We start from the raw sequence: 57671 nt of genomic DNA, 5'->3' as shown, positions 1-57671 counted from the left end.
AATTGTGCTTGTTTTCCAATAATTTGTACTACCGCTTCATAAAGGCCGGTAGCAAAGCTACCATGGCCTGTTAAAATGATACCCAACATAACTAACCTCTATAAGCATCCAACTAATTTACCTAATATGCCAATTACCACGGTTAAACCAATTAATTTTACAGGTGAGAAATTACGTTTCATTAAATAATAGACAATTAATGTAAATCCTAATGGTAATAAATTTGGCATAAGTTTATCTAGAACATCAGTTTGTAAAGCAATATGAGCCTTACCGGCATTAATCTCTAATGGTGTGGATAAATGTACATAAGAGGCTACAAGTGCACCAATAACTGTCATGCCGACAATTGATGCTGCATGTGAAATGCGTTTGGTATGGGTTTTCAATAAGGGTAATGCGCTAGTACCAGCATGATAACCATAATGAGCAAGACCAAAACGTAATCCAAAATGGACTAAATTAAACATTAATAAAAAAATTATTGGACCAAAAAAACTATTTTCTAGTGCTAATGAAGCACCAATTCCAGCACAAATAGGCAACAATGTTAACCAAAATAATGCATCACCAATACCACCTAAAGGCCCCATTAAGGCAACTTTAACTGAACGAATTGTTGAAATATTTTCTTTGCCTTTTTCCATAGCTAAAACTAAACCAGACAAAAAGGTAACATCGAAAGGATGGACATTGATAAACTCCATATGCATATGCATAGAGTTTTTTAAGTCATCTGAATTTTTATGAATTTTTCTTAGCGCAGGTAAAATAGTATAAAGCCAACCACCAGCTTGCATACGTTCATAATTGAACGAAGCTTGTAGAGCTAAGGAACGAAATGCCATTCGATTAATGTCAACTTTAGTTAATGCTACATTTTGGCTTTGATCAATATAAGTATCGGTTGATACTTTGCTTGTTGCTAGTGCTTGTTCCATGCGTTTTTCTGCTTTAGCAGCCATTATTTTATCATTTTCGTCATTAAATCCCATCTTCTACCTCCACAGAACTTGCCCGTACTGATTTGTCATTGTCGTTGTTAACTCGGCTATAATTAAAGAAATCAATCATTGCAATTGCTAAAGCGCCTAATGCAATTGCTAATATTGGTAAGTTAAGGTATGTCACGCCAAGGAAACCTAAAATGAAATAGGCAATATAGGTTTTTTTCATCATAATTTTCATTAACATAGCAAAACCGATCGCGGGCATCATTCCACCGGCAACGCTTAATCCATCAAGTAACCATTGTGGTGATTTTTTTACTAAATCTGTTGCTACATCAGCACCAAAGTAAATTGGTAAAAATGCGAAAATGAAATAAAAGCAAAACAGGATAATCATGCCAAGGTAATTGACCCACTCAATACCTTTGAAATTAAGTTGATCAACATAGCGATCACATTTGTGCATCATTGGTGAATAGATAGTAAATAAAATAGTGATGCAACCTTGTACCGCTATAGCAAATGGAACGGCAATACCAATGGCAACTTTAGGATCGGCATGAGTTAAAATTGCAAAACTTGTACCAATTACGCCGCCAATAACAACATTAGGTGGTTGTGCTCCAGCCAATGGTACCATTCCCATCCAAACAAGTTCTAATGAACCACCAACATATAATCCTGTTTTTATATCACCTAAAATCAATCCCACTAAAGGACCAATTACAATAGGTCTATGTAAATGAGTTAGACCATCGAATAAATCTACACCAGCGATACCTGCTAGTAATCCAATTAATAATGCATCGATTAACATAGTTTGCTCCTAGGTTAGGATTGATCAATTAGATCTATTATTTTTTCACCAGCCTCATCTGGTACACGGCGAATCTCACACGTTACACCTAATCGTTCAAGTTCTTTAAAAGCAACGATATCTTCTTTATCAACAGATACTGTTTTATGAATTTGTTTTTTTCCTTCCGAAAAATGCATATTACCTACGTTAACAAATTTGATAGGTACGCCTCCTTTAACGAGAGTTAAAACATCTTGTGGTGTTTTACAAACAATAAATATTTTTTGTCGTTCTGCTGCTTTGCCAATAATGTCGATGGTTTTTTGTAAAGTAAAATAACGGGTTTGTATTCCTTCTGCGATAACCATATCCATAAGATTTTGTTGAACAGGATCTTGTGCAGCATTATCATTAGCAACTAATAATAAATTAGCCCCAAGTGCATTGACCCAAGTTACACCAACTTGACCATGAACTAAGCGATTATCAATGCGTGTCATAAGAATATTTGGAGTGCTCATATGTTTTACATCCTTCGTTTTGTGATAATGGGATACTTTAAATTTAGTCAAATGGGTAAATAGTAACGCCTTTTACCACTCGATTAACTTCACCTGTTGGACAAGGATTATCAGGCGTTAATCCATGATTTAATGATTTTTCAAATGCGAGCATCTGGGCAAAAACAAGATATGGGAAGATCAGCCAGCAATCCGCAAAATTACTATTTACTGTAAGTATATTTTGTTTATCGGTACTATTTTTTCCGCTTAACGCAAGTACATCCATTGCGATATGGTCATTAACTAATTCATTTAATAAATCAGTGTCATATTGATTAATATAATGATCGTTAGAGAAGAAACAGATGACTAAACTTTGTGAATTAATCATGAATTTAGGACCATGGCGTAAGCCTAAAATAGAATCAAATCGAGAAGCTATTTTACCCGCTGTTAATTCAAGAATTTTTAATGCAGACTCTTGGGCGATACCAGTAAAACAACTACTACCGACATAGATAACTCTTTCATGGTTTTTATGTGCTAATTGTTTAGTTATTTTCTGCCAACTTTCTATTTTTTGTTCACAAATATTAGCAATTTCCATTACTGCCTCATGTGCTTCTACATGATCAATATTTCCCAAAAGGAGTAATGTTGCAAGTATCATACTACTAATACTTGACGTCATAGCAAAACCTAAATCATGAGCACCTTCTGGCATAACCAGTGGAAGAATACGGTTTGATGAATTGTTATTAGTCGCATAATCGGTTAAAGCACAGTTTGGATTACATATTAAAAATAAGTGATGACAATCAGAAACTAGTTGATCTGCTAATTTAACTGTTGCCACACTTTCAGGACTATTGCCTGAACGAGCAAATGACACCATTAATGTTTTTTTATTTGGTGAAAGATATTGTAGTGGGTCAGCAACAATTTCAGTTGTACCATAGGCATGAACATTTCGATGGGTATGCTCTCTTAACCAAGGTGCAAGCGCTACGCCCCCAAAAGCTGATGATCCAGCCCCAGTCAAAATAATTTCTAAATTTGGATCCGCCAGTAAAGGTTCTAAAAATGTTTGTAATTGAGCTCTGTTTTGTTCAATTAATTGTAATAAATCACGCCAAATTTTAGGTTGTTGACAGATTTCTTTAGCAGTATGTTCTGCGCCGTGTTTTTTTAGCCAATCTAATGAATAATTTAAATACTGTTGCATAATTTCGATCCTGCCTTTTGAATAATGATATGGTTAAAAATGAGATCATTTATGTATCTGCAATTTCCACATTAATTCCTAGTGAATGTAATTGCATTAAATGGTCTTTGGATATTTTTGAATCAGTGATTAGAGTGTTAATAAGATTAATTTTTTCTATCGTGCAGAAACTTTTTCGACCGAATTTTGTTGAGTCTGTTACTGCAATAATTTGTTCAGAGACTTGGCACATTACTCTATTAACTGAAGCTTCACCAAAATTTGGAGTTGTAATACCTGCATTGAGATCAAATCCATCAACACCTAAAAATAATTTATTAAAATGGTACATTTTTAATTGTTGCTCAACAGTAGAACCTGAAATAGAGTAAGCTTTTTTTCTAATATTGCCGCCAGCAATAATCACCTCAATATTTGTATTGATTGATAATTCATAAGCAATGTTAATCGCATTTGTAAAAACGACTAAATTCTGTTTTTTACCTAAATGTGGCACCATTGCAGCGGTTGTTGAACCTGAATCGAGAATAATTCGATCGCCGTCATTTACCATTTCGGCTGCTTTTTTAGCAATCTTATTTTTTATAATTGAATTAATGCGGCTTTTATCAAATAAAGGTCTATCAAAAGCAAAAGTTTTATTTATCATTGCTCCTCCATAAGAGCGTAATACACAGCCTTTTTGCTCTAAATGGCGAAGATCATTACGAATTGTGACTGTAGAGACTTTAAAAAGTTTGCTCAATTTATTCACAGACACGGTATTTTCTTTACCCAGTAAATGAATAATTTTTTCTCGACGTTCAAGAGTGTTCATAATTTCATTAGTCATAAAGTTACAACTTATTAATCTTTCATTTTGTTATTAAATTTGAACACGTGTAAGGGATTGAAAATGATAAATAAGTCACAAAACAGATTATGCATAGAAAAACCTAAAAATCATTTCATTTGAAACGAAATGAAAGAATAAAAATAAAATTATATTTTAGATAAAAAACTATTATTATTTTTATTCAAATGGTTAATGAAAAGATGAAAAATTATTTGAATAAGAAATGAAAGTATATAATTTCATTTTATAAAGTGATGTCTATCACAAATTTGATCATTAGATTTGAAATAATGATAATTTTGGAGAGATTTAACGTGAAAAATTATTTAAATAAAAAATCGAGGATGGGAAGTTATTGAAACCATATTATAGTTTCAATAACTTGTATTTTTTAATTCAATTCTGGCTGTGCAGCAGGTTTTTTAACTTGGTTAAAAACTATCATTACAACAAATGCAATAACGGTTAAATAAATAATAAACATCCCATATGTGGACATCATATCAATGAGTGAACGACCACGCATAGCGATATCACGGAAAAAACGGAATAACCAAACTAAAGGGAAAGCATGGCTAACATAATAAGCCCAGATTGGCATAATACCTACAGCCATTGTTGATCCCCCCATAATAAAACCTGGAGGTACTAAAAATATCATTTTACTTGCACCTTCACCTGGATTATTGGTTTTCCAAGAAAGTAAAAAACCTAACCAACCAAATGCGAGTCCAGTCATAAATATACTCGGTACAAACACGAAGTAGTTACCATCAAAACGTAATTGTCCGAATAAAACAAGTACTGCGGTAATCAATGTTAATCCGGTAGTATAAAATAATGCATAAGGTATTGTTCTTGCTAATAAAGCGACAAAGCCTCTTTCTAAAACGGTATTCCACAATCCAGTAATTTTTAAACGACCTATAATCATCAATGATGTTAACCCATATGTTAAAGATGAGAAAAAGTAAACAAAATAGATGATGGTTGAAATTGTTGATGAACTTGCTGGATTAAATAGATTACGGGATTTTAGCTGCATAGGTGATAAAGTGGCTTCAGTGCCTTCTCGACCCAACCCCAATGACGAAACTTTACCCACACTCAGTTCTGCACCTAATTCAGGTATATATTCGTTGAGATTTTGAAGTACTTTAGCATTTTGGGCTTCATTCGTGTCATCTGAAAAGTAACCTAAACGAACAGTCTGGTCTCCTCTTTTTAAGCTCTTTTCTAACCCTTTAGGAATATATAAAACACCTAAATTACGATCATGAGAAACTAAAGTTATAGGATTAACAGGCGATCTGATGACTTCAGAAACTTCAATGTAAGAAGAAGTATTTATTTTACTAATTAATTCAGTCGAATAATTAGAACCATCAAGGTCTATAACTGCAATTTTACCTTCAAATACCGAACCATGACTGAGTACAATAGAGAAAATAAGCGCAACAATAGCGGCTAACCCTATAGCAACTTTGTAATACGGGATAAAGTGGCCTGATAACATTGCATCAAGCTCTTCTTGAATAGATTTAATGATGTTTTGCATCATTGTTTAACCTCAAGTGTCATTCCGGTTAATAGTTTTGGAATTGATTCCATATATATTCTGACTTGATAAGATGTTAAATCAGCTTGACCGCGTTCTCGAGTCATGCGTAAATCAGCAAAAGATGGTGCTGCTGTTGCAAAACGAACCTTACCTTTTACTTCTTTATCCAAAGCAATCGCATTTGCTGTAACAGTTGTACCTGGTTGGTAGTCATTGACCATTTTTTCATTTACATAAATGTCGATATATTTACGATCGGTTTCTAACAGTACAGCGGGCGCGCCTGTTGGTGCCAATTCACCATCTTCAAACATCAGTTTTAAAACTTTACCATCTTCAGGTGCTTTTAATGTGAGTCTTTGGTAATTGATTTGCAATTGTTTTAAATCAGCTTCGCCTTGAGCTAACTGTGCCTTGAGCTGTGCTAATTGATTTTGGCGATTTTCAAGCTTTTGTCTTGCAATTGTAATCGATTGTAGTGACATGCCAGTAGCATTTTGCGTTTTTTCAAATTGACTGACTTGTTCAGGTGTAGCACCAATCATTAATGTTGATAATTGGCTTTCAATTTGGATTACTTGCATTTTGGCTACAACAAAAGCATTACGAGCATTATCAAGTTGTGATTGTGAGTTTCCACCTGTTTTACGTAATTGTGTTTGACGATCAAACTCCGTACTAGCCAAATTTCTAGCAGATTTCGCCGCTTCTAAACTTGCTTTAACTTCTTCAATTTTACGCCAAGTCGATAGTTCAGAAAGATTGGTTTCGTTTTCAGTGATTACAATTGCAGCTTGTTCTTGATTAACTGCAGCTCTTTGGCTATCAACCAATGCTTGTAAACGATCAATTGCCAATTTTGTATCAACGTCCTCTAATTGCATTAAAGGATCCCCTTTTTTAACCATCTGTGATTCTTCCACAAATCGCTTAATGACTTTACCTCCTACATTTTGAAAGGCAACATTAATTTCATCAGCAGTTAACACTCCTGATTTAATGCTTTTCGCAACTGTTACAGCATCATTGCGGGAGCCCAAAAAGATTAAAAATGATCCAAAAAATAGAAGAAGTAAAAAGATAACAGGAATTTTGACATTTTTTTTCATATACAGCTTATTTTCCATTTATTTAGTCAGCTAATTATTTAATTAAAAAGAATGACTTCAATTTCATTGAAATCAGCTATTTCGTAATAATTTACGCAACATAAGTATTAAAGATTCTTGTTCTTGCGAGTTTAGTACCTGCGCAAAAGCACGAATCGATTTAAGGTGATCGGGTAATGCATTTTGAATAAGTGTTATTCCTGCTTCTGTCAAAGTTATCAAACGTGAACGACCATCTTCATCGTTTTTTGTCATGGATATTAATGGATTTGATACGGTTAACATCCGCTTAACCATAACCGATACGGTTGCCGGAGTTACCCCTATACGGAGTGCGAGATCGCCAGCACTGGTTTCACCTTCTGAATATAATGACATTAACAAAGCAAACTTACCTTCAGAAACATCATAATCTTTAGTAAGTTGTGCATAAATATTTGAACGGATCAAATCAGCTGTTGTTATCAAACTTAAAACTAGGTCAACACCAGATACGTCAATGATATCATCATTAAATCTTTGTGCTCGTGCTATTGTCTCACGAGATGGAAGCTTTCTTGACTTATAATTCAATTATCATTACTCAATTTAATTAGTCGGCTAATTATACTGATTTAATATTAATTGGCAATCATTTTCACTGGTTTTTTATATCTGTTAACGATTAATTAATAAGCGCATTTTTAAGAGTGTTATAACATTTTTAATTTTACTTATATGTTCAATTGCCATAACATAATGATATTAAATAATATTGTTTAAAATTACTACTTTAGTAGTAACCCTTGAGAGTAGTTATATTCTGTATAAAGTTTCATACAATGGGAATAGTCTCAAATTTGATTATTTAAATTAGAATAAATTGGAGCTTTTGTATGAGTAAAACCAATCTCGTTATCATTGGTAATGGGATGGTTGGACATCGTTTTGTCGAAGAAATTATCGACAAAATGCAGTCTGATCAGTTCAATATTACTATTTTTTGTCAAGAACCTCGGGTCGCTTATGATCGGGTTCATCTCTCCTCTTACTTCTCAGACTTTACTGCTGAAGGATTATCGCTTGTTCAAGAAGGATTTTATGAAGAACATCACATCAATATTTTACTAAATGAACGTGTGATATTGATCAATCGTCAACTTAAACAGGTGCATTCACAGACTGGGCGAATTGTTGAATACGACAAGTTAATTATAGCGACAGGTTCTTATGCTTGGGTTCCCCCAATTAAAGGTGCTGATGGTGCGGATTGTTTTGTTTATCGCACGATTGAAGATTTAGACGCTATTGCACAATGTGCTAGTCATTGTAAAACGGGTGCCGTAGTCGGAGGTGGTTTACTCGGACTTGAAGCTGCAGGAGCACTTAAAAATTTAGGCATACAAACCCATGTGGTTGAGTTTGCAAACGTTTTAATGGCTGAGCAGCTTGACATGATAGGTGGCGAACAATTGCGCCATAAAATTGAAGAAATGGGCGTTAGTGTCCATACCAGCAAAAACACTCAAGAAATTTTGCATACACCACAAGGTAAAGTAATGCAATTTGTTGATGGTACATCACTAGAAATCGACTTTATTGTTTTTTCCACTGGCATTCGAGCTAATGATCAGTTAGCGCGTGATTGTCAGTTAGACATTGGTGCTCGAGGGGGCATTGTCATCAATGATTATTGTCAAACGTCTGATCCTGATATATATGCTATTGGCGAATGTGCATGTTGGCAAGGTAAAGTCTTTGGCTTAGTTGCTCCAGGGTATAAAATGGCGCAAATTGCCGTTGTGCATTTACTTGGCGGCAATATTCCATTTGATGGTGCTGATATGAGTGCTAAGCTGAAACTGATGGGCGTTGATGTAGGTAGTATTGGCGATGCCAAAGCCAAAACGGTCGGTAGCCGTAGTTATATATATTTAGATGAAAATATACCTGTTTACAAAAAATTAGTTGTTTCTAATGATAATAAAAAATTATTGGGTGCGGTATTAGTAGGAGATACTAAAGATTACAGCAATTTATTACAGATAATGCTCAATAATATGGATCTACCAGAACACCCTGATACATTGATTTTGCCTGAACATGCCGGTTCTAAGCCAACAATGGGTGTGGAGGCATTGCCAGATTCTGCACAAATCTGCTCCTGTTTTGATGTTACTAAAGAAAAAATCATCAATGCCATTCATGCTGGTTGCCATACTGTAGCTGCCATTAAAGCTCAAACTAAAGCAGGTACAGGCTGTGGGGGGTGTATACCGCTGGTTACACAAATTTTAAATACAGAACTAGCAAAACAAGGTATAGAAGTTAGTCACGCCCTTTGCCAGCATTTTAAATATTCTCGCCAAGAATTATATCATCTGATTCGGGTTGAAGGATTGAAAACATTTAAGCAAGTGATAGATAAACATGGTATTGGTTATGGTTGTGAAATATGCAAACCAACAATTGCTTCGTTATTAGCTTCATGTTGGAATGATTATATTTTGCGACAAGATCTAATCCCTCTGCAAGATAGTAATGATATCTTCCTCGGCAATATTCAAAAAAATGGTACTTATTCGGTTATTCCACGTAGTGCTGGTGGTGAAATTACCCCTGAAGGATTGATCGCCATAGGGAAAATAGCTCAAAAATATCACCTTTACTCTAAAATTACTGGTTCACAGCGTATTGGTCTTTTTGGTGCACAAAAAGATGATTTACCAGCTATTTGGAAAGAATTAATTGATGCAGGGTTTGAAAGTGGCCATGCTTATGCTAAAGCATTACGAATGGCTAAAACCTGTGTAGGTAGCACATGGTGTCGTTTTGGTGTAGGTGATAGTGTTGGTTTTGGCGTTGAGTTAGAAAACCGTTATAAAGGTATTCGTGCACCTCATAAATTTAAATTAGGTGTATCAGGTTGCACTCGCGAATGTGCTGAGGCACAAGGTAAAGATATTGGGGTAATTGCTACCGAAAAAGGGTGGAATTTATATGTCTGTGGTAATGGCGGAATGAAGCCTCGTCATGCTGATTTATTGGCAGCTGATTTAGATAAAGATACCTTAATTCAATATCTCGATCGTTTTATTATGTTCTATATTCGTACCGCAGATAAATTACAACGTACGTCTGTTTGGCTTGAAAATATGGAAGGGGGTATTGATTACTTACGCAGTGTGATTATTGATAACAAACTTGGTATTAATGATGAACTAGAAACAGAAATGACTCGCTTACGAAGTTTATTTGTATGTGAATGGAAGCAGACAATTGAACATCCTGAAAATCAACATCGATTTGCTCACTTCATCAATAGTAATAAACGCGATGAAAATGTCCAGTTTATTTCTGAGCGTAATCAACATCGCCCAGCGAGTTTACATGAACGCTATGCAATATCAGAGGAGCAATAATATGAGTGATTGGATAACTGTTTGTAAAATAGAGGATATTCTGCCAGAGACAGGTGTTTGTGCGTTAGTTGGGAAAGCGCATGTAGCGATCTTTCGTCCTTACCACTCCAACGAACTTTACGCGATAAGTAACATTGATCCTTTTGCTGATGCTAGTGTGTTGTCTCGTGGCATTATTGGTCAGCATAATGATGAATTATGGGTCGCTAGCCCACTTAAAAAACAGCGTTTTCGTTTAAAAGATGGTTATTGTTACGATGATGAGAATAATTCTGTCCCTCATTATGAAGTAAAAGTGAATGATGATGGCTCTGTACAAGTAAAAGCGGATTAAAAATTTGAAAGGATAACTTTGTTATGTATACCGATACTATCAATAAATGTGCCACTAATGCGGCACGCATTGTTCAATTTGCAAAATCTAATCCATTAGGATTTTGGTTAAGTTCAGCTATGGCTGGTGCATATGTTGGGCTTGGTATTATTCTTATTTTTACGCTTGGTAATTTAATTGATCCTGCTTTAAGACCATTATTAATGGGGGCAACGTTTGGGATTGCTTTAACATTAGTCGTGATTGCCGGTTCCGAGTTATTTACGGGACATACCATGTTTTTAACCTTTGGTGTGAAATGTAAAAGTATTACTCATAAACAAATGTGGTTTGTATTACCACAAACTTGGTTAGGAAATTTGCTAGGTTCGATTTTTGTTGCAATAATTTACTTTTATGCTGCAACTCCTTTACTATCAACTGATACTAGTTTAGTGCATAGCGCTGCGTTAGCTAAAACATCAGCGTCCGCTAGTGCGTTATTTTTTCGTGGTATATTATGTAACTGGTTAGTATGTTTAGCTATTTGGATGGCTAATCGTGTTGAAGGTTCAGCGAAATTTATTGCTATCTGGTGGTGTTTACTGGCTTTTATTGCCTGTGGTTATGAACATTCGGTTGCCAATATGACACTTTTTTCTTTGTCTTGGTTTGGTAACCATAGTGATAATTATACATTAGCTGGCATAGGTCATAATTTATTATGGGTTTCATTAGGTAATATTGTTTCTGGGGCTATTTTTATGGGGTTAGGATATTGGTATGCAACGCCTAAATCAGAACGCCCTTAGCGCCAATTACATAGTTAAAGTGCAGGAATGAAAGTGTTATGGATTATTTTCCTCTATTTTGTAAACTACAAAATCGCCATTGTTTATTAGTTGGGGGGGGTGAAATTGCTGAACGTAAGGCTCGTTTGTTGCTTGAAGCTGGGGCTAGTATCACTGTTAATGCCGTCACTTTTAGCCAACAATTTTTGGTTTGGCAAGATCAAAAACAATTAACGTTAGTCCAAGATGAATTTAAAGCGGAATTACTAGATGATAAATGGCTGGTTATTGCTGCGACTGATAGTGATAAAACTAACCAACTAGTAAGTATTGAAGCTGAAAAGCGACGTATTTTTTGTAATGTAGTTGATTCTCCAAAAGATGCTAGTTTTATTATGCCTTCAATTATCGACCGTTCACCAATTATGGTAGCGGTTTCATCCGCGGGACATGCACCTGTTTTAGCACGATTATTACGTGAAAAATTAGAGGCTATTTTACCGCAACATTTAGGTAAATTAGCGCGATATGCCGGTTATTTACGTAATAAAGTTAAACTAAGTTATAAAACATTGACAGAACGTCGTCGATTTTGGGAAAAGTTATTTAACCATGATAGGCTAGCACAAGCTATTGCTAATAATGATTCAGAACGTGTTGAATTATTGACTAATGAATTATTTGATATGTCACTTGATGATCGCGGAGAAGTTGTTTTAGTTGGCGCTGGACCAGGCGATGCGGGTTTACTAACATTAAAAGGACTACAGCAAATTCAACAAGCTGATATTATTGTTTATGATCGATTAGTATCAGATGAAATTATGAACCTTGTACGTCGTGATGCTCAGCGTATTTTTGTTGGTAAACGAGTGGGATATCATTGTGTTTCACAAGAACAAATTAACCAACTCTTGTTAGAACAAGCTCAAAAAGGGCTACGTGTAGTACGCTTAAAAGGAGGAGACCCTTTTATTTTTGGTCGTGGTGGAGAGGAACTTGAAGCTTTATTTAATGCTAATATTCCTTTCTCAGTCGTGCCAGGTATAACTGCCGCTTCTGGTTGCTCCGCATACAGTGGCATACCTCTAACACATCGTGATTATGCTCATAGTGTACGTTTGGTTACAGGACATTTAAAAAATGGTAATCATTTGGATTGGCAAAGCTTAGCAGCAGAAAAACAAACGTTAGTTTTTTATATGGGGCTTTCTCAAGCGGAAAATATCAGTAATCAATTAATTAAACATGGTATGAATGCTCAAACCCCTATTGCTATTATCGAGGAGGGAACAAGTACTAAGCAAAGAGTCATTACCGGTTTGTTGGGCGATTTAGCAAATCTGGCTTTGCAAGCGCATAGTCCGAGTTTGGTTCTTATTGGGCCAGTGGTTGCACTGCGTGAAAAATTAAATTGGTTTTCTAACCATTAATATAAATAGGCAAGTAAATGTTAACTATTAGTCATATACTTGTCTATTATTTATAGAATATCTTATTTTTTAACCTTAACAAATTTATTTTCAATAATTTTTATTCTATATAAAATAGATGAGAATTATTTGTCTTTGATCACTAGACCTACTCTTTACTTTGTAAATACCACACAGTCATTTCCATGCGAGATTTAAAGTTAAGTTTTTTAAATATGCTTTTGATATGAACTTTTACCGTACTTTCAACAATATCTAAATCTTTAGCTATTAATTTATTGGATAGTCCTTGCACTAATAAATGAAATATTTCATGCTCCCTAGGGGTGAGAAGACTGACATCATGGATCGGTTTTGTTGTCGGTTCATCACCGTGACGCATATAATTGAGAATAATATGCGAAATTGCATCATCCATTATTACTTTACCAATTGAAATATTTTGTAATGCTTTGATAAAGTCTTCTGGTTCCATATCTTTTAATAGATAACCATCAGCACCTATTTTAAGCGCTGTAATAATATCTTCTTTTGCATTCGATACGGTAAACATAATGATACGACTAGAGATATTTTTTTCACGCAAAACTCGAAGAATATCTAAACCATTGACATCATGTATATTAATATCAAGTAATATAATATCAGGGTCGAGCTCTTCAGCCAGTTTAATCCCTTCTATTCCTGAACCTGTTTCACCCACTATTTCAAAATAATTGACAGTATGGATTAATTGCTTTACACCATTTCTTAACATAGGATGATCGTCAATAAGTAATATTGAACTTTTAATTTGTTCCATCGGTTACTCTTCTATTATTTTTAATGGAATAGCTTTTATCGCTTTAAATGTTACCACAATTCGTGTTCCTTTATTGGGTTTACTATCAATGACTAAATTACCATTTAATATCTCAATTCTATCTTGCATAATAATGAGTCCGTAATGGTGATCTTGTTTAATTTTACTTTTAAAACCTATTCCATTGTCTTTTATATTTAGTGTAATAATCTGATTATTATCCATTTCTAATTTTATTATTACACTGGAAGCTTTTGCATGTTTATATACGTTATTTAGTGCTTCACGAATAAATTGCAATAAATGAAAGGCATATTTACTATTGATAATATTTAAAGGCAATTGATATTTAAGCTGAATATTAAATTTTAATTTGACATTAAACTCTTCTACTAATTCAACTAAGCTTGCATAAAACCCTGTTTGATTTAGACGTAAACGAAAAGAAGTGATTAACTCTCTTAGTTGCGAGTAAGTAACATTGACTTCTTTGCGCATAGTAGTGAGTAAATCAACGCTGGTTGGTGAATTCAAATCAGATTGCATCTGTAAGCAACTGAGGTAAATTTTTAAACACGATAGCGATTGGGCTATCGAATCATGTAATTCGCGCGCCATTGCTGAACGCTCTTTCATTAATAAATATTGTTTTTGTTGTTCAATTTGCCTATCAAGCATAATTGCTGTGGTCATTTGTTCAATTAATCCAGTAATTAGATTCTCTTGTTCAATGCTGAGTGTGACATCAGCGGGTTGAATAGCAAATAAAATTCCATATTTTTCGCCATTTTCTTGAAGATACCAAAGGCGTTGCTCCCCATTTTTTTGATCAATTTTTGAGGGAGTTAAACAGGCATTACATTTGGGATTAAGACAATAGGGTAATTTTTGTTGGTTATCATAACCAATCTGTTGATAATGTTCTGGATTATCTGATTCATAAAAACGAATTTGAAATTGCGAGAGTGGCACCAATTCTTCTAATTCTCGTAATATTTTAAGAAAACGCTCACATAATGGTTCTGAAGTATGTAGTTGCTTAGTTGCATAATATTGAAAAGAAATAATTTGATTGGTCTTTTGTAATTCAGATGTTTTTTCGGCAACTCGTTGTTCAAGTAATAAATATTGTGATTCTATTTGTTCTGACATTTTATTAAAAGCTAACCCAAGTAAATCAAATTCATTCTTTTTTTTCCGAATGTTAAAACGTTTATTGAAGTTATGCTTTGAGATCGCTTCTGCCATATCAATCAGTTTTTGCCATGGAACTAAAATATAGCGACGTAAATAGGAGATTTGGATAATCAAAGAAAGTATGATAATGACAATAAATAGTAGTTGTAACTGAAAAATATAATGGATCTGTTTTTCTGTTTTCTGATCAATTTTGTGTACTAAGTTACTAGTGAGATCAACATAATTATCTATATCATTTTTTACTTCATCACTTTTTTTTGCTTGTTGTATTTTTGGTGCTATATTGCTTATCCACTCATTTTGCAATTGATTAAATTCATTGGTTAAGCCGTAATGTTCAAATAATTGTAAACATTGTTTGGAAGATGATAACTCTTTAAAAATATTAAGATGATTATAATCATTTTGGGATAGTGGGATAATTGTCAAAAGTTGATAACTTTTCATTCTGAGTAACCCTAACTGATTAATCATATAAGCACTGCCTTTGGTATCATTGGCGATTCTAATTGATAATGATAATGCTACTAATGCAATACCTCCTAAAATGAACATAAGTAGTGTTAAACGGCTAGTAATAGAGGCATTGTAGCGAACTTTTCTTCCCGACATATTGAAACTCTATAGGATTACAAATATTTTAAATAAATAATAATTTATAACTATTGTAGCGTGAAAGCAGTATATCTCTGATCTTTTTTGTAACTTTTTGCGATCTTTTAGTAAACAGCGCTTGCAACAAGCATAAATTTTGCGTAAAATTCACGCCCTATAAGATTAATCATACAGACATATATGTTCAATCAAGTAATCGTCTGTTTTTTATTGCGGAGTTAAGTATGTACGCAGTTTTCCAAAGTGGTGGCAAGCAACACCGAGTTAGCGAAGGACAAGTCGTTCGCTTGGAAAAAATTGAAGTCGAAACAGGTGCAGAAGTTGTTTTCGATAAAGTTTTAATGGTAGCAAATGGTGAAGACATCAAAGTTGGTGCTCCGTTTGTTGAAGGTGCAACAATTAAAGCAGAAATTGTTGAGCACGGTCGTGGTGACAAAGTGAAGATTGTTAAATTCCGTCGTCGTAAACACTATCGTAAACAACAAGGTCACCGTCAGTGGTTTACTGATGTGAAGATCACTGCAATCGCTTAATAGGAGTATCGAACAATGGCACATAAGAAGGCGGGTGGTTCATCACGTAATGGTCGTGATTCCCAGAGTAAACGTTTAGGTGTTAAACGTTATGGTTCTCAAGAAGTTCTTGCAGGTAATATTCTAGTTCGTCAACGTGGAACTCAATTCCACCCAGGCACTAACGTAGGTTGTGGTCGTGATCATACTCTATTTGCCTTAATTGATGGACAAGTAAAATTTGAAGTTAAAGGACCTAAAAACCGTCGTTATGTTAGTGTAATTGCTAACAGTTAATTAAAAACGGTTTGGACGTTATAGAAGCCTCACAGTTATTGTGGGGCTTTTTTCATTTCTTGAAATTCACATAAATTAATTGCAATATGATAAAGCAGCAAAATGTAAAATTAGGTTTTGCATTAGCCATGTTAACTGCGGTGATGTGGGGCGTAGTGCCGATTGCAATGAAATATGCGTTAGTGGTGATTGACCCGCTAACTTTAGCATGGTCGCGACTTTCTATTTCCGCAATTGGTATTACCATTTGGCTTGCATATAAAAAACAATTTCCAAATTTAGCAATTTTTAAAAAACGTCGTCGTTTTATTTTGTTGATGGTTGCAGGATTTGGATTATTAGGCAATTTTGCATTATTTGCTACTGCAGTACACTATCTTAGTGCCACAACAGCTCAAGTTGTTGGGCAAATGGGTATTGTAATATTTATGATTTCAAGTGCTTTTATTTTTAAAGAAAGGTTAAGGTCAACGCAAATCATTGGTATAACAATATTGTTGATTGGATTAGGACTATTTTTTAATAAAAATATTGTTGATCTTTTTGCTAATATGTCTACATATGGCATTGGTGTATGGCTTGCTTTACTTGCTTCGGTTTCATGGGCATGTTATGCGCTGGCTCAAAAAGTTTTATTGCAAAAATTACGTGCGGAACAGCTACTTTGGTTAATTTACCTTATTTGTGCTGTATTTTTATGGCCTTTTGCATCACCTAGCATGATAGCTAATGCGGATGGTACCCAATTGTTTGCCATCATATTTTGTGGTTTAAATACCATTATTGCTTATGGTGCATTAGTGATGGCTATGGAACGCTGGCAAGCAGCACAAGTTAGTGCTATAACAACTTTAACGCCTTTATTTGCACTAATATTTTCCGATTTGTTTGCGTTAATTTGGCCAGAAAAATTTGCTATGCAATATTTAAATATTTTAGGTTATATTGGTGCAGTATCTGTTGTTGCAGGCGCTATGTTTGCGACTATTGGACACCATATTTGGCATCCAAGAAAAGGTTGGCTAATTAACCGGAAAAAAGGGGAAGAGTAATGAAATTTGTTGATGAAGCTTCAATCCGAGTAGAAGCCGGCGATGGTGGGAATGGTTGTGTAGGTTTTCGTCGAGAAAAATATATACCTAAAGGCGGACCTGATGGTGGAGACGGTGGCGATGGTGGTGATGTATTTTTTATTGCTGATGAAAATTTAAACACATTAGTTGATTTTCAATTTGAAAAAAATTATCGCGCAGAACGTGGACAAAATGGTCAAGGTTCAGATTGTACAGGTAAACGCGGTAAAGATATTACCGTTAAAGTACCCGTTGGAACACGTATTACCGACAAATACACAGGCGAAATTATCGGTGATTTAACACATCACCAGCAAAAAGTATTAGTTGCCAAGGGCGGATTCCATGGTTTGGGTAATGCTCGTTTTAAATCATCGGTAAACCGTGCCCCAAGACAAAAAACCGATGGTACTCCAGGTGAAAAGCGTGATGTGCTTTTAGAATTATTGTTACTTGCAGATGTGGGTATGTTAGGTCTACCGAATGCAGGTAAATCAACCTTTATTCGTTCTGTTTCTGCTGCTAAACCAAAAGTTGCTGATTATCCATTTACAACTTTAGTTCCAAGTTTGGGTGTAGTAAGAATAGATAATGAACAAAGCTTTGTTGTTGCTGACATTCCTGGTTTAATTGAAGGTGCATCAGATGGAGCAGGTCTTGGTATCCGTTTTTTAAAACATCTTGAACGTTGTCGTGTATTAGTTCATTTAGTTGATATAGCGCCTATTGATGGAACTGATCCTATTGAAAATGCAAAAGTAATTATTCAAGAATTACATCAGTATAGTGAAAAATTAGCTAATAAACCACGTTGGTTAGTATTTAATAAAATGGATGTGTTGGGCGCCGAAGAGAGCGCTAAGCGTGCAGCAGAAATTGCCAAAGCACTTGATTGGCAAGACAAATATTATTTAATTTCAGCTGTTAATCATGAGGGTGTAAAAGCTTTGTGTTGGGATTTGATGGAATACATGAATGCTCATCCGCGTGAAGCTGAACAAGAAGAATCATCACCTGAAAAAGTAGAATTTATGTGGGATGATTATCACCAACAAGCAATGGATGAAGCTTTTGACGATGATGATTTTGATGATTGGGACGAAAGTGATGAAGAGGGTGTCGAGTTCATCTATCAAAAATAAATAAGTCTCTATTCTATATTCTACTGAACTTAACTACTTTATTAAATTATCTATTACAAGTAGAGGCTACCGCCTCTACTTGTTTCTTTTGTTTTTTTATTTGGTTAGATATTGATCTAATTCGTAAAACAATTCATGAAAAATTTATTTTAAAAAAGTCAAAAAAAACGCTTGCTTTTAATAATGAGAATCATTATCATCAATTCGTACTTTGTTAGAACGTCGAAAGACTTCTAAGAAGTATGACATTGCTCACATTGCTTCCAATGTTTGCCAGCTTGGTTTACCTAGGCTGGCTTTTTTATTTTCATGCTATTTAGAGTATTGAGACGTAAAAATTTAACCTCAATCATATTGACAATAAGTGTTTATATTCAAGTAGTAACTTATTTTTAATCATTTTTATGTTACTCATATATTATATGAAAGTGATTAATGGTAGTAATAAATGATAGTAAAAACTCATAGTAAAAACTTCCATTTGGTATCGATGCTAAATCTCTATACAATTTTCGTTACTCATTGGTAATATACTTATACTGCTACAAATTATTACAAATCCTGTATTAGTTATAGAAATTTGGCGAGACTATCACATTTACATTTATATGTTTCAATTAGTTATCATTAATTATTAGCTGATTGATCATTGATATCAAATAAAATGAGTAATGCTGCATTGCCCCCAAATTCTTTCGGTGCTTGATGAAAGCAAATAATTTGTGGATGCTGAGCAAGCCACATTGGTGTTTGTTTTTTTAATATGTTTTTTCCATGTCCATACATAATGCATGCACATGGTGTTTTTTCTCGCAAACACGCAGCAATAAGCGCGGCTATCTCTTTTTTTGCTTCTCGTTGTGTCAATCCATGTAAATCTAAAAAAAATTCAGGTTCATAAAAACCGCGTCGTAATTTTTTGACTTCGTTAGGATCTGCATTTTCTCTACTATAACGAATAGGATCTTCTTGTAATAGTGGTTGATAATCATCTGAAAAATAAAACTCAGTATTAACTTTTTCATGTTGCTGTTTTTGGGTTTCTATTACTTTTTGTGAGCGTTTTTGTGGTTTGTGGAGCACAGTATCTTGCTTTATCTTTTTGGTATCTCCAAGGCTATTTTTAAATAAATTGATATCATCGTGGGTTAATTTGAATTTATTTAGCATTATTTTTTCACTCAGGGTAAATTTTATCTTTAAATTCGCATAGATCTTCGATTACGCATGAACCACATCTGGGTTTTCTAGCAATACAAGTATAACGACCGTGTAAAATTAACCAATGGTGGCAATTAATTTTATATTTTTCTGGAACAACCTTTAGTAATTTTTCTTCAACAGCCTCAACTGTTTTACCTGGAGCAAAACCCGTTCTATTACTGACACGAAAGATATGGGTATCAACCGCAATTGTTGGCCAACCAAAAGCGGTATTTAGTACCACATTTGCTGTTTTTCGACCAACACCAGGCAATGCAATAAGTGAATCAAAATTTTCTGGTACTTGTCCTTGATACTTATCCACTAATATTTTACATGTTTTTATGATGTTTTCGGCTTTGCTATTATAGAGGCCGATTGTGCGAATATAATCTTTTAATTTATCAACGCCAAGGGCTAAAATTTGTTCAGCAGTATTGGCGACAGCAAACAATGGTTTCGTTGCTTTATTGACGCTAATATCAGTAGCTTGAGCTGAAAGTACAACCGCAATGAGTAATTCAAAAGGCGTTTTGTATACAAGCTCAGTTGTAGGATCTTTAATATGTTCTTTTAGTCTTTCTAAAATCTGAATTCGAGTTAATTGTTTCACAAAATGATTATATGAAAAAGTAATTTGTCATTTATTATATACCCTAATTTAGGGTTTATCTGTAGGTTAAATTTAGTTTTTAAATAGTTTATACCGATGAAGATATATCGCTATTAAAATATAAATTAAATATTCTTAATATTAGCATCAGGTTATCTTTAGTTTTTTTGTTTATAGATATCTATAAATCGCCTGCTTTTTAGCATAAGTTTTTTATGGTAAGCTAGCCAACTATTTTAAATTTCATTTTACAGGGTATATTATAAAAATGTCGTTACCAATGATTATCACCTTTGCTGTGTACATTTTAGGAATGATTGCAATTGGTTTTTTTGCGTTTCGCGCAACACAAAACTTTGGTGATTATATATTAGGTGGACGTCGTATCGGTAGCGTTGTGACAGCACTTTCTGCTGGAGCTTCTGACATGAGTGGTTGGTTATTAATGGGGCTTCCTGGCGCTGTTTTTTTATTTGGTATTTCGCAAAGTTGGATTGCAATTGGTTTAATCATTGGTGCATATCTAAATTGGTTACTGATTGCTGGAAGACTGCGTGTTTTTACTGAAATTAACCATAACTCATTAACATTACCCGATTACTTTGCTCGCCGATTTGATGATAAAAGCTCATTACTCCGTATTATTTCAGCCATTATTATTCTTATTTTCTTTACTATTTATTGCGCTTCAGGTGTAGTTGCAGGAGCCAAGTTATTTGAAAGTACATTTGGTATGAGTTATGGATGGGCAATGTTAGCTGGGGCTGGAGCAACGATAGCTTATACATTTATCGGTGGATTTCTAGCAGTAAGTTGGACTGACACTATTCAAGCTAGTTTGATGATGTTTGCACTTATTTTAACCCCAATTATGGTTATGGTGAACGCTGGTGGATTTACTGATGCAATGAATTATATTGAATCACTTAATCCTGATTATGTTAATTTATTTGCTCATATGGATTTTGTTGCCATTATTTCACTATTGGGATGGGGGCTTGGATATTTTGGTCAACCTCATATTTTGGCAAGATTTATGGCTGCAGACTCGCATGATGTAATGAAAAATGCTCGTCGAATTAGTATGACATGGATGATTTTATGCTTAGGAGGCGCAATTACTGTTGGCTTTTTTGGTATTGCTTTTTTTGCTCATAACCCTGGTTTAGCCTATCTAATCAATGATGGTAAACATGAACGTATTTTTATTGAATTGTCAAAATTACTCTTCAATCCTTGGATTGCAGGTGTTTTATTGGCTGCTATTTTAGCTGCGGTTATGAGTACTCTAAGTTGCCAATTGTTGGTTTGTTCAAGTGCATTAACAGAAGATTTTTATCGCGCATTTTTTAGACCAAAAGCAAAACAAAAAGAACTTGTTTGGGTCGGGCGTATAATGGTACTAATTGTATCAATTGTAGCAATATTATTAGCGATTAATCCAAATAACAGTGTACTTGATTTGGTAAGCCATGCATGGGCTGGTTTTGGTGCGGCATTTGGTCCTATTATTGTATTTTCTGTTTTTTGGGCACGTATGACACGTAACGGAGCATTAGCCGGCATGATAATTGGTGCAGTAACTGTATTACTTTGGATTAATTTTAATTGGTTTAATCTTTATTCGCTTATTCCTGGATTTTTATTTGCTTCTATTGGCATTATTATTTTTAGCCTTTTTGATAAAAAACCTAATGAAATAGTGGAAGATCATTTCAAACAAGCGTATAAACGTTATCATAACAAGACACAATAGATTATTATTTAAAATAAGATATAAATCGTAAAAAAATTAATAGGTAGAATATTATGACAAAAAATGTGATCAAACAACTGCAAGAGCGAGGACTTATTGCTCAGCTTACTGATGAAAAAGCACTAATAGAACTAATTGAACAAAATTCTATTGCGCTTTATTGTGGTTTTGATCCAACAGCCGATAGCCTACATTTAGGGCATTTGGTACCGTTACTTTGTTTAAAACGCTTTCAATTAGCAGGTCATAAACCTGTTGCTTTAGTTGGTGGCGCGACAGGATTAATTGGTGATCCTAGTTTTAAAGCCGTTGAACGCAAACTTAATACTCAAGAGACAGTTGTTGAATGGAGTGAAAAAATAAAACAGCAAGTTTCACCATTCTTAGATTTTGATTGTGGTGAACAATCGGCTGTTGTTGCCAATAACTACGATTGGTTTGGTGGCATGAACGTCCTAACATTTTTACGTGATATTGGTAAATACTTCTCGGTTAATGCCATGATTAACAAAGAATCTGTCAAGCAACGTATTGATCGCGATGAAGTAGGGATCTCGTTTACAGAATTTTCTTATAGTCTATTACAATCCTATGATTTTGCTTGCTTAAATAAATCTCATAATGTTGTTTTACAAATTGGTGGATCTGACCAGTGGGGTAATATTACGGGTGGTATAGATTTAACGCGTCGTTTACATCAAAAACAAGTTTATGGTTTGACCGTACCTTTGATCACAAAATCAGATGGAACTAAATTTGGTAAAACCGAAAGTGGTGCAGTATGGCTTGATCCTAAAAAGACGAGTCCGTATAAATTTTATCAATTCTGGATTAATACTGCTGATGCTGATGTTTATCGGTTTTTGAAATTCTTTACATTTATGCCATTAAGTGAAATTGATGCATTAGCGGAAGAAGATAAAAATAGTGGTGTTGCTCCTCGTGCTCAATATGTTCTTGCCGAGGAGGTTACTCGTCTAGTACATGGTGAAGAAGGACTAAATGCAGCTAAACGAATTACTGAAAGCTTATTTTCAGGGCGATTAAGTGATTTATCCCAAGCCGATCTAGAACAGCTTGCGCAAGATGGCATGCCAACGCTTGATGTTGAAAGTGATGTTGATTTACAACAAGCAATTGTCAATGCTCAATTTGCACCATCACGAGGGCAAGCTAGAACTATGATTGAATCGAATGCTATTTCAATTAATGGTGAACGTAATACAACAACTGATTATCGTTTTTCAGATAATGATAAACTTTTTAATCGTTATACTTTGCTTCGTCGTGGTAAAAAATATTATTGCTTATTAATTTGGAGATAATTCCATGAAAAGTATTTTATCGATTCAGTCACATGTGGTATTTGGTCATGCGGGAAATAGTGCTGCTGTGTTTCCTATGCGTCGAATAGGGGTAAATGTTTGGCCTCTAAATACAGTACAATTTTCTAACCATACTCAATATCATCAATGGACTGGAACGGTAATGCCTGCATCTCATCTGATTGAGATTGTTGATGGAATTAATGCCATTGATGAATTAAAACGTTGCGATGCAGTACTAAGTGGTTATATGGGATCACCAGAACAAGGTGATGCCATTATTGAGATTGTTAAAAAAGTAAAAGCTGTTAATCCAAATGCTATTTATCTTTGTGACCCAGTGATGGGGCATCCTGAAAAAGGCTGCTTTGTTGCACCAGGTGTATCTGCATTTTTATGTAATACTGCATTACCTATGGCAGATATAATGGCACCCAATATACTTGAGCTTGAAGAACTTAACGGTAAACAACACATTAATAATGTTGATGAGGCTATATTAGCTTGCAGAGCCATATGTGAAAAAGGACCAAAAGCTATTTTGGTTAAACATCTAAGCCGAGCAGGATATCATAATGATCGTTTTGAAATGTTACTTGTGACTCAAAATGAAGCATGGCACATTAGTAGACCGTTAGTTGATTTTGGTGTAAAACAACCGGTTGGTGTTGGTGATATGACCAGTGGATTATTTTTAGCTAATATTTTACTTGGAAAATCATTGGTAGAAGCTTTAGAACATACTACTGCTGCGGTGTATGCTGTTATGCTCGAAACTTTAAAACAAAATGAATATGAATTACAATTGGTTGCAGCACAAGATGAAATAGCAAAACCAACTCAGTGGTTTAGTGCGAAAAAAATTGATTAATTATCAAAATATGTAAAAATGAGATATCTTTCTGGATTATTATATACATGAGGGGATAATGGATAACATTTCATTGGGAGGAAAGCTTGCCTATTTAAGAGAGCAAATGGGATTCACTCAAGATGATATTGCCAATAAGATTCATGTCCGTAAAACGATAATTGATGACATTGAAAAAGAACAATTGATTCGGACTTCTTTTGTTTTTGTTAAAGGATATATCCGTTCTTATGCTGAACTAGTAGGTTTATCCGCTGATGAATACCAACCTTATCTTGATGAATTATCCCACCACTACCAATCCTATGAAATGAAAAATTATTCACAAAAATATAAAAAAAGACATGGAAAAAAAATATTTCTTATGATTGTTCTAGTTTTTTTATGTACATTAGGTGTTACCCTATATTATGTTAATAAAGAAAATAAAAGTAATCTTGTGGAAGTTAGTCACTATATTTCTCCATCACTATCTAAACATGTTAATAGTTAGCAAATTTTCTTATTCTCATACAGACTTTTGCTTTAAATCTTGTTAAGATTGCTGGCTAGTTATTTTGTAATATAATTAGGCATGTTATGAGTCATCAAGATTCACCTATTATTAGACGAGAATCTACCCAAATTTATGTCGGCAATGTTCCTATTGGTGGTGGGGCTCCAATTGCTGTTCAATCGATGACAAATACTCGTACAACAGATGTTGAAAAAACCTTAGCCCAAATTCAAGCTCTTGAACGTGTTGGCGTCGATATTGTTCGTGTCTCTATTCCCACAATGGATGCAGCAGAAGCTTTTAAACTTATTAAACAGCAAGCAAAAGTTCCGCTTATTGCTGACATTCATTTTGATTATCGCATTGCTCTGAAAGTTGCTGAGTATGGAGTAGACTGTTTAAGGATAAATCCTGGTAATATAGGTAACGAATCAAGAATACGTGCGGTTGTTGATTGTGCTAAAGATAAAAATATTCCAATTCGCATAGGGGTTAATTCAGGCTCACTGGAAAAAGATATACAAGAAAAATATGGGGAGCCAACTCCGCAAGCAATTGTAGAGTCAGCTATGCGTCATGTTGATATACTTGACCGGCTTAATTTTGATCAGTTTAAAGTTAGTGTAAAAGCTTCTGATGTTTTTACAGCAGTTGATGCTTACCGATTGTTGGCTAAGCAAATTAAGCAACCATTGCATTTAGGTATTACTGAAGCTGGTGGAGTTCGTAGTGGCGCTATTAAATCGGCTATAGGGTTGGGATTGTTATTATCAGAAGGTATTGGCGATACCTTACGTGTATCATTAGCTGCCGACCCTACAGAAGAAGTGAAAGTTGGATTTGATATTTTAAAATCACTTCGTATACGGGCTCGAGGCATTAATTTTATTGCATGCCCTACATGTTCTCGTCAAGAATTTGATGTGATAAATACGGTAAATATATTAGAACAAAGATTAGAAGATATTATTACACCTATGGATGTCTCAATTATTGGTTGTGTGGTCAATGGCCCTGGTGAAGCATTAGCTTCAACTATGGGGGTTGCCGGCGGTCATAATAAAAGTGGCTTTTATGAAGATGGTGTGCGAATAGGCCGTATTGATAATGAGCAAATGATTGACGAATTAGAAGCTAAAATCCGTGCTAAAGCATTATTATTGAAAAATAAAATTTCAACAACTGAATTATAATTTTAAAAGAAAGTGAATAAAAAAATGACAGATAAAAAAATTCAATCAATACGTGGAATGAACGATTTACTTCCAACTGAAAGTGCAAGTTGGCAACAGATTGAAAAAATCGTTAAAGGCGTATTAAATAGCTATGGTTATAACGAAATTAGAACACCTATTGTTGAAGATACTGCACTTTTTAAAAGAGCGGTAGGTGAAGTCACAGATATCGTTGAAAAAGAGATGTATACATTCAATGATCGTAATAATGAGAGCATTACTCTGCGTCCTGAAATTACAGCAGGTTGTGTTCGTGCCGGTATTGAACATGGTCTTTTTTATAACCAAGAGCAAAGACTTTGGTATTTAGGACCGGCTTTTCGTTACGAAAAACCGCAAAAAGGGCGTTATCGTCAATTTCATCAATTTGGTGTTGAAGTCTTTGGGCTTGAAGGACCAAATATTGATGCAGAACTTATTTTATTAACAGCTCGTTTTTGGAAAGCGCTGGGTATTGAACAGCATACTTCTCTTGAACTTAATTCAATTGGTTCTCTTGAGGCTCGAGCAAATTATCGTAATGCTTTAGTAAGCTTCCTTGAACAACACAAAGATAAATTGGATGAAGACTGTCTACGTAGAATGTATACTAATCCATTAAGAGTTCTTGACTCAAAAAATCCTGTTATACAAGATTTATTAGATAAAGCACCAAAATTATTTGATTATTTGGATGAAGAATCTAAAGAGCACTTTGATGGTTTGTGTCGCTTATTAGATAATGCTGGTATCAAATACAATATTAACCAACGGTTAGTTCGTGGATTAGATTACTATAATCGCACTGTTTTTGAATGGGTAACAAGCAGTTTAGGAGCACAAGGTACCGTTTGTGGTGGTGGTCGTTATGATAGTCTTGTTAGCCAACTAGGAGGACAACCTACACCAGCTGTTGGTTTTGCTATGGGTGTTGAGCGTTTAGTTTTATTAGTTCAAGCAGTCAACCCGTCATTGAACTGTGATAATTCAATTGATATTTATATGATTTCGTCAGGTGATGAAAAGACAATCTCAGCAGCACAATGCATAGCAGAACAATTACGAGATGGATTACCTGAAAAACGCATTGTCACCAATTATGGTTCCAGTAATTTTAAGAAACAATTTGCCAAGGCTGATAAATTAGGTGCTAAAATAGCGGTTATTATTGGTGAAAATGAAATAGCAAACCAAACAGTAACCATTAAAAATTTACAAAACGGTGAACAAGTTGAAGTAGCGCAAACAAATATTATTCAAACTTGTTTGGCTATACTATAAAGGATAATAGGAGAAAAAAGTGAGTCATCAATTAACGCCTGAGGAACAATTTTCGGAGATTAAAGAATTTTTTGCAAAAACATGGAAAATAATGGTTGCAGTTATCATAATTGGTTTACTAGCTTTTTATGGATGGCGTTACTGGCAATCTTATAAAGTAGATAAGTCAATTGAATCATCAGAGCGATATGAACAATTAATAGCGAAATTGGATAATAGTAACCCCGATTCTGTCAATGAATTAGTCGCCTTTGCTAAAAAGGACGACACTATTTATAGTGTATTTGCTAGTTTTAATGCAGCTAAATTTTATGTCGAAGTATTAAAAGATTATGCAGGCGCACAAGTTTTACTAACGGATTCTCTAAAGAAAACGGATGCAGAACCCATTAAAGCAATCGCATACATTCGAATAGCTCGTTTACAATATCAACAAGAGCAATATCAAGATAGTTTAACTTCATTAGGTAAGGTATCTGAAAAAAGTTGGATGACCATTGTAAATGATATTCGTGGTGATATATTTGTGAAAATGGCTCGTTATAGTGATGCTGTTGATGCATATAACCTTGCGTTGACTTCATCCTCAACTAATGAGTTAAAAACAAATATAAAAATGAAATTAAATGAAGCACAATACTTAAAAGCTAAACAGGAAGAACAAGCATTAAAAGATAAGGCAGAACAAGAGTCACAAGCGAACAAAGCAGCAACAGAAGAAAGTAAAAATTAATTTATCCTGCTATAAGGGGCATATAATATGAAGTTAACAAAATATTTTTTTACCAGTGTTTTAATTTGCTCACTTGCAGGATGTTCCTTATTTGGTGGTGAAGAAGAGATTGTACAGATTTCACCTTCACCAACAGTGAAAAGCCAATTTCCTATTCAGCAAATATGGCGAAATAGTACATCGGGAAATACGCAAATTTACTCATTATTAGGTCCAGCTAGTTATGATAATACTGTTTATGTTGCTAGTCGCAGTGGACAGGTTAAAGCGATTGATTTATTAAGTGGTAATACTATATGGGATGTAAATTTATCCCAAAGCACATTTTTTAGTAGCAAAACAGCTTTGTTTTCTGGTGGAGTAAGCGTTGATGACAAATATGTTTACATTGGAAGTGAACGGGCGGTTGTTTATGCCTTAGATCGTAGTAATGGTAAAGTTGTTTGGGAAAAAAAAGTAAACGGCGAAGTACTTGCTCGACCTGTATCTTCTCAGGATAAATTGATTATTCATTCTGCTAATGGCATTTTACAAGGACTAAACCGTAATACCGGTGAAGAACTGTGGGATGTAACTCTTGATACTCCATCTTTGTCGTTAAGAGGCAATTCAACACCAACGGTCGTTCATGGTGCGGCAATTGTGGGGGATGATAGTGGGCGAGTAAATGCTTACTATATCAAAGATGGCCAACTCATTTGGCAGCAACGTATTTCTCAACCGACAGGTTCAACTGAAATAGCAAAATTGAACGATGTTGATTCTACACCTGTTGTTGAAGGAAATTTGGTTTATTCTGTTGGTTATAATGGATATGTTGCAGCATTGGATCTAAGTAATGGTCAAGTTGTTTGGCGTAAGCAATTAGGTTCAACTCATAGTTTTGCTGTTGATTCCCAACAGATATTCGTTGTTGATCAGGATGATAATGTTCAAGCTATCACTAAAAAAGGTGGTGCACTGGACTGGACCCAACCAAGCCTTTTACATCGTCAATTAACCGATCCAGTTGTTTACCAAGATTATATTATTGTAGGTGACTTTGAAGGTTATTTGTATTTTCTAAATAAAGATAGTGGCGAAATCGTTGCTAAAACACAAGTAAGTAGTAGTGGTTTAATATCGCGACCATTAATAGTAGACAATAAAATAATTGTTCAAGCTAAAAATGGTGATATTTATGCGTTTATAAAAAATTAAGGTAAATAGAGAATATACATGGTACCAGTTATAGCACTAGTTGGTCGTCCAAACGTTGGAAAGTCGACTTTATTCAATCGGTTAACTCGAACTAGAGACGCATTAGTTGCTGATTTTCCCGGATTAACTCGTGATCGTAAATATGGGCGAGCCGAAATTCAAGGACATGAATATATCGTCATTGATACTGGCGGTATTGATGGAACTGAAGATGGGGTTGAAAGCTTTATGGCAGAACAATCCCTACAAGCAATTGAAGAAGCAGATATTGTTCTTTTCTTAGTAGATGCTAGAGCAGGTGCTATGCCTGCTGATCATGCTATCGCTAAACACTTGCGTTCCCGCCAGAAAGCTACATTTTTAGTGGCTAATAAAATTGATGGTATTGATGCTGATATTGCTATTTCTGACTTTTATGGGCTAGGATTAGGTAAGATTCATTCAATTGCTGCTAGTCATGGTCGAGGAGTAAGTTCATTAATTGAGACTGTTTTAGAGCCTATTTTTCAATTCAAAGATGAACATCAAAATAATTTTGTTAACGATGAATCATCTAACGATTTGCCCGAGTCATATGATGATCTTGTCCTTGATGATGATGATACTCAATCACTGATAAATCAACCTATCAAGGTTGCTATTGTTGGTCGCCCAAATGTTGGTAAGTCAACACTAACTAATCGTATATTAGGTGAAGAGCGTGTTGTTGTATATGACATGCCAGGAACAACGCGAGATAGCATTTATATACCAATGACACGTGATGAGCGTGAATACGTCTTAATTGATACCGCAGGTGTTCGTAAAAGAGGTAAAGTAACCGAAACCGTTGAAAAATTTTCTGTCATTAAAACATTACAAGCAATTGAAGATGCTAATGTTGTGATTTTAGTTATTGATGCCAGAGAAGGAGTATCAGATCAAGACTTATCATTACTTGGCTTTATTATAAATAGTGGTCGCTCACTTGTAATCGCTGTTAATAAATGGGATGGCTTATCACAAGACATCAAAGAACAAGTCAAGACGACTCTTGATGATCGGCTTGATTTTATTGATTTTGCTCGAGTACATTTTATTTCTGCTTTACATGGTAGTGGAGTTGGTAATTTATTTGATTCCATTCAAGAAGCTTATGATTGTGCAACGCGTCGTGTAAATACGGCACTACTAACAAAAATAATGCAAATGGCACAAGATGATCATCAACCTCCTTTGGTGTGTGGTCGTCGAGTAAAATTAAAATATGCACATGCTGGTGGCTATAATCCACCAATTGTTGTTATTCATGGTAATCAAGTTGAAGATTTACCTGACTCTTATAAGCGTTATTTAATGAACTATTTTAGACGTTCATTAAAAATTATGGGTTCGCCAATTCGAATACAATTCAAAGAAGGAGCTAACCCATTTGAAGGTCGAAAAAATAGCTTAACAGCATCACAGCAACGTAAACGTCGCCGGTTGATGAAACATGTTCGAGGTCGAAAATAAATTATGCCAAAAAAAATAGCAGTTAATCATGGGCAAGAAGGCATTTGCCCGAACTGTAATGAAAAAATGAGTCGTGTTTCTCCTCAACATTTTAGTTGTTCTAAATGCCAACAACATTACATTGAACAATATATATGTCCAATTTGCCAACAAAATGCGCAAATGATTAAAGGCTGTGGCTCGATCAATTATATTTGTCAAACAGATGGTTTAATATCAAGTAGTAAAGTGATATTTCATTATTTACCAGAATAGAAAAAACTATTTATATTAAAGTTATAAGAGGTTATTTAATGCGAATTATATTATTAGGTGCACCTGGGGCAGGAAAGGGAACCCAAGCACAATTTATTATGCAAAAGTATGGTATCCCACAAATCTCAACTGGGGATATGCTACGTGCCGCAGTAAAAGCAGGTAGTCCATTAGGTTTACAAGCAAAATCACTTATGGATGCAGGAAAACTTGTTACTGATGAGCTGGTAATAGCACTAGTTAAAGAACGTATTGCACAAAGTGATTGCTCTAATGGTTTTTTATTAGATGGTTTTCCGCGTACAGTGCCACAAGCTGATGCAATGAAAGCTGCTGGTATTAATGTTGATTATGTACTTGAGTTTGATGTGCCTGATGAAGTGATTATTGATCGTATGAGTGGACGACGAATCCATGCTGCTTCTGGTCGTGTTTATCATATACGTCACAATCCACCAAAAGTTGAAAATATTGATGATGTTACTGGTGAATCGCTAACTATTCGTAAAGATGATAGCGAAGAAATTGTTCGTAAACGTCTTGTTGAATATCATGATTTAACTAAACCTTTGATTAGTTATTATCAACATGAAGCTAAAGAAGGTCGTACACAGTATTTCCGTATTGATGGAACCCAGCCAGTTGCTGATGTTACAAAAGAATTAGCTAAAATCTTAGGCTAATTGATTTTAGTAAAAGAGTCAGATAGTTTTTAGCTATCTGACTTTTTTCTATTGCATAATAGGTCAATTCGAAGCAGCTGTAAGGGCTTGCTCTAGATCAGCAATAATATCATCAATATGTTCGATACCAATAGATAAGCGAATCATTTCTTGACTGACTCCTGCTTTTTGCAGCTCTTCATTATTAAGTTGTCTATGTGTTGTGGTGGCTGGATGGCAAGCTAATGAACGAGTATCGCCGATATTAACTAAGCGAATTATCAGTTTTAATGCGTCAATAAATTTAGCTCCAGCTTGCTTACCTCCTTTTATACCAAACGATAAAATACCAGCTGGCAAACCATTATCCATCTGTTTTATGGCTAATTGGTGTTCTGGATGATTTGATAAACCAGCATAATTTACCCAGCTAACTTGAGGATGAGCTTCTAAATATTGGGCGACTTTTAGGGTATTTTGGCAGTGACGTTCAACTCTTAAAGATAATGTTTCGAGTCCTTGTAATAGTAAAAAAGTATTAAATGGAGATAATGCTGCCCCCATATTACGTAATGGTATAACACGACAACGCGCTATATAAGCAGCAGTACCAAATGTTTCAGTATATGAAACGCCATGGTAAGATGGGTCAGGTTGATTTAACATTGGATATTTATCCGCATGATCTTTCCAAGGAAATTTACCTGAATCAACAATCATTCCACCTAAACTATTGCCGTGTCCACCAATATATTTAGTGAGGGAATGAATGACAATATCCGCTCCAAATTCAAACGGTCGGCAAAGTGCAGGGCTCGCAACAGTATTATCGACAATCAAAACGATACCATGACGATGAGCAATATCCGCTAATGCCGCAATATCAACAATGTTGCCAGCGGGATTACCTATACTTTCACAATAGATGGCTTTAGTTTTGTTATCTATCTGTTTTTCAATAGCAACAAGATCATCGTGAGGGGCAAACTTAGTTGTAATACCAAAGTTAGGTAATGTATGAGCAAATAAATTATACGTTCCACCATAAAGCTTAGAAACTGAAACAATATTTTCACCAGTAAAAGTAATTGCTTGAATTGCATAAGTAATGGCAGCCATACCTGATGCTACAGCTAAGGCGCCAACTCCGCCTTCAAGGGCCGCAACTCTTGCTTCAAGTACTGCATTAGTTGGATTTGTAATTCTTGTATAAATATTGCCAGGCACTTTCAAATCAAAAAGATCTGCGCCATGTTGTGTGTCATCAAAAGAATAAGAAGTGGTTTGATAAATAGGTACAGCAACAGCGTGGGTTGTTAATTCGGGTGTATAGCCAGTATGGATGGCAATGGTTTCTGGTTTCATATTAGAGCCTCATTATTGCAGTGTGAGACTCTATTTTGCAAAAAAATTTTAAAAAAAGCAATGAATTATAAAACCATTCTTACAATATCAATTTCGCCTAATTCTTTATAAAGATTTTCAATTTGGTCAATATGTGTTGCATTAATAGTAATCGATACAGAATGATAATTACCTTTACTACTTGGTTTGATAGATGGAGTATAATCACCAGGCACATGGCGTTGAATTACGGATACAACTTTGTCAACCAACTCTGGTTTTGCTTCTCCCATCACTTTATAGGTGAATGAACAAGGGAACTCTAATAGTTCATTTAATTTTGTTTGTTGCATAATTTTATACTTCTCATTTTATTAGTTCATTTTATTGGTATGACTACCAAGAATAACGAATATATATAGGCTGTTTATACTTCTTCAAGTAATATGAAATATAAACATCGCTTTTTAAAGCTTATAATTTGATCTATGATAGGGAAATTCTAACATAGCTTGATAAATCTATCTTGCATTTTGTTCATAAATATAAGGTTAATACAGCATGTCATCTTTGTCCAATAACAAAGAATCTTTTGGTACATTATTAGGTTATGCGCCAGGAGGCGTTGCAATTTATTCATCTGATTATGAAACATTAGATTCCAACCTTTACCCTAATGATGCCTCATTTCGCAGTTATTCTGGTCATGAATATATGGGATATAAATGGCAATGTGTCGAATTTGCTAGGCGATTTTTATTTTTAAATCACGGTATTGTATTTACCGATGTGGGTATGGCGCATGAGATATTCTCGTTACGATTTTTAAGACATGTTATTAATGAAGCGATTTTACCTTTACAAGCATTTGCCAATGGCAGTAAACGTGCACCAGAAGCAGGTGCATTATTAGTTTGGGATGATGGAGGATTTTTTGATCGTACCGGTCATGTCGCTATTATTACCGAAGTATTTGAAGATAAAATTCGGATCGCTGAGCAAAACGTAAGACATACACGTTTGCCTATTGGTCAGCAATGGACTCGTGAGCTTGCTATGACAAGGATAGATGGCGGTTATCAGTTACATGATACGTTTGATGATACAACGATTCTTGGTTGGATGATTCAAACAGATAATACCGAACATAGTTTGTCACAACCTAATGTACCTAAGCCGTTGTTAGCGATCCACAGTGCTCATATTGAAAATGAAAGCCAATTTGATAAAAAGTGGCTAAATGAATTAGATACGCTCGAAAATGCCTATGTATCAGCCACAGGGCATGCAATCAGCCATGACGATCAATATCGTTATTTCACCATTTCAGAAAGCGCGGAACAAGAGTTAATTCGTGCAACCAATGAATTACATTTAATGTATTTACATGCTACTGATAAAGTATTAAAAGATGATAGCTTATTAATTAATTTTAATATTCCGGAAATATTATGGCCAAGGCTTAGACTCTCATGGCAACAGCGTCGCTATCAAATGATCACAGGACGATTAGATTTTTGCATGGATGAACGAGGTTTTAAAGTTTACGAATATAACGCTGATTCAGCTTCTTGCCATACTGAAGCCGGACACATTCTTGATAAATGGGCAATTCAAGCAGGATTAAATGTGGGTGTCAATCCAAGTAGTGGTTTACTCAATTCTTTAGCTAATTGTTGGACACATAGCGATGCACAAGCTTTTGTTCATATTATGCAAGATAACGATAGTGAAGAAAATTATCATGCATTGTTTATGCAAACAGCCCTTACCCAAGCAGGATTTAGTAGCAAGATTCTACGTGGACTTAATGGGCTAAAATGGGATAAGCGAGGTCGATTAGTTGATGATGAAGATCGACAAGTCACATGTGTTTGGAAAACATGGGCATGGGAAACCGTTCTAGAGCAACTACGAGAAGAAAGTGAAGCTCAGATTGCCGGCTTACCAATTCGCACTTGGCATCCTGAAAATGCGGTAAGATTAATTGATGTGCTTTTACGACCTGAAGTTTCAGTTTTTGAACCTTTATGGACGGTTATTCCAAGTAATAAAGCTATTTTACCTGTTTTGTGGTCTTTATTCCCTAATCACCGTTATTTATTAGAATCAACGTTTGAACTTAATGACAGTTTAATTAAAAAAGGTTATGCCATTAAACCTATTGCAGGTCGTCGGGGAAGTGATATTCAATTAGTTAGCAGTCAAGAACAGATTCTTGATAAAACAGTAGGACAGTTTGCTAAGCAAGAAAACATTTATCAAGAACTCTGGTGTTTGCCAAAGGTTGATGATCGTTATCTACAATTATGTACTTTTACTGTAGGTGGACATTATGGCGGAGCATGTTTACGTTCTGATCCCTCTTTGGTTATAAAAGGTGAAAGTGATATGCAACCATTACGTGTTTTAACTGATGAGGAGTTTTTAAAACAATTGCAATAAAGAGTTTTTGTAAAAAAGTTTCAGGTTATGCATACGTTTCAGTATAAGATTTAAAGGGAATCACTCTATTAAGTGGTGTTATTATAATTTTTGTTGTATTAATACTTATTAATGTATTATTTTCTGTAATAAATATATAAAGCTTTAATTAACATTCAAATATAAAAGACATAATATCGGTGAGTTTAACAATTACAATAATAAATTTTTTTGTTAAAATTGATACAATTATAAAAAAAATAATAACAATATAAATACAATTAATAAGAAGGAATATATGGTAAATACTTTACTGCGAAGTGGTGATATAAAAGATTTCAAAATGCTGGGGCATGACGGTAAAGCCGCTTATTTAGTTGCTGCCCAAATTCGTGAAATGTTTAGAGTAAAGTTAGGTAAACAGTATGCTGATTATTTAGCTATTCCACAACGCAATGATCAAGGTAATATTATTGATTGGTATATTCCTTTTGATTCAACTCAATCTGATGGACAGTATGATATTGTTCCTTGGACCTCTGCCAGTGAATCAGAGCAAGAAGAAGCATTGATTTTACTCAAAGAATTCGAAAACAAAGTTATCAATTTGGGTAAACAACTTGCGAACAATCCAAATTTAGCGGGTGATCAATTACTTTTTAGTCGTCTGATTTATGATCCAAAAAATAATATTGATAGCACTGAACCAAATTTGATGGCAATACGTTTTCCTAGTAATCAATTTGTTTATATTGTTAACGGTAAACCAGTGATTACCTTTTGGGGATTTGTTTATCCACAAACGCCGCAAAATAATTCACCATTTAATTGTTTGAAATCTATACAACAACCAATCCCTTTAGCATCAACAGTAACTGAACCAGAGGTAATTAAAAAACCATGGTGGAAACTTTGGTGGGCGTGGTTACTTGGTTTATTGCTTTTATTATTGCTTTTATTGGCAATACTTGGGTTACGGGGTTGTCGACAAAATGTGGACATTTCGATTAATCATGAAATAGCAAAGGAAAATAATATTAATCAACTTTTGCCAGCAGATGAAAAACAAGATGTAAAAGAAGTAAAAACGAAAGATCAAATAATTGATAGACAAATTAATGTTATTAATGGCATCAAAAATAGTTCAAAAAATTTAGTTGATGCAAATGGTGTACCTATTAACACTGAAGTTCTAGGGGATGCTCTTAATACTGTTGATCCAAATGCAATACCAAACAATATTGAAAATAATAATGGTGATATTAATCAAATTCCAGACGCCTTAAATAATAAAGATGACAAAGCTGGTGTCCCTAACACAGCTGAGACTGATAAAAAAGATAATTTGAATGGCTCAAAAGATGAGGATAATAAAGGTCAAATACCTCAAGAGTCAAATAAAGATAATAATTCTGATACAAATATAAATCCGGATAAGGTAGATAACTTAACATTATCTCCAGATCAAATAAAGCAAGGTTCCACTAAATTTTTGGATGGGCAATGGTCTGTTAGTGGAGGAATTCAAGATAAGGCTACAGGTAAACCATTACAATTGAGTTATGAACTTAAAGATGGAAATGGCCAAGTTACCGTTACTCGTAGTGATGGCGTTAAATGTGTTGGTCAAGTTGATAGTGGTATTCAAAATGCTAATTTAAGTATTGGTAGTAATAACCAAGCTATTTGTAGTGATAATAGCAAATATCAATTACCTAAGATTCAGTGTAAATCAGGCAACAATAATCAAGCTGATTGCCAGGGAATTTATGATAACGGAACTTCGTTCCCAATTACGATGAAAAAACAATAAGGTTGTATATGCTTCCAGAAACACGCAATTATGGTCAAGAAGTTACACTGATAATGAATAGTGGAATTCAATTTCTTGATTTTGCACTAAAAATAGATTGGAAAGATAATCAATGGCGCAGTAAAATTAATGGTAGTTTTATTGATCCTTCTGAAAGTGGGGCGCTAGTTAGATTAATTGAAGATAGTAATAATGGTAAATTTTTTGTACCAGATAATCTCTCTTTTGCTGTAACCCCTACACAAGAGATTAGTGTTGACCAATCATTAAAATTGTATGATGGTATTTGGTTGCCTGTTCCTGTTTTGAGATCAATACCGCCTGAACGATTTGATAAAGGACCTCATAATTGGAGTCGCGTAAGGATTGTTAGCGTTCCAGAAGGAGAAGATCCTGATGGCAATACACATCGTATAACTTTTGCATTTGATACTAAAATCTTTGCAAACATGCAAGACGTTGTTTACTTAGCACCTACTGAAAATGATGTAAAAACAGGTTCAGTATTCAGTCTGGCACATCGTTCAGATCAGGTTTCTTGGTATCTAGAACTAAAATGGATAACAAGTTGGTTAATTGACTTGTTCCAAGAATTGGCTCCTCAGCCTGAACGGCTAAAAATACACAAAGATGATATTGAATTAGAAATAAGTAATAAAGCTTATTATGGTCATTATCTGAACATTCTTAATTTGCTCGCAGATTCAATACAGCTACCAACAATCAAAATAGTATCAAACGATAAAAATGATGTTGTCAAATCAATTCCTGTCGATATGATTCTTGATGTTGGGAACAGTCGAACTTGCGGGATCTTAATCGAGGATCATATTCAAGATAAAGATAGTTTAAATCATCGTTATGAGCTTGAAATTCGAGATCTTACCCAACCAGAACATATTTACAATGAACCTTTTGAAAGTCGAGTTGAATTTGCTCAGACTTTCTTTGGTAAGGAACATTTTTCTTTACAAAGTGGGAGGCGAGATACTTTTCGCTGGCCAAGTATCGTGCGAGTAGGTAAAGAGGCTAGCCGTCTTGCAAGTCGACGTGAAGGTAATGAGGGAGCAACAGGACTTTCAAGTCCAAAACGCTATTTATGGGATAAAGATAAATATGAACAAGGTTGGCGCTTTAATTCTCATTATGTAAAAAGTGATCATGAACCGTTTGCGACAGCGGAACCCTTTTCAAGTTTAATTAATGAATATGGTGAAGCACTACACATTTTAAGTAATGATATTGAAGAAGAATATGACCGCAAAATGCCAGTGTTCCATCCAAAATACTCGCGTAGTTCATTAATGACATTCATGCTATGTGAAGTTTTAATGCATGCTTTAATGCAAATAAATAGTGTTGCTCAACGTAATAAACTTGAACATGCTAAAACTCCCCGTAATTTGCGTTCTATCATTTTAACTATTCCACCAGCAATGCCTAAACCAGAACAGGCAATTTTTAAAAGTTGTGTTTATCAAGCTATAGGACTTGTTTGGAAAAGTCTTGGTTGGGATAATTCAGATAGTAATATTGATTTTAGTAATCCTGATCAATTAAATAGTATTTGGCCAAATATTCCTGAAGTTTATATTCAATGGGATGAAGCAACCTGCGGTCAAATTGTTTATCTGTTTAATGAAACACAAAATAATTATAATGGACGGAGTGAAGAATTTATTGCATCAATAGTTCGTCCTGATAAAGTTAATAAGCAAAAACTGACAATCGCAACTGTTGATATTGGCGGTGGTACAACTGACCTAGTTATTAATGACTACGAGCTTGATTATGGTAGCAGTAAGCAAACAAATGGTAGTAATACTTATATTGTTCCTATTCAACGTTTTCGTGATGGATTTAAAGTTGCTGGGGATGATATTTTACTTGATATCATTCAAGATGTTGTATTGACCTCATTAACCAATGGTTTAAAGAAAGCAGGTTTAACGGATCCAAATCCAATTTTATCAACGATTATTGGTTCACAGCAACTTTCTATTCAAGATGCTGTATTACGCCAACAGCTCAACTTACAGTTATTTACGCCAATTGGATTACAAGTGTTAAAGCAATATGAGCTTTACGATCCACTTCATGCAGATCAACATGTGTATAACACAACTTTCAGTGAGTTACTACAGCATACATCTATGACTGATCATGTTTTGAATTTTATTAATGAACCGATTAGACGAGCTTTAAATAATCCAACATTTTCAGTGCTTGATCTCAGTATAGAGATTAATTTGAAACGTATTCATTACTTATTCATTCGTGGTGATTATTATAATATCTGTAAGACATTTGATGCATTATCTGAAATTATCAGTTGTTATCAATGTGACGTATTGTTGTTAACGGGTCGTCCATCACGCCTACCTGGCGTTCAAAGTTATTTCCGTTCCCGCTTATCAATACCTTCAGGAAGAATTTTACCATTACATGGCTATTATACGGGAGGGTGGTATCCGTTTCATAAACAAGAACGAATTGATGATCCAAAAACCACAGCAGCTGTTGGGGCAATGCTCTGTTTTTTAAGTAAGAATTTAAGACTATCTAATTTTTATTTTAGATCATCAAATATCGATTTATATTCAACGGTTAAATACATTGGTCTGCTTGATAATTTAAATATGATAAAAGATGAAAATATTTATTATCGAGATATTGATTTAGATGATCCTGATTATGATTTTCCTGATATCTCATTTGAGATCCGAGGGACAACTAGACTCGGCTTTAAACAATTAGAAATTGATCGTTGGCCTGCATCACCAATTTATATCTTAACGATTGAAAATGGCGATGTTGCCAAAAGGCTCAGTGCGGAAGGTGTAGTTTTAAAAGTAACATTAGGAATAAAAAACCAACAAAAAACGGTTGAGAATTTCTATATTAAAGATGTTAAAGCTTCAGATGGGCGTGCCTGCAACAAAACTAAGGATATAAAGCTAAATTTAAATACAATGGTAAATTCAGGTTTAATTAGCACACAATATTGGCTTGATAGTGGAATAATAAAACGATGAAAAATTTAAACGAACAACTACCTAAATCCTGGGAACAGGTTTATCAAGCATCTGCAAAGGCCATTGAATGGGTGGATCAAACGCGTAACTCATCTAAACGTCTGAATAATGAAGCTGATAGTTTAATTCTCGATCTTCGTCGTCTTCGTAATAGTGCAAAAAAGTTAGGTGATGTATCAAGTAAATCTGTTGCAGTTGGTTTTTTTGGTTTATCGCAGGCAGGAAAATCTTATCTAATTTCAGCATTGGCAGCAGGTCAAAATGGTAAACTTGAAACCGTTGTTGATAATGAAATTTTAGATTTTATTGATCATGTTAATCCTGTCGGTAGTGGTAAAGAGGCAACGGGTCTGGTGACTCGTTTTAGCCGAATAGCTAAAGGAGGTATTGCAAATTATCCTTTAGAACTAAAACTCTTTCAAGAAATTGAAATTGTTAAAATTTTAATTAATGCTTATTTTAAAGATTTTGATCAACAAAGAATCAGTAATAAAATCGAATTTTCATCATTAAATCAGCTGATTCAAAATATTGAAAGTAAAAAACAAGATGAATATACCGGTGGTATTACTGAAGATGATATTGTTGATCTATATGATTATCTAGCTGAAAATTTTGGTAATTCGCTTGAAGGATTAAAAGGAGGTTATTGGGAAAAAGCAATGTATTTGCTACCGTATCTCAAAACTTCTGAACGTAGTGCACTTTTTTCAGTTTTATGGGGTGGTATCAGTGAAATTACGGCTGTCTATATACAATTAGCGACAACATTAGCTAGCTTAAATTATGTTAGTACAGTATATGCACCAATTTCAGTATTAGTTAAAGATAATAATGGTACTAAGTCACAAATTGACAGTATTATGAATGTCGACATCCTAGATCGATTAAATACTGATCGAGACTCATCAGTAACTATTACTCCTCAAAATGGTGTACCAACCTCGATTTCTCTGGCTCAACTTGCTTTTTTAACCGCTGAATTAACTTTTCCATTAGTAAATCAAACGCGTGTGCCTACGTTTGAAAAAGTTGATTTGCTTGATTTCCCAGGATATCGGGGACGATTAAATTTAACTTCTATTTCAGATGTTAAAGAAGGTAATCCTATTGCTCAACTTTTATTACGGGGTAAAGTAGCTTATCTTTTCGAAAAATACACTGATAATCAAGAAATGAATGTTCTTGTTGTTTGTACCCCATCAGATAAACAATCTGATGTTAACGATGTTGGTCCCGTTCTTGAACGTTGGATAGATAAAACCCAAGGAGAGTCAGCAGAAAAAAGAGCGACTAAAAAAGCTGGGCTATTATGGGCTATTACTATGTTCGATAAACGTATTAGCAATTCATTAACTTTATCAGAAGATAATCTTAAAAATAGTTGGGGTAAAGGTGGATTACTACAACAAACCATTTTAGAACGTTTTGGTAACTATGATTGGTTAACAAATTGGTTTAATGAACATAAATTCAACAATGTTTTTTTAGTACGAAAACCAGGTTTTGATGTACCATTTTTAAATACTGATGCAGAGACAAAACTTGAATTATCTTACAACGATACTTATCAAGAAAAAATGCAAATTTTAAAAAATACATTTGTTGAAGATCCTGATATCAAAGAGTATGTTAACGATCCAGATCAGGCATGGGATGCCATGTTAAAATTGAATGATGGTGGTATCGGAAGAATTAGCCAATATTTAGAACAAGTTGCTATCACTGAAATCAAACAACAACGCATTGTTGAACAACTCAATGAAAAAATTGATTATATTATTAATATGCGTTTTGATACTTGGTATCAGGCAGATAATGATGAAGAACTTGGTAAGAAAAAACAGATTATCGCTGATGTCGTTAAAGAACTACAGGGAAAAGCCTTATTACTGGGTGAACTACTTAAAGTATTAGAACTACCTGAACAAACCATTCGTGCGCTTTATCATACTAGTGAAACAGGTACTGATACATCTAAAAACGAAGCTCATGATGATATGGGTAATGATATATCAACCGATTTTGGATTGAATACCGATTTTGAATTATTTTCCGATGATAATTTCTCATCTAATGTAAAACCAGTAACCATTTTACCTACTGAATGTAAATTGGCTAAAACAATATTTACTACATGGCTAGAGTATTTAAGAAATATTGTTTTAGATAAACATATTTTACAATTTTTTGGTTTGGAGCAAAAATCACTATCTTTTATTGTCGAAGAGCTTATTACTGCAGCAAATCGTCTAAAAATTGAAGCAAGTTTAACTGAACGAATATTGCAAAATGAAAATACAGGTAGTAAACGCGATGATTTAGAGTCTAGACAAGTGAGCACTATACATACTTTATTAGCAGACTTCATTGCATGTCTCGGTTTTGTTCAAGGACAATCTATTGAAATACCAATGAGCCGAGTCAATCAAGGTAAACCAATATTTTCTTCACCATTGAGCCAATTTTCAAGTCAATTATCACATCCACTACCAGTACTTGATGATAAGACTAAAAATTATTCTCAATTTGCTATATTTGATTGGTTTATTGCATTTGCTATGCTTGCTCAAGAAAATGTTGGGCATCATGCTGGGCGTGAAATAAGTCAAGAACAAAACTCTCGACTCGGTGAGATTTTAATGTTCTTTAAACAATCACAAATAAAATAGTTATTTTAAATAAATTAAGTGACAATCATTTTATCGTCATTAAATAAATAAGGTAGCATGAAGCTATCTTGGATTATGAAAAGTTTATCAATCTATATTGATAAACTCTTAGTTGTGAAATAGAGGATATCATGGCACTAAGAATTGAATTAGAAGGGTATAAACCAGGTATTGCTAGATTTTTGGCACAAAAATGGAATGGCAGTGCTGATATTGATATATTGATTCAACGTAACCAAGATAATTATTATTTATCCGGTCTTAATCAATGGGGACCAGAAAAAAATTGGCATTCATTGAATAATATGTCAGTAGATAATGAGCAATTAATTGGATATGTTGATGAATGGCTAGTTGATTCTTTATTATCTCAAGAAAACAGTGTTAGATTTCTTATTCAAATTCGTGATAAACAAAATGAAAGTTATACAGATCGTGGAGTCGTTAATATTGGTGAAACAGTATTTCCATCCTCTGCTTTGAATATTCAAACAGAACAACCACAGGTTATTGAAAAAAATACGATTGAGATAAATGAGAACAATTCGAATTCGGTTCAATCAGATACTATCGAATCTTTAGATCCTCAATCTGAATTACCAACTGTTAAAGAAGAAAATCAAGCAATAACAGAGCCTGAGGTTGAGATAGAAGTCATACCAGAACTAGCAACTACACAAGAAGTTATCTCTACTCCAGAACCGACTAAATCAAAAAGTAAATTGAGGATATTTATCCTAATTTTTATAATAATACTGATTTTAAGTGGGCTTGGTGCATTAGCATGGTATTTCTTATTTTCTCAAGATAAAAGTTCTTCAGATACTTCAATACAAGGCAATAGTCAGTGTAATGTCGCTAATGTAACAAGTGATGATTTAACCTTTATTCAACAATGTTTACAGTCAAAACCGAATACTGATGTGTTAATTGAGTTAATCAATCAAGCAAAACAAGTGAATAAATGTAATATTGCTCAGCGGTTATATGCGAATCAATCCTTATTAAATGCTAAAATTGCCTTACTTTATGCCAAAGAATATGATGAAAAATTTTATCATAACAACTCGTGCTTTAAAACAGATAAGGAAACGGCGATTTATTGGTATGAAACTACATTAAATAATGATCCTAATAACTCGTTGGCTAAAGAGCGTCTAGCTGAATTGCAAAAATAATAAGGTGCAAGTATGAAAAGAAAAGTAATTTCAACATTAATTATCGGATTTAGTTTTACTTGTTTACCTTTGGTTAGTTCGGCTATAGAACCATTAAAGCAAGAGGGTAAAACAACACTTTACCAGCGAGTTCTTAGTACTCCAACTTGTGAGTTAAAAAAAGATATTAAGGATTCTACTGGTCAATCAGTGCCTGCCTTTTCTCGTTATTATGTTTATGAGCGTAAAACGGATAATAATCAACAATGGCTTAGTGTTGGTCCAGATTCTTATGGAAAAACCATAGGTTGGATTAATAATGCATGTGCTATCGCTTGGAATATGCAAATGACATTAGTCTTTACTAACCCTGTTGATCGTGATTCTCTCTTATTTTTTAAAGATAAAGCCTCACTTACGACGTTTGTTGATGCAAATCAACCTGAAACTTTGTTAAAACCGATTAGAGAGGCACTTAAAAACAATAAATCAGTCCCTGAAATTATTGCTCAAGAGCCAAAAGAGTATGTTGATTTTAAATCAAATTTTTATTTATTACCTATTTTACAAGGTGAAGAAGTAATGAATGGTAAAGGATTTTATGAGCGTATTTTAGAAGTTGCTTCAGTGAGTAAGCAAGATGATTTGGTAAAAAATAATAACGCTCAATCTAATGTACAAAGTTCTGATAATGACATCAATCAGGTAGCGCCATTCAAAGCTGCGATAGTATTTGTTATAGATTCGACTATTTCAATGGATCCTTATATTTCAAGAACTAAAGAAGCGGTTGAACAAGTATATCGACATATAGAAAAGGAAAATTTACAACAACAAGTAAAATTTGGTCTAGTTTCATTCCGTTCAAGTTTACAAACATCGGATAAGTTAGAGTTTTTAACAAAGATTTTTGTTGATCCTAACAAGGTACAAAATAGAGAAGATTTTATGCAGTTAAGTTCATCTCTCAAACAGGCGACTGTTTCTACTGCTTATTTTGCTGAAGATTCTTATGCTGGTATTGCAAAAGCATTAAATGATATTAATTGGAATAGCTTTGGCGCACGTTATATGATTTTGATCACTGATGCTAGTGCTATTCCTGGCGATGATAAACTTTCCAGTACTGGAATGGATGCTGCGCAGTTAAGACTTGAAGCTCAACATAAGGGTGTTGCTATTTATGCATTACATTTAAAAACACCAAGTGGTGAAAAAGATCACCAAGTTGCGGCAACTCAGTATTCAGATCTAACTTATAATGATTATATCCATAAATCACTTTATTATCCTGTTAATGCCGGTGATGTAAATGAATTTGGTAGTAAAGTAGACTTGTTAGCTAAAGCTCTGTCAGAACAAGTTAAACTAGCGTATAAAGGTGAAGCATCAGTAGGTAATGCAATTAACGCTAAAGATGATAGCTCCAATATGTTAAAAGATGCATTGTTATTAAGTAAGGCGATGCAACTTGCTTATTTAGGTGGTACGAATGGTACGAAAGCACCTTCAGTTTTCAAAGGATGGATTGCTGATAAAGATTTTGTTAACCCAACGATACCAACAGCCGAACCTCGTATCTTGTTGACCAAATCTCAATTAAGTGATTTAAGTGATATTGTCAGTAAAATAGCTAATGCGGCTAATGATGGGTTAATTTCTGCTGATGATATGTTTTCCCAGTTACGTTCTGTTGCTGCAGCTATGGGACAAGATCCAAATAAATTAAAATCAGATTCAGTGACTAAAATTGCCGATTTAGGTTTATTAGGTGAATATTTAGATAATATTCCATACAAAAGTGATGTCACAGCTCTTGATCAAGATACTTGGAAAAGTATGAGCGGGTTAGAGCAAGAAAAATTTATTCGAAATTTAAATAGCAAAATTCGTTACTACCAAAAATGTAATGCCGATGTTGATCGTTGGATATCATTAGCTGAAGAAAGTGATCCACGAGATAATGTTTATCCTATTCCATTAGAAATGTTACCGTAAAGCAAATGTTAGTAATAAAACAACTTGAAATTTCTCGATTAACGGGTAACTCTTCTTTTAGAGTCTGTTTACCTGAATTGAGATTAAGAGCAGGGGATGTTGTTGTGATTCAAGGAGACAGTGGGTCGGGAAAAAGCACTTTGCTTGAAATGATTGGTATGATACTCAAACCAGATAATATAGATGACTTTAAACTTTTTTTAGACAATAACGATCTTGATATTGCTAAATTGATTAATAACAATGATATAAATCAATTAGCCAATATACGTGCTCAATATTTAGGATTTATGCTGCAAACTGGTGGTTTACTGCCATTTTTGAAGATATATGATAATCTTTTATTGCCACTTAAATTATTACAAAAAAATGTTGATAATTCACGGTTAGAATATTTGATAAATAAACTAGGCATTTCTCATTTGTTAAATAAATATCCTAAACAATTATCGATTGGTGAGCGTCAACGAGCTTCTTTTATTCGTTCAATTATCCATAAACCAGCATTATTGCTTGCAGATGAACCAACCTCTGCTCTCGATCCTTATAATGCAAATTTACTTTTTGATTTAATTATTGAACAGGCAAAACAAGATAATATTGCAGCTATAATAGTTACTCATGATTGGCAACGTGTTTCTACTAAAGGTTTATTCACTTTATCCGCTAAGTTAGTATCCTCACATTCATCAGAATTTTTACCTTTACATGATAGGCAATAAAAAATGGCTAAAGTAATATCTAAATGGTTGCTCATTATTCGTTTGTCGTTTGCTGATTTATGGTATGACAAAAAAGTTTCATTTTGCATCATTGCATCGGTTATATCTGTTATTACACCGTTATTATTATTATTTAGTTTAAAGTATGGGGTTGTTTCACAGCTTCGTGAGCAACTACTTAATGATCCTCAAAATTTGGAAGTTAAAATTGTAGGGAATTTACATCTTGATGATGCAGTGTTTGATTGGATAAGTAAGCAACCAGAAACCGCTTTTGTCATCCCATTAACTCGCTCGCTTAATACTCAGGCCGATTTAATAAAAGATTCAAGCCATTTTGTAAGTAACGCTGAGATCATACCAACGGCTAGTGGAGATCCACTTACAAACGATCTACCTACAATTGATAATGAAAATAAAGTTTTACTAAGTGCTTTATCGGCGGAAAAAATGCAAGTTACTGTTGGTAGCCGGATAAAACTAATTATTACAAGACAACTTGATGGTAAATTCGAAAAAGGTGTAACTGAATTAGACGTTATTGGCATTATTCCAGAAAATCGTTATAGCCGAACAGCTGCTTTTGTTTCATTAAATTTATTGATTGCTATGGAAAATTTTTATGATGGTTATCAAAGTGACCTTTTTGCAACTCAAACAGGTAAACTTAATCCCCCAAACCATACTTCATTTGCACGAGCACGTATTTATGCGAATTCGCTAGATAATGTGGCGCCGCTATCTTTTAAGTTACGAGAAAAGCAGATTGAAACGCGTACTCAATCTAATGCAATTGAGAATATAAAAGCAATTGATCGGGTATTTAGTTTTATATTTAGTGTAATTGCTTTTACTGCAGGTTTTGGTTGTATTTTATCATTTATTGGTTCATTTTTATCTAACATTGAACGTAAGCGTAAAGATATTGCTTTTATGCGTTTGCTTGGTTTTCAATCAAAAAATATTATGCTTTATTTGATTAACCAAGCTGTAATGTTGAGTTGCTTGGCATTTTTTGTATCTCTTATTCTATTTTTATTAGGAAATCATGCGTTTAACAATGTTTTAGGGAAAAATTTAGTTTCACAACCTATTGTAAGTCGATTACAATTTTATCATCTGGTTGTTGCATTTATGTTGAACATGTTTATTACATGTATCGTAGTGTTTATAGGAGGTCAACGTGCCATTAAAATCCAGCCAGCTGAAAGTTTACGAGAAGTTTAATACTAAAAAAAATATATTTTGTGTATTAATATTTATAGGCATGAGTTTATTTCCTTTCATCAGCTATGCTGAGCCATGGGATACTAGTTTTTATAATCCTAAACCCTCGAACGATGATGTTATTTTACCAATGCCATGTGATGGTAGCTTGGTGATGAAGAAAGTCTATACACCTACAAATAAACCATTAGATGATATCAAAGTTATTCTGGGTAGCAACCAAAAAGAGCTTGGTTTTGCTGAATATGCAACTCCAAATTATATTTCGGGTAGTTTTTCAGATAACGGTAAAGAACGATATTATCTGATAGGTAAGTATGAAGTAACAGCATTGCAATATCAATCTGTGATGAATGATACTTGCCCTTCAGCAAAAATTTTACTTATATTTCCAGTGACAAATATTAGTTGGTTTGATGCTATTGCATTTACTGATAAATATAACCGATGGTTAATTGAAAATCAGACAAAAACTAAATTAAACAAGATTCCACAAGGGTATTTTCGCTTACCTAATAATACTGAATGGGAATATGCGGCACGAGGTGGTACAAAAGTAACTGAATCTGAATTTCGTGAAAACCACTTTCCAATGACAGCTAACTTAGAAAATTACGCTTGGTTTTCTGGAGCAAAATCTGCTAATGGTAAGCTACAACTTATTGGTCGATTACAGCCTAATCCGCTGGATATTTATGATATTTTGGGTAATGCAAATGAAATGATGTTTGACTCTTTTCGTATGAATAAGTTAGATCGTTATCATGGGCAAGAAGGAGGAATGATTGTTCGTGGTGGCAGTTATTTAACTCCTGAGTCGTCAATAACTACAGCATTTCGTACTGAAAAACCTTATTATGATGATAAAGGTGCTTACAAGAGTCAGGATGTTGGATTTCGTTTGGTTTATACAACTTCAGTCATGAATTCAAGTGAGGCTGTTAAAGTTTTAGATAAACAATGGAGTGAACTTGGAAATGAAACAACAAGTTCCGCAAATAGTAACATTGTTAATGAACTTGAGAAAATTACTAAACAAGTTGATGATGAAAAAACAAAAAAAGAATTGAATCAACTCAATACGTTGTTACGTAGTGCAAATCAAGCTAGAGATGAACAACGAAATCGTTCTATACAGTCAGCATTACAATTAGGTGCGTTTTTGTGCGCCAATGTTTCAGATTTAAACAGTAAATTTGAATACAATAATAACTTGTATAATACAATGACTAATGAAATTTGCGATCCAGATGAAACAGAAACATTGCCTGATGATAATATGTGTTCAAAAGTTAGGCTCAATAATTTAAAACAGGTACTCAATGAATCAAAAAATGCAAGAGACTTTATTTTAAAATATTATGCCGATACTATCGTTACTACTGCATCAAATTATGAAAAAAATATCATTAATGAGCAAGCTCAACCCACACAATTTATTTTGCAAAACAGTGGTAAAGCCAACATGAGTGATTACTTAAAACTTTATTTACAGCATATTAATCAATACATTGTGTCAGGAATGGTTGATAGAACAACTTGGTTACAGTCTTGTGATGAGATAAAAGGAAAAAAATAATGAACAAAGTAATAGGAACATTAGCTTTATGCATATCGATAATTTTAACTGGTTGCCAATCCTCATCAGGTGGTGTAAGTACTAGAAATGCCGATCCTGCTTTAACTAAAGATACTACAGCTCAATTTTTCAGTAAATCCGCTTGGCAAGCTTGTGCTATAGGTGTTGGTATTATGGGAGTTGGCTGTTTGTTGTTAGGTGAAAAAGCGCGCACATGCCTTGCTTCAGCAGCTGTTGGTTGTGGTGTAATGATGGGAGGAAACTATTACTTGGATACTAAACGCGAAGAGTATGCTGATGCTGAGATGCGTATTGATGCTTACATTCAAGATCTTCAACAAAACACACTAGAAGTTCAATCAATCACACAAAATGCAAAGAATGTTTTGGATAAAAATTTAGCCACACTTCATACATTAAATGAACAAATAAAAAATGATAATGTGAATAAAAAGCAAGTTCAGAAAGATTTGACTCAAATTGATGCAAATATTGCTTATCTGAATGATAAATTAAAAAGAATTAAAAAAGTTGAAAATGATTGGGTTAATCTTTCTGTACAAGAACAACAATCAGGTGTAAATGTAACAAGATTAGATAAAGAAATTAGTCAATTACATAAACAAATTGCTGCACTTGAAAAACAAATTAATCTAGTTACTCAACAACGTTCAGCTGTGAAGGTCAGTTAATTATGAAAAGAATATCTATTATTTCACTTTTGTCTTTAGTTTCTCTCGTAGGTTGTTCAACAACTCCTGAACAATGTGATCCAAGAAATACTAATTTGGGTATTATGGATAAAATAAGCTGTAACTATTCTGGCAATTACCAGACACGTATTGATCAGAAGAAGAAAATTCTTGAAGATGAGCAAAAAGCTAACCAGCAGTTTAAAGAAATTTATGCCAATATAGAAAAACAAAAAAATGATACAACTTTAAGTCTTAAGCAAAAACAAGCTCAGCAAAACAAACTTAAACAAGACTTAATGAAATTGACTAATGAAGTTAAAGAAAAAGCTAAAGATCGTGATGATTTACAAAAACAAATTAATGACATTCAACAACAATTTAAACAAGTTAATCAATCAAATAAGTCAGAAATTGAAAAACAAGTTGAACTCGAAAAATTGTATATAAAACTTCAAAAATTACAAAAAGCGTTAAATATATAAATATACTTGTGCTTAATAAAATATTGATAAAAAAGTTAAATGTAAGGAATTAATAACAAATGCAGAGAATAATAAGGATTAAGATTGATCATAATGATTTTCAAAAAATGTCTTTATTGGATCAGTATAATTCTTTGTTAACGTTATTAAAACCACATTTAACTGAACGAACCTTTTCAATTTTAGCTACGCCCAAATTAATTGATGACAATCAGTATTTGGGGTGGTATACAGATCTTCAGGGTCAACCTGTTTTTCTAAATAGTGTTGCTGATGAAGTATTAAAAAAGCAAATACCAGAAAAATTACAAACACGAATTTGTGACATTGAATTAACCATTAAATCTTTACAGTTGAATGAGGATCAACAAGTGTTGGTTTCATCTTGGTTACCAAGAATTAAAAGTTTAGGTAACCAAATCTATATTGTTAATGGTGAACCAGTGATTATAAATACATTTGAAGATCCTATCTTACCACCACCTGTTGTTGCGCCTTCAATTATACCGATGAAAAAATTTTGGCGTTGGTGGCATTTTCTGATATTAGCTCTTTTATTTGCAGCATTAGGATCCTTGTTATACTTTTTGTATCCTTTCAATAAAGCCAATATAGTAGATGAGATACCTAAATTAACTATTATACCGCCAGTATTGGTTAAGAAACCCGAACCAGAACCGGCTCCTGTTGCTAGAAACTGTATTCCTAAAGAAGATGTGATAAAAAATAATAATGCATCGAAGATGGTGATGATATTTGATAATTCGGCTTCAATGACATTAACGTTAATGGAGTCAAAATCGGCTATTGATCAGTATTTAGCTAGTGATTTTAGTATGATGACAGAAAAAGAAGCTGATGCTTATGAAGCGAGAATGACAAGGTTACCTAATCGTTTATCTAGTAGTAAAAAAGTCGCATTGTCGACTATTGATAAAATACAACAAGATATTAATATTGCTCTTGTTACATTAACCAGTTGCCCTGTTGCACAAACGACTTCATTTTATGATCATGCCAGCCGCGAAAAACTAAAAAATAAGATTAATAAACTCAATCCATTAGAATATAATAGTGCTACGCCATTATACAGTGGTGTACAGCAAGCGAGTAAAATGCTTGATGGTGTAAATCGCGATGATTATATTTTAATAATTAGTGATGGTGAAGATAATTGTACTAAAAATAATATTTGTACATTAGCTAGTAAAATTGCAGCTAAACAGCCTCGTTTAAAAATTAATATTGTTGATATTGCTGGGCAACATAAAATTGACTGTGTAGCGAAAAGCACAGGTGGTAAAGTTTATATCGCACAAAATCCGACAGAAATTGTTAATCAAATGAATAATGCTGTTTCTGATTTGAATATTACTAAACCTATCTGTGAATGATATTAAGCTAAAAATTATTTCATATAGAAATTAATTGAAAAATAATGACATAAATAGGCTTCACACTAGATTTGTATGATAGTCTGAAAATAATTAGAAATAAGGACGTGGGTTAACAATGCAACGTATAACTCGAGTTAAAGTCGATCACAATAATCCATCAAAACTCATTTTATTAGATCAATATAATTTAATATTATCGTTACTAAAACCTTATTTGACCGAACGTACTTTTTCGATTTTTGCGGTACCGAAGTTAATAGATAATAATCAATATTTAGTTTGGAACACAAATCTTGAAGGTCAACCTATTCCAATTAATAGTATTGCAGATGAGTCATTAAAACAAAAGATAACAGAAACGTTACAAACTCGAATAAATGATGTTGAAACATCTATCAAAACAATTGTATTGGATGAAGAACAGCAAAAATTAATTTCATTATGGTTACCTCGGATCAAAAGTTTAAGTAATGAAATTTTTGTTATTAATGATGACCCCGTAATAATTTATAGTCTTGATGAACCTGTTTTACCTAAACCAGCCATTACAGAAGCAGTCATTTCTCCAAAAACTTTCTGGAGATGGTGGCGTGTATTATTGTTATCTTTATTATTATTAGCCGCATTAGGTGCTTTGCTGTTCTATTTTTATCCATTTAACAAGGATAAACTAGCAGAAACGATACCTCAAATTACCATTATTCCTCCTATATTGGTAAAAAAACCAGAGCCAGAGCCAGAACCAATTGCTGAATCTTCTAAAGAAGAACCTAAATTTGTTGAAAATTTAGAGCCAAAAGAGTTACCAATTGAAGATAAAAAGAAAGATATCAAGATAGAAAATGCACCTAAACCAGTGCCAAAAGTCAAAAATCCTCCGAATTGTATTACTAAAGAAGAGATAAAGAATAATCCTAACCCATCAAGAATGATCATTGTGTTTGATAACTCTTTATCCATGATTGCAACGCTAGCTGAATCACCATCCGAAGTAGAGCAGTTCTTTCAATATTTAAGTTACGGTTATCCAAATTATATGTCAGAACAAGAAAAAATTAAATATTATAAGAAGATGACTCGTTTACCAAGTCGTTTGTCGACAAGTAAAAAAGTAGCTTTATCAAGTATTGATAAAATACAACCTAATATCGACATTTCGCTTGTAACTTTAAATCATTGTCCAGCAGCAAATGCTACACAATTTTATGATTATTCCAGCCGTAATATTTTAAAAAATAATATAAATAGACTTAATCCATCGGCTGTTGGTGGTGGAGGAACGCCACTTTATAGTGGTTTAGAGAAAGCAAGTAATATGCTTGATGGTGTTAAACGTGAAGATTATATTTTAATTATTAGTGATGGTGAAGATAACTGTTCTAAGAATAATATCTGTACATTAGCAAATTATATTGCTACAAAAAAACCAAAGCTAAAAATTAATATTGTAGATATTGCAGGCGAACATAAAATTGATTGTGTTGCTAATATGACAGGAGGAAAAGTTTATATAGCTCAAAGTCCAAAAGATATGATTAAGCAGATGAATAAAGCCGTTTCAGATCTGAAAGTAGATAGACCTGTGTGTCAATAAATTCTTTTATTTAATCGATTCAATAGATTGAATAAGGTGGTAAAAGAATGATATTAATTGTTAAAAAAAACCAGACCGTTGTCTGGTTTTTTAATTTATTTCTATTGAAAAAACAATTTTAAAAATCTAAATTAGCTGCTTTTAACGCATTTTCTTCGATAAATAATCGACGAGGTTCAACTTCATCACCCATTAATGTGGTGAACAGTTGATCAGCCTCTATAGCATCTTTGATCGTCACTTGTAACATCCGGCGACTAGTTGGATCCATCGTTGTTTCCCATAGTTGTTCCGGATTCATTTCTCCTAGACCTTTATAGCGCTGAATAGTGAGTCCTCGACGAGATTCGCGAATTAGCCAATCAACAGCTTCTTCAAAAGAATTAACAGGCTGTTTACGCTCACCTCGTTGAATAAATGCACTCTCTTCAAGTAGATCTTTTAATTGTGCTCCTAAGTGGCAGATATTGCGATATTCATTACTATGAATAAAGACTTGGTCTAATGCATAATTAGTATCAACGCCATGTGTTCTTACTTTTATGATTGGTACATATAATTGTGTTTTTTCATTAAAAGGAGCTGAATAACCATAGCTACTGCCGTGTTGTTCTTTACTTGATAATTTTTCTACAATGGTTTTTGCCCAATTTTCCGCTTGCTGTTGGTCTTTTAGTATATTTTCATCTAATACTTCATGATAAACCATTTCAGAAAGCAGCGCTTTAGGGTATCGTCGTTCCATTTTAGTAATTAACTTCTCGACTTTTTGATATTCAGCAATGAGCTTTTCCAATGCTTCCCCAGCTAATGCTGGTGCATGATCATTTACATGTAATGATGCATCTTCAAGAGCTAAAGCAATTTGAAATTGAGTCATCGCCTCATCATCTTTAATATATTGTTCTTGTTTGCCTTTTTTTACTTTATATAAAGGTGGTTGAGCAATGTAAACATAACCACGTTCAATAATTTCTGGCATTTGACGATAAAAGAACGTTAATAGCAACGTACGAATGTGTGAACCATCGACGTCAGCATCGGTCATAATAATGATACTATGATAACGCATTTTATCAGGATTATATTCGTCACGACCAATTCCACAACCCAGAGCAGTAATTAGTGTCGCTACTTCTTGGGAAGACAGCATTTTATCAAAACGCGCTTTTTCAACATTTAGAATTTTACCTTTAAGCGGTAAAATAGCTTGATTTTTACGGTTACGACCTTGTTTAGCCGAGCCACCAGCAGAATCCCCTTCCACTAAGTAGAGTTCTGAAAGAGCGGGATCTTTTTCTTGGCAATCAGCCAGCTTACCAGGTAATCCCCCTAAATCTAAGGCGCCTTTACGACGTGTCATTTCACGTGCTTTACGTGCAGCTTCACGGGCTCTTGCTGCATCAATGATTTTACCAACAACAATTTTGGCATCTGATGGGTTTTCAAGTAAGTATTCAGCTAATTTTTCACCCATAGTAGATTCCACCGCTGATTTAACTTCTGATGAAACCAACTTATCTTTAGTTTGTGATGAAAATTTAGGGTCTGGAACTTTTACAGATACTACTGCAATTAAACCTTCACGAGCATCATCGCCTGTCGCGCTGATTTTCGCTTTTTTACTGTACCCTTCCGCTTCCATATAATTGTTAAGTGTTCTAGTCATGGCACCACGAAAACCAGCTAAGTGGGTGCCGCCATCTCTCTGTGGAATATTATTAGTAAAACAATAGATGTTTTCCTGATATCCATCGTTCCACTGTAATGCTATTTCAACGCCAATACCGTCTTTTTCGGTACTAAAATAGAAAATTTTAGGATGAATAGGGTTTTTATTTTTGTTTAAGTATTCAACAAACGCTTTAATCCCACCTTCATAATGATAATGTTCGCTTTTACCTGTGCGCTCATCAAGTAGTCTTATCGATACGCCGGAATTTAAAAATGAGAGTTCTCGTAAGCGTTTAGCTAAAATTTCGTAGATAAATTCAATATTGGTAAAGGTTTCTGGACTTGGCCAAAAACGAACATAAGTACCTGATTCCGTTGTTTCACCAATGACTTTAAGTGGTTCTTGCGGAACACCAAGGTTATAAATTTGGCGATGAATCTTCCCATCGCGATAAATAATTAATTCTAATTTGTCTGATAAGGCATTAACAACCGAAACACCTACACCATGTAAACCACCAGAAACTTTATAAGAATTATCATCAAATTTACCACCAGCATGCAACACGGTCATAATAACTTCAGCTGCTGAAATTCCTTCTTCTTCATGAATACCAGTTGGAATACCTCGACCATCATCTCGCACAGAAACAGAGTTATCAGGATGAATAGTTACTTCAATATGGTGACAATAACCAGCTAATGCTTCGTCTATGGCATTATCGACTACTTCAAAAACCATATGGTGAAGTCCTGTTCCATCATCTGTATCACCAATATACATTCCTGGACGTTTTCGGACAGCATCAAGCCCTTTGAGTACTTTAATACTAGAAGAATCGTAAGAATTAGACATGAATTTCTCGACTTGTTTGATTGTTTATTACGTTCTGTATATCTAAGAAATTATACCAGATTTTATGTGAAAAATCTTATCATTTTCATTGATCATATGGGTAATCTGATCTTGACTAACTGCAGTAATAAATACTTGTGAATTAGCTAATTTTAGACGCTTTGCTAATAATTCTCGTTTGGTATTATCTAATTCTGAAGCGAAATCATCAATCAAATAAACACAAGGTTGTGAGTTTTGTTTTGAATAGTACTCACCTTGAGAAAGACGTAAAGCACACATTAATAATTTTAGCTGACCTCGAGATAACAGATCTTCAACAGGAATATTATCGACACGTAATCGAATATCTGCTTTATGAGGACCAACCGAAGTGTAATTAATGAATTTGTCTCTTTCATATTGTTTACGTAATATTTCGGAATATTCAATACCATGTTCCCAACCTTGATAATATTGACAATTAATTTGATATTCAGGTAGAAAATCTTGGCAAGTATGAATAATCTCAGGGAAAATATTTTGAGAATAATCTGCTCTAATCTGGCTTATTTTTTCAGCGATAGGGGAAAGTTCTTTATCCCAAGGTAGTAATTGATTATAGTTAACATATTGTTTTAGTAAAGCATTACGTTGTTTTAATAAACGTTTTAAATTGTTCCAAAGATGAACAAATTCGGGATAATGATGAAAGCAGCCCCAATCAATAAACGAACGTCGATATTTTGGACCTCCAGTCAGTAAATCAAAACCTTCAGGTGTGATTAATTGGATCGGTAAAAGTTTTGCTAAATCAGTTAATCGGAAACCATCATCACCATCAATTTTTATTTTATTATCATTATTACGATTTTTTGCAAGACCAATTGTTCGGGTTTGCTGATTGATTGATTTAATTTGACTGAATAAAACTAATTCTGGTTGTTCATGTTGTATAATTCGATTGGATTGAATGTGTCTAAATGCACGACCATGTCCAAGCATATAAATGGCTTCAAGTAGACTGGTTTTGCCACTACCGTTATCACCTATAATGTAGTTGAAATGATGAGATAATGATAACTCAGCATAATCAATATTACGGAAATGATGAATTTTGATTTGTGAAATTGTCATATTAATGAATAAAGCTTCTGGTCGTTACCAGAAGCTAGATGAGATTTGATTATAAACGCATTGGCATAACAACATAAATGGCTGATTGATCATTAATATCTTCAATCTGGACACTTGATGTTGCATCAGTTAATAAAAGCTGTACGCTATCGCATTTTAATGTGTTTAATATATCTAATAAATAGGTTACATTAAAGCCAATTTCAAGTTCTGCTGATTTAT

General features: G+C 34.0%; 50 protein-coding genes (2 of these 50 cut by a window edge). 32 read left to right on the top strand and 18 right to left on the bottom strand.

Annotated features, from left to right (window positions below; translation table 11 throughout):
• The 9 genes from agaF to H3S73_RS09435 all read right to left on the bottom strand — a co-directional run.
• A protein-coding gene (gene agaF, locus H3S73_RS09475) for a PTS galactosamine/N-acetylgalactosamine transporter subunit IIA (RefSeq protein ID WP_039129092.1) crosses the window boundary here: on the bottom strand, positions 1 to 89 show its 5' end (the start). 349 nt of this gene lie to the left of the window's left edge; only the first 89 of its 438 coding nucleotides appear in the window; its start codon is at positions 87 to 89; its stop codon lies beyond the left edge, outside the window.
• Positions 90 to 98: 9 nt separating this feature from the next.
• Positions 99 to 995 carry a PTS system mannose/fructose/sorbose family transporter subunit IID gene (locus H3S73_RS09470; protein WP_039129095.1) on the bottom strand — a complete coding sequence of 299 codons (897 nt, stop codon included), beginning with the start codon at positions 993 to 995 and terminating at the stop codon, positions 99 to 101.
• Positions 985 to 1767 carry a PTS N-acetylgalactosamine transporter subunit IIC gene (gene agaW / locus H3S73_RS09465; RefSeq protein WP_198236422.1) on the bottom strand — a complete coding sequence of 261 codons (783 nt, stop codon included), beginning with the start codon at positions 1765 to 1767 and terminating at the stop codon, positions 985 to 987. Before agaW ends, H3S73_RS09470 begins: the two co-directional genes overlap by 11 nt.
• Positions 1768 to 1781: 14 nt before the next feature.
• Complete coding sequence (gene agaV / locus H3S73_RS09460; RefSeq protein WP_039129101.1) at positions 1782 to 2270, bottom strand: PTS N-acetylgalactosamine transporter subunit IIB; 489 nt, start codon at positions 2268 to 2270, stop codon at positions 1782 to 1784.
• Between the two features lie 43 nt (positions 2271 to 2313).
• A complete protein-coding gene (locus H3S73_RS09455) occupies positions 2314 to 3477 on the bottom strand; it encodes an SIS domain-containing protein (RefSeq protein ID WP_198236423.1) in 1164 nt (387 codons plus the stop codon).
• Between the two features lie 49 nt (positions 3478 to 3526).
• Positions 3527 to 4309, bottom strand: coding sequence for a transcriptional repressor AgaR (gene agaR / locus H3S73_RS09450; RefSeq protein ID WP_086326018.1), 783 nt, complete (start codon positions 4307 to 4309; stop codon positions 3527 to 3529).
• A gap of 394 nt (positions 4310 to 4703) precedes the next feature.
• Positions 4704 to 5873, bottom strand: a complete 1170-nt coding sequence (locus H3S73_RS09445; RefSeq protein ID WP_198227587.1) for an ABC transporter permease — start codon at positions 5871 to 5873, stop codon at positions 4704 to 4706.
• The gene (locus H3S73_RS09440; RefSeq protein WP_198236424.1) at positions 5870 to 6982 is read right to left on the bottom strand and encodes an HlyD family secretion protein; all 1113 of its coding nucleotides are present in this window, start codon (positions 6980 to 6982) and stop codon (positions 5870 to 5872) included. The genes H3S73_RS09445 and H3S73_RS09440 overlap by 4 nt, the downstream gene beginning before the upstream one ends.
• A gap of 72 nt (positions 6983 to 7054) precedes the next feature.
• Positions 7055 to 7555, bottom strand: coding sequence for a MarR family winged helix-turn-helix transcriptional regulator (locus tag H3S73_RS09435; RefSeq protein ID WP_086325927.1), 501 nt, complete (start codon positions 7553 to 7555; stop codon positions 7055 to 7057).
• A 302-nt stretch (positions 7556 to 7857) separates the two neighbouring features.
• Here H3S73_RS09435 and nirB point away from each other — a divergent pair, with 302 nt between their 5' ends.
• From nirB to cysG, 4 genes are read left to right on the top strand one after another with little or no spacing between them, the layout of a single operon-like run.
• Positions 7858 to 10383, top strand: a complete 2526-nt coding sequence (gene nirB, locus H3S73_RS09430; RefSeq protein WP_198236425.1) for a nitrite reductase large subunit NirB — start codon at positions 7858 to 7860, stop codon at positions 10381 to 10383.
• Between the two features lies 1 nt (position 10384).
• Positions 10385 to 10717, top strand: coding sequence for a nitrite reductase small subunit NirD (nirD, locus tag H3S73_RS09425; protein WP_039128913.1), 333 nt, complete (start codon positions 10385 to 10387; stop codon positions 10715 to 10717).
• A gap of 23 nt (positions 10718 to 10740) precedes the next feature.
• Entirely contained in the window at positions 10741 to 11508 is a 768-nt protein-coding gene (gene nirC, locus H3S73_RS09420) for a nitrite transporter NirC (protein ID WP_086325929.1), read from the top strand.
• A gap of 38 nt (positions 11509 to 11546) precedes the next feature.
• Positions 11547 to 12920, top strand: a complete 1374-nt coding sequence (gene cysG, locus H3S73_RS09415; protein WP_198236426.1) for a siroheme synthase CysG — start codon at positions 11547 to 11549, stop codon at positions 12918 to 12920.
• A 148-nt stretch (positions 12921 to 13068) separates the two neighbouring features.
• Here the strand turns inward: cysG and narL are convergent, their stop codons facing one another.
• Both narL and narX read right to left on the bottom strand, forming a co-directional pair.
• Positions 13069 to 13722 carry a two-component system response regulator NarL gene (gene narL, locus H3S73_RS09410; RefSeq protein WP_084389920.1) on the bottom strand — a complete coding sequence of 218 codons (654 nt, stop codon included), beginning with the start codon at positions 13720 to 13722 and terminating at the stop codon, positions 13069 to 13071.
• A 3-nt stretch (positions 13723 to 13725) separates the two neighbouring features.
• Entirely contained in the window at positions 13726 to 15534 is a 1809-nt protein-coding gene (gene narX / locus H3S73_RS09405) for a nitrate/nitrite two-component system sensor histidine kinase NarX (protein WP_198236427.1), read from the bottom strand.
• A gap of 227 nt (positions 15535 to 15761) precedes the next feature.
• On the opposite strand from narX, the gene rplU reads away from it, so the two are divergent.
• From rplU to cgtA, 4 genes are all read left to right on the top strand, one after another.
• Positions 15762 to 16070: a 50S ribosomal protein L21 gene (rplU, locus tag H3S73_RS09400; protein WP_025314436.1), complete on the top strand. Its 309-nt coding sequence runs from the start codon at positions 15762 to 15764 to the stop codon at positions 16068 to 16070.
• A gap of 15 nt (positions 16071 to 16085) precedes the next feature.
• A complete protein-coding gene (gene rpmA / locus H3S73_RS09395) occupies positions 16086 to 16346 on the top strand; it encodes a 50S ribosomal protein L27 (RefSeq protein WP_025314437.1) in 261 nt (86 codons plus the stop codon).
• An 86-nt stretch (positions 16347 to 16432) separates the two neighbouring features.
• Positions 16433 to 17398 carry a DMT family transporter gene (locus H3S73_RS09390; RefSeq protein ID WP_039129751.1) on the top strand — a complete coding sequence of 322 codons (966 nt, stop codon included), beginning with the start codon at positions 16433 to 16435 and terminating at the stop codon, positions 17396 to 17398.
• Positions 17398 to 18561, top strand: coding sequence for an Obg family GTPase CgtA (gene cgtA, locus H3S73_RS09385; protein WP_198236428.1), 1164 nt, complete (start codon positions 17398 to 17400; stop codon positions 18559 to 18561). The genes H3S73_RS09390 and cgtA overlap by 1 nt, the downstream gene beginning before the upstream one ends.
• 627 nt (positions 18562 to 19188) lie before the next feature.
• On the opposite strand, the gene smrB is transcribed toward cgtA, so the two are convergent.
• Positions 19189 to 19731 carry an endonuclease SmrB gene (gene smrB, locus H3S73_RS09380; protein ID WP_086325934.1) on the bottom strand — a complete coding sequence of 181 codons (543 nt, stop codon included), beginning with the start codon at positions 19729 to 19731 and terminating at the stop codon, positions 19189 to 19191.
• Positions 19732 to 19738: 7 nt separating this feature from the next.
• Positions 19739 to 20377: an endonuclease III gene (gene nth / locus H3S73_RS09375; protein ID WP_065738293.1), complete on the bottom strand. Its 639-nt coding sequence runs from the start codon at positions 20375 to 20377 to the stop codon at positions 19739 to 19741.
• Positions 20378 to 20639: 262 nt separating this feature from the next.
• Between nth and putP the strand changes: the two genes are divergently transcribed.
• From putP to adk, 11 genes are all read left to right on the top strand, one after another.
• Positions 20640 to 22133 (top strand): sodium/proline symporter PutP, encoded by a 1494-nt coding sequence (gene putP, locus H3S73_RS09370; protein ID WP_370528798.1) that lies wholly within the window; start codon positions 20640 to 20642, stop codon positions 22131 to 22133.
• Between the two features lie 53 nt (positions 22134 to 22186).
• Entirely contained in the window at positions 22187 to 23458 is a 1272-nt protein-coding gene (gene tyrS / locus H3S73_RS09365; RefSeq protein WP_232352965.1) for a tyrosine--tRNA ligase, read from the top strand.
• A 4-nt stretch (positions 23459 to 23462) separates the two neighbouring features.
• Positions 23463 to 24329, top strand: a complete 867-nt coding sequence (gene pdxY / locus H3S73_RS09360; protein ID WP_144092007.1) for a pyridoxal kinase PdxY — start codon at positions 23463 to 23465, stop codon at positions 24327 to 24329.
• A 58-nt stretch (positions 24330 to 24387) separates the two neighbouring features.
• Positions 24388 to 24822: a RodZ family helix-turn-helix domain-containing protein gene (locus H3S73_RS09355; RefSeq protein ID WP_086325937.1), complete on the top strand. Its 435-nt coding sequence runs from the start codon at positions 24388 to 24390 to the stop codon at positions 24820 to 24822.
• 86 nt (positions 24823 to 24908) lie between these two features.
• On the top strand, positions 24909 to 26018 hold the full coding sequence (gene ispG / locus H3S73_RS09350) for a flavodoxin-dependent (E)-4-hydroxy-3-methylbut-2-enyl-diphosphate synthase (protein WP_198236430.1): 1110 nt from the start codon (positions 24909 to 24911) through the stop codon (positions 26016 to 26018).
• Positions 26019 to 26042: 24 nt separating this feature from the next.
• A complete protein-coding gene (gene hisS, locus H3S73_RS09345) occupies positions 26043 to 27320 on the top strand; it encodes a histidine--tRNA ligase (protein WP_198227576.1) in 1278 nt (425 codons plus the stop codon).
• Between the two features lie 19 nt (positions 27321 to 27339).
• A complete protein-coding gene (locus H3S73_RS09340) occupies positions 27340 to 28053 on the top strand; it encodes a tetratricopeptide repeat protein (protein ID WP_198227575.1) in 714 nt (237 codons plus the stop codon).
• A 27-nt stretch (positions 28054 to 28080) separates the two neighbouring features.
• The gene (gene bamB, locus H3S73_RS09335) at positions 28081 to 29253 is read left to right on the top strand and encodes an outer membrane protein assembly factor BamB (RefSeq protein ID WP_198227574.1); all 1173 of its coding nucleotides are present in this window, start codon (positions 28081 to 28083) and stop codon (positions 29251 to 29253) included.
• Between the two features lie 18 nt (positions 29254 to 29271).
• Entirely contained in the window at positions 29272 to 30747 is a 1476-nt protein-coding gene (gene der, locus H3S73_RS09330) for a ribosome biogenesis GTPase Der (protein WP_198227573.1), read from the top strand.
• 3 nt (positions 30748 to 30750) lie between these two features.
• The gene (locus H3S73_RS09325; RefSeq protein WP_198227572.1) at positions 30751 to 31002 is read left to right on the top strand and encodes a zinc-ribbon domain-containing protein; all 252 of its coding nucleotides are present in this window, start codon (positions 30751 to 30753) and stop codon (positions 31000 to 31002) included.
• 38 nt (positions 31003 to 31040) lie between these two features.
• Positions 31041 to 31685 (top strand): adenylate kinase, encoded by a 645-nt coding sequence (adk, locus tag H3S73_RS09320; RefSeq protein WP_039128367.1) that lies wholly within the window; start codon positions 31041 to 31043, stop codon positions 31683 to 31685.
• Between the two features lie 63 nt (positions 31686 to 31748).
• Here adk and H3S73_RS09315 read toward each other — a convergent pair whose 3' ends face one another.
• A complete protein-coding gene (locus H3S73_RS09315; RefSeq protein ID WP_025314453.1) occupies positions 31749 to 33029 on the bottom strand; it encodes a bifunctional O-acetylhomoserine aminocarboxypropyltransferase/cysteine synthase in 1281 nt (426 codons plus the stop codon).
• Between the two features lie 65 nt (positions 33030 to 33094).
• Positions 33095 to 33361, bottom strand: coding sequence for a DUF493 family protein YbeD (gene ybeD, locus H3S73_RS09310; protein ID WP_198236431.1), 267 nt, complete (start codon positions 33359 to 33361; stop codon positions 33095 to 33097).
• A 208-nt stretch (positions 33362 to 33569) separates the two neighbouring features.
• Between ybeD and gss the strand changes: the two genes are divergently transcribed.
• The 13 genes from gss (at position 33570) to H3S73_RS09245 (ending at position 53803) form a co-directional block, all read left to right on the top strand.
• Positions 33570 to 35453, top strand: a complete 1884-nt coding sequence (gss, locus tag H3S73_RS09305) for a bifunctional glutathionylspermidine amidase/synthase (RefSeq protein ID WP_198236432.1) — start codon at positions 33570 to 33572, stop codon at positions 35451 to 35453.
• Between the two features lie 277 nt (positions 35454 to 35730).
• Complete coding sequence (locus tag H3S73_RS09300) at positions 35731 to 37245, top strand: SrfA family protein (protein ID WP_198236433.1); 1515 nt, start codon at positions 35731 to 35733, stop codon at positions 37243 to 37245.
• Positions 37246 to 37253: 8 nt separating this feature from the next.
• Positions 37254 to 40280: a virulence factor SrfB gene (locus tag H3S73_RS09295; RefSeq protein ID WP_198236434.1), complete on the top strand. Its 3027-nt coding sequence runs from the start codon at positions 37254 to 37256 to the stop codon at positions 40278 to 40280.
• Complete coding sequence (locus H3S73_RS09290) at positions 40277 to 42952, top strand: putative virulence factor (protein ID WP_198236435.1); 2676 nt, start codon at positions 40277 to 40279, stop codon at positions 42950 to 42952. The genes H3S73_RS09295 and H3S73_RS09290 overlap by 4 nt, the downstream gene beginning before the upstream one ends.
• A 131-nt stretch (positions 42953 to 43083) precedes the next feature.
• Entirely contained in the window at positions 43084 to 44130 is a 1047-nt protein-coding gene (locus tag H3S73_RS09285; RefSeq protein WP_198236436.1) for a hypothetical protein, read from the top strand.
• A 12-nt stretch (positions 44131 to 44142) separates the two neighbouring features.
• Complete coding sequence (locus H3S73_RS09280; RefSeq protein ID WP_198236437.1) at positions 44143 to 46107, top strand: vWA domain-containing protein; 1965 nt, start codon at positions 44143 to 44145, stop codon at positions 46105 to 46107.
• 5 nt (positions 46108 to 46112) lie between these two features.
• Positions 46113 to 46829 carry an ABC transporter ATP-binding protein gene (locus H3S73_RS09275; RefSeq protein ID WP_198227560.1) on the top strand — a complete coding sequence of 239 codons (717 nt, stop codon included), beginning with the start codon at positions 46113 to 46115 and terminating at the stop codon, positions 46827 to 46829.
• A gap of 3 nt (positions 46830 to 46832) precedes the next feature.
• Positions 46833 to 48056 (top strand): ABC transporter permease, encoded by a 1224-nt coding sequence (locus H3S73_RS09270; RefSeq protein ID WP_198236438.1) that lies wholly within the window; start codon positions 46833 to 46835, stop codon positions 48054 to 48056.
• Positions 48013 to 49635: an SUMF1/EgtB/PvdO family nonheme iron enzyme gene (locus tag H3S73_RS09265; RefSeq protein WP_198236439.1), complete on the top strand. Its 1623-nt coding sequence runs from the start codon at positions 48013 to 48015 to the stop codon at positions 49633 to 49635. Before H3S73_RS09270 ends, H3S73_RS09265 begins: the two co-directional genes overlap by 44 nt.
• Entirely contained in the window at positions 49635 to 50327 is a 693-nt protein-coding gene (locus H3S73_RS09260) for a hypothetical protein (protein ID WP_198236440.1), read from the top strand. The genes H3S73_RS09265 and H3S73_RS09260 overlap by 1 nt, the downstream gene beginning before the upstream one ends.
• A gap of 2 nt (positions 50328 to 50329) precedes the next feature.
• Complete coding sequence (locus H3S73_RS09255) at positions 50330 to 50812, top strand: hypothetical protein (RefSeq protein ID WP_198236441.1); 483 nt, start codon at positions 50330 to 50332, stop codon at positions 50810 to 50812.
• 59 nt (positions 50813 to 50871) lie between these two features.
• Positions 50872 to 52206, top strand: coding sequence for a VWA domain-containing protein (locus tag H3S73_RS09250; RefSeq protein WP_198236442.1), 1335 nt, complete (start codon positions 50872 to 50874; stop codon positions 52204 to 52206).
• A 118-nt stretch (positions 52207 to 52324) separates the two neighbouring features.
• Positions 52325 to 53803: a hypothetical protein gene (locus tag H3S73_RS09245; RefSeq protein ID WP_198236443.1), complete on the top strand. Its 1479-nt coding sequence runs from the start codon at positions 52325 to 52327 to the stop codon at positions 53801 to 53803.
• 118 nt (positions 53804 to 53921) lie between these two features.
• On the opposite strand, the gene gyrB is transcribed toward H3S73_RS09245, so the two are convergent.
• The 3 genes in view from gyrB to dnaN are tightly spaced (at most 49 nt apart) and all read right to left on the bottom strand, a layout consistent with a single transcriptional unit that may run on beyond the window.
• Entirely contained in the window at positions 53922 to 56333 is a 2412-nt protein-coding gene (gene gyrB, locus H3S73_RS09240; RefSeq protein WP_198236444.1) for a DNA topoisomerase (ATP-hydrolyzing) subunit B, read from the bottom strand.
• Positions 56334 to 56375: 42 nt separating this feature from the next.
• The gene (gene recF, locus H3S73_RS09235; RefSeq protein WP_198227550.1) at positions 56376 to 57449 is read right to left on the bottom strand and encodes a DNA replication/repair protein RecF; all 1074 of its coding nucleotides are present in this window, start codon (positions 57447 to 57449) and stop codon (positions 56376 to 56378) included.
• 49 nt (positions 57450 to 57498) lie between these two features.
• Positions 57499 to 57671 carry the 3' portion of a DNA polymerase III subunit beta gene (gene dnaN / locus H3S73_RS09230; protein ID WP_039125981.1) on the bottom strand. 931 nt of this gene lie beyond the right edge of the window, so the window shows 173 of its 1104 coding nt (coding positions 932-1104); its start codon lies off the right edge, out of view; the stop codon is at positions 57499 to 57501.

It is taken from the genome of Gilliamella sp. B14384G12 (genome assembly GCF_016101825.1).
Lineage (GTDB): Bacteria > Pseudomonadota > Gammaproteobacteria > Enterobacterales > Orbaceae > Gilliamella > Gilliamella apicola_N.
Note: the sequence above shows the minus strand (reverse complement) of the source record. Positions and strands in the feature narration are given on the sequence as shown.

Coding starts and splice junctions, on each gene's coding strand:
- H3S73_RS09470 (WP_039129095.1), bottom strand. CDS start 995: ATGGGATTTAATGACGAAAATGATAAAATAATGGCTGCTAAAGCAGAA.
- agaW (WP_198236422.1), bottom strand. CDS start 1,767: ATGTTAATCGATGCATTATTAATTGGATTACTAGCAGGTATCGCTGGT.
- agaV (WP_039129101.1), bottom strand. CDS start 2,270: ATGAGCACTCCAAATATTCTTATGACACGCATTGATAATCGCTTAGTT.
- H3S73_RS09455 (WP_198236423.1), bottom strand. CDS start 3,477: ATGCAACAGTATTTAAATTATTCATTAGATTGGCTAAAAAAACACGGC.
- agaR (WP_086326018.1), bottom strand. CDS start 4,309: ATGACTAATGAAATTATGAACACTCTTGAACGTCGAGAAAAAATTATT.
- H3S73_RS09445 (WP_198227587.1), bottom strand. CDS start 5,873: ATGATGCAAAACATCATTAAATCTATTCAAGAAGAGCTTGATGCAATG.
- H3S73_RS09440 (WP_198236424.1), bottom strand. CDS start 6,982: ATGAAAAAAAATGTCAAAATTCCTGTTATCTTTTTACTTCTTCTATTT.
- nirB (WP_198236425.1), top strand. CDS start 7,858: ATGAGTAAAACCAATCTCGTTATCATTGGTAATGGGATGGTTGGACAT.
- nirD (WP_039128913.1), top strand. CDS start 10,385: ATGAGTGATTGGATAACTGTTTGTAAAATAGAGGATATTCTGCCAGAG.
- nirC (WP_086325929.1), top strand. CDS start 10,741: ATGTATACCGATACTATCAATAAATGTGCCACTAATGCGGCACGCATT.
- cysG (WP_198236426.1), top strand. CDS start 11,547: ATGGATTATTTTCCTCTATTTTGTAAACTACAAAATCGCCATTGTTTA.
- narL (WP_084389920.1), bottom strand. CDS start 13,722: ATGGAACAAATTAAAAGTTCAATATTACTTATTGACGATCATCCTATG.
- narX (WP_198236427.1), bottom strand. CDS start 15,534: ATGTCGGGAAGAAAAGTTCGCTACAATGCCTCTATTACTAGCCGTTTA.
- rplU (WP_025314436.1), top strand. CDS start 15,762: ATGTACGCAGTTTTCCAAAGTGGTGGCAAGCAACACCGAGTTAGCGAA.
- rpmA (WP_025314437.1), top strand. CDS start 16,086: ATGGCACATAAGAAGGCGGGTGGTTCATCACGTAATGGTCGTGATTCC.
- H3S73_RS09390 (WP_039129751.1), top strand. CDS start 16,433: ATGATAAAGCAGCAAAATGTAAAATTAGGTTTTGCATTAGCCATGTTA.
- cgtA (WP_198236428.1), top strand. CDS start 17,398: ATGAAATTTGTTGATGAAGCTTCAATCCGAGTAGAAGCCGGCGATGGT.
- smrB (WP_086325934.1), bottom strand. CDS start 19,731: ATGCTAAATAAATTCAAATTAACCCACGATGATATCAATTTATTTAAA.
- tyrS (WP_232352965.1), top strand. CDS start 22,187: ATGACAAAAAATGTGATCAAACAACTGCAAGAGCGAGGACTTATTGCT.
- pdxY (WP_144092007.1), top strand. CDS start 23,463: ATGAAAAGTATTTTATCGATTCAGTCACATGTGGTATTTGGTCATGCG.
- H3S73_RS09355 (WP_086325937.1), top strand. CDS start 24,388: ATGGATAACATTTCATTGGGAGGAAAGCTTGCCTATTTAAGAGAGCAA.
- ispG (WP_198236430.1), top strand. CDS start 24,909: ATGAGTCATCAAGATTCACCTATTATTAGACGAGAATCTACCCAAATT.
- hisS (WP_198227576.1), top strand. CDS start 26,043: ATGACAGATAAAAAAATTCAATCAATACGTGGAATGAACGATTTACTT.
- bamB (WP_198227574.1), top strand. CDS start 28,081: ATGAAGTTAACAAAATATTTTTTTACCAGTGTTTTAATTTGCTCACTT.
- der (WP_198227573.1), top strand. CDS start 29,272: ATGGTACCAGTTATAGCACTAGTTGGTCGTCCAAACGTTGGAAAGTCG.
- H3S73_RS09325 (WP_198227572.1), top strand. CDS start 30,751: ATGCCAAAAAAAATAGCAGTTAATCATGGGCAAGAAGGCATTTGCCCG.
- adk (WP_039128367.1), top strand. CDS start 31,041: ATGCGAATTATATTATTAGGTGCACCTGGGGCAGGAAAGGGAACCCAA.
- H3S73_RS09315 (WP_025314453.1), bottom strand. CDS start 33,029: ATGAAACCAGAAACCATTGCCATCCATACTGGCTATACACCCGAATTA.
- ybeD (WP_198236431.1), bottom strand. CDS start 33,361: ATGCAACAAACAAAATTAAATGAACTATTAGAGTTCCCTTGTTCATTC.
- gss (WP_198236432.1), top strand. CDS start 33,570: ATGTCATCTTTGTCCAATAACAAAGAATCTTTTGGTACATTATTAGGT.
- H3S73_RS09300 (WP_198236433.1), top strand. CDS start 35,731: ATGGTAAATACTTTACTGCGAAGTGGTGATATAAAAGATTTCAAAATG.
- H3S73_RS09295 (WP_198236434.1), top strand. CDS start 37,254: ATGCTTCCAGAAACACGCAATTATGGTCAAGAAGTTACACTGATAATG.
- H3S73_RS09290 (WP_198236435.1), top strand. CDS start 40,277: ATGAAAAATTTAAACGAACAACTACCTAAATCCTGGGAACAGGTTTAT.
- H3S73_RS09285 (WP_198236436.1), top strand. CDS start 43,084: ATGGCACTAAGAATTGAATTAGAAGGGTATAAACCAGGTATTGCTAGA.
- H3S73_RS09280 (WP_198236437.1), top strand. CDS start 44,143: ATGAAAAGAAAAGTAATTTCAACATTAATTATCGGATTTAGTTTTACT.
- H3S73_RS09275 (WP_198227560.1), top strand. CDS start 46,113: ATGTTAGTAATAAAACAACTTGAAATTTCTCGATTAACGGGTAACTCT.
- H3S73_RS09270 (WP_198236438.1), top strand. CDS start 46,833: ATGGCTAAAGTAATATCTAAATGGTTGCTCATTATTCGTTTGTCGTTT.
- H3S73_RS09260 (WP_198236440.1), top strand. CDS start 49,635: ATGAACAAAGTAATAGGAACATTAGCTTTATGCATATCGATAATTTTA.
- H3S73_RS09255 (WP_198236441.1), top strand. CDS start 50,330: ATGAAAAGAATATCTATTATTTCACTTTTGTCTTTAGTTTCTCTCGTA.
- H3S73_RS09250 (WP_198236442.1), top strand. CDS start 50,872: ATGCAGAGAATAATAAGGATTAAGATTGATCATAATGATTTTCAAAAA.
- H3S73_RS09245 (WP_198236443.1), top strand. CDS start 52,325: ATGCAACGTATAACTCGAGTTAAAGTCGATCACAATAATCCATCAAAA.
- gyrB (WP_198236444.1), bottom strand. CDS start 56,333: ATGTCTAATTCTTACGATTCTTCTAGTATTAAAGTACTCAAAGGGCTT.
- recF (WP_198227550.1), bottom strand. CDS start 57,449: ATGACAATTTCACAAATCAAAATTCATCATTTCCGTAATATTGATTAT.